The 52,275-nt window shown below is 49.8% G+C and carries 36 protein-coding genes and 3 tRNA genes; 5 read left to right on the top strand and 34 right to left on the bottom strand.

The annotated features are described in order from the left end of the window. Positions 1–143 precede the first annotated feature (143 nt). From GPK90_RS03935 to GPK90_RS03855, 17 genes are all read right to left on the bottom strand, one after another. Positions 144–232 (bottom strand) — tRNA-Ser (locus tag GPK90_RS03935). 86 nt (positions 233–318) lie between these two features. Beyond that, positions 319–404 (bottom strand) — tRNA-Ser (locus GPK90_RS03930). 374 nt (positions 405–778) lie between these two features. Next, entirely contained in the window at positions 779–2,269 is a 1,491-nt protein-coding gene (locus GPK90_RS03925; RefSeq protein ID WP_215702223.1) for an AAA family ATPase, read from the bottom strand. After that, positions 2,256–2,990, bottom strand: a complete 735-nt coding sequence (ispD, locus tag GPK90_RS03920) for a 2-C-methyl-D-erythritol 4-phosphate cytidylyltransferase (RefSeq protein WP_215702222.1) — start codon at positions 2,988–2,990, stop codon at positions 2,256–2,258. Before ispD ends, GPK90_RS03925 begins: the two co-directional genes overlap by 14 nt. Beyond that, the gene (gene tsaD, locus GPK90_RS03915; protein ID WP_215702221.1) at positions 2,990–4,027 is read right to left on the bottom strand and encodes a tRNA (adenosine(37)-N6)-threonylcarbamoyltransferase complex transferase subunit TsaD; all 1,038 of its coding nucleotides are present in this window, start codon (positions 4,025–4,027) and stop codon (positions 2,990–2,992) included. Before tsaD ends, ispD begins: the two co-directional genes overlap by 1 nt. 3 nt (positions 4,028–4,030) lie before the next feature. Then, positions 4,031–4,942 (bottom strand): ribonuclease Z, encoded by a 912-nt coding sequence (locus tag GPK90_RS03910; RefSeq protein ID WP_118322624.1) that lies wholly within the window; start codon positions 4,940–4,942, stop codon positions 4,031–4,033. Between the two features lie 503 nt (positions 4,943–5,445). Then, positions 5,446–5,688: a hypothetical protein gene (locus GPK90_RS03905; protein ID WP_215702220.1), complete on the bottom strand. Its 243-nt coding sequence runs from the start codon at positions 5,686–5,688 to the stop codon at positions 5,446–5,448. A gap of 76 nt (positions 5,689–5,764) precedes the next feature. After that, positions 5,765–6,313: a ribosomal protein S18-alanine N-acetyltransferase gene (gene rimI / locus GPK90_RS03900; protein ID WP_329752633.1), complete on the bottom strand. Its 549-nt coding sequence runs from the start codon at positions 6,311–6,313 to the stop codon at positions 5,765–5,767. A gap of 353 nt (positions 6,314–6,666) precedes the next feature. Next, positions 6,667–9,780 carry a glycosyltransferase gene (locus tag GPK90_RS03895; protein ID WP_215702219.1) on the bottom strand — a complete coding sequence of 1,038 codons (3,114 nt, stop codon included), beginning with the start codon at positions 9,778–9,780 and terminating at the stop codon, positions 6,667–6,669. Then, positions 9,777–10,637: a class I SAM-dependent methyltransferase gene (locus GPK90_RS03890; protein ID WP_215702218.1), complete on the bottom strand. Its 861-nt coding sequence runs from the start codon at positions 10,635–10,637 to the stop codon at positions 9,777–9,779. The genes GPK90_RS03895 and GPK90_RS03890 overlap by 4 nt, the downstream gene beginning before the upstream one ends. Positions 10,638–10,728: 91 nt before the next feature. Beyond that, positions 10,729–12,045 (bottom strand): ABC transporter ATP-binding protein, encoded by a 1,317-nt coding sequence (locus tag GPK90_RS03885; RefSeq protein WP_215702217.1) that lies wholly within the window; start codon positions 12,043–12,045, stop codon positions 10,729–10,731. A gap of 9 nt (positions 12,046–12,054) precedes the next feature. Continuing rightward, on the bottom strand, positions 12,055–12,840 hold the full coding sequence (locus GPK90_RS03880; protein ID WP_485663125.1) for an ABC transporter permease: 786 nt from the start codon (positions 12,838–12,840) through the stop codon (positions 12,055–12,057). 204 nt (positions 12,841–13,044) lie between these two features. Next, positions 13,045–13,620, bottom strand: coding sequence for a dTDP-4-dehydrorhamnose 3,5-epimerase (gene rfbC / locus GPK90_RS03875; protein ID WP_015553895.1), 576 nt, complete (start codon positions 13,618–13,620; stop codon positions 13,045–13,047). A 347-nt stretch (positions 13,621–13,967) separates the two neighbouring features. Then, on the bottom strand, positions 13,968–14,894 hold the full coding sequence (locus GPK90_RS03870) for a glycosyltransferase family 2 protein (RefSeq protein ID WP_215702216.1): 927 nt from the start codon (positions 14,892–14,894) through the stop codon (positions 13,968–13,970). Next, positions 14,884–16,197 (bottom strand): lipopolysaccharide biosynthesis protein, encoded by a 1,314-nt coding sequence (locus GPK90_RS03865; RefSeq protein ID WP_215702215.1) that lies wholly within the window; start codon positions 16,195–16,197, stop codon positions 14,884–14,886. Before GPK90_RS03865 ends, GPK90_RS03870 begins: the two co-directional genes overlap by 11 nt. Continuing rightward, complete coding sequence (gene glf, locus GPK90_RS03860) at positions 16,190–17,299, bottom strand: UDP-galactopyranose mutase (protein WP_215702214.1); 1,110 nt, start codon at positions 17,297–17,299, stop codon at positions 16,190–16,192. The genes GPK90_RS03865 and glf overlap by 8 nt, the downstream gene beginning before the upstream one ends. Before the next feature lie 88 nt (positions 17,300–17,387). Continuing rightward, a complete protein-coding gene (locus GPK90_RS03855) occupies positions 17,388–17,894 on the bottom strand; it encodes a signal peptidase II (RefSeq protein ID WP_118533309.1) in 507 nt (168 codons plus the stop codon). 263 nt (positions 17,895–18,157) lie between these two features. Between GPK90_RS03855 and GPK90_RS03850 the strand changes: the two genes are divergently transcribed. After that, the gene (locus GPK90_RS03850; RefSeq protein WP_215702213.1) at positions 18,158–19,891 is read left to right on the top strand and encodes a S8 family peptidase; all 1,734 of its coding nucleotides are present in this window, start codon (positions 18,158–18,160) and stop codon (positions 19,889–19,891) included. A gap of 46 nt (positions 19,892–19,937) precedes the next feature. Here the strand turns inward: GPK90_RS03850 and clpX are convergent, their stop codons facing one another. Further along, positions 19,938–21,725: an ATP-dependent Clp protease ATP-binding subunit ClpX gene (gene clpX / locus GPK90_RS03845; protein ID WP_215702212.1), complete on the bottom strand. Its 1,788-nt coding sequence runs from the start codon at positions 21,723–21,725 to the stop codon at positions 19,938–19,940. 602 nt (positions 21,726–22,327) lie between these two features. Here clpX and gltS point away from each other — a divergent pair. Beyond that, complete coding sequence (gene gltS, locus GPK90_RS03840) at positions 22,328–23,512, top strand: sodium/glutamate symporter (RefSeq protein WP_118533313.1); 1,185 nt, start codon at positions 22,328–22,330, stop codon at positions 23,510–23,512. 225 nt (positions 23,513–23,737) lie between these two features. Here gltS and GPK90_RS03835 read toward each other — a convergent pair whose 3' ends face one another. The 4 genes from GPK90_RS03835 to GPK90_RS03820 all read right to left on the bottom strand — a co-directional run bounded on the left by GPK90_RS03835 (position 23,738) and on the right by GPK90_RS03820 (position 28,002). Then, positions 23,738–25,414, bottom strand: coding sequence for a S1C family serine protease (locus tag GPK90_RS03835; RefSeq protein WP_215702211.1), 1,677 nt, complete (start codon positions 25,412–25,414; stop codon positions 23,738–23,740). 366 nt (positions 25,415–25,780) lie between these two features. Continuing rightward, a complete protein-coding gene (locus tag GPK90_RS03830) occupies positions 25,781–26,620 on the bottom strand; it encodes an undecaprenyl-diphosphate phosphatase (RefSeq protein WP_215702210.1) in 840 nt (279 codons plus the stop codon). A 169-nt stretch (positions 26,621–26,789) separates the two neighbouring features. After that, positions 26,790–27,467 (bottom strand): uracil-DNA glycosylase, encoded by a 678-nt coding sequence (locus GPK90_RS03825; protein ID WP_142412734.1) that lies wholly within the window; start codon positions 27,465–27,467, stop codon positions 26,790–26,792. Between the two features lie 25 nt (positions 27,468–27,492). After that, positions 27,493–28,002, bottom strand: coding sequence for a hypothetical protein (locus GPK90_RS03820; protein WP_142412735.1), 510 nt, complete (start codon positions 28,000–28,002; stop codon positions 27,493–27,495). Between the two features lie 417 nt (positions 28,003–28,419). Here GPK90_RS03820 and GPK90_RS03815 point away from each other — a divergent pair, with 417 nt between their 5' ends. After that, positions 28,420–28,851 carry a hypothetical protein gene (locus GPK90_RS03815; protein WP_118533321.1) on the top strand — a complete coding sequence of 144 codons (432 nt, stop codon included), beginning with the start codon at positions 28,420–28,422 and terminating at the stop codon, positions 28,849–28,851. A gap of 157 nt (positions 28,852–29,008) precedes the next feature. Here the strand turns inward: GPK90_RS03815 and GPK90_RS03810 are convergent, their stop codons facing one another. The 5 genes from GPK90_RS03810 to GPK90_RS03790 form a co-directional block, all read right to left on the bottom strand. Beyond that, a complete protein-coding gene (locus tag GPK90_RS03810) occupies positions 29,009–32,296 on the bottom strand; it encodes an InlB B-repeat-containing protein (RefSeq protein WP_346011207.1) in 3,288 nt (1,095 codons plus the stop codon). 660 nt (positions 32,297–32,956) lie between these two features. Beyond that, positions 32,957–34,207, bottom strand: coding sequence for a TolC family protein (locus GPK90_RS03805; protein WP_215702208.1), 1,251 nt, complete (start codon positions 34,205–34,207; stop codon positions 32,957–32,959). A gap of 93 nt (positions 34,208–34,300) precedes the next feature. Then, positions 34,301–35,458 carry a TolC family protein gene (locus tag GPK90_RS03800; protein ID WP_215702207.1) on the bottom strand — a complete coding sequence of 386 codons (1,158 nt, stop codon included), beginning with the start codon at positions 35,456–35,458 and terminating at the stop codon, positions 34,301–34,303. Positions 35,459–35,623: 165 nt separating this feature from the next. Further along, positions 35,624–38,626 (bottom strand): efflux RND transporter permease subunit, encoded by a 3,003-nt coding sequence (locus GPK90_RS03795; protein ID WP_215702206.1) that lies wholly within the window; start codon positions 38,624–38,626, stop codon positions 35,624–35,626. Between the two features lie 2 nt (positions 38,627–38,628). Further along, entirely contained in the window at positions 38,629–39,852 is a 1,224-nt protein-coding gene (locus tag GPK90_RS03790; RefSeq protein WP_346011206.1) for an efflux RND transporter periplasmic adaptor subunit, read from the bottom strand. A 251-nt stretch (positions 39,853–40,103) separates the two neighbouring features. Between GPK90_RS03790 and GPK90_RS03785 the strand changes: the two genes are divergently transcribed. Together GPK90_RS03785 and GPK90_RS03780 are read left to right on the top strand one after the other, a co-directional pair. Continuing rightward, positions 40,104–40,790, top strand: a complete 687-nt coding sequence (locus tag GPK90_RS03785) for a response regulator transcription factor (RefSeq protein WP_215702205.1) — start codon at positions 40,104–40,106, stop codon at positions 40,788–40,790. Between the two features lie 258 nt (positions 40,791–41,048). Then, complete coding sequence (locus tag GPK90_RS03780) at positions 41,049–42,455, top strand: sensor histidine kinase (RefSeq protein WP_215702204.1); 1,407 nt, start codon at positions 41,049–41,051, stop codon at positions 42,453–42,455. Positions 42,456–42,665: 210 nt separating this feature from the next. Here the strand turns inward: GPK90_RS03780 and GPK90_RS03775 are convergent, their stop codons facing one another. From GPK90_RS03775 to GPK90_RS03745, 7 genes are all read right to left on the bottom strand, one after another. After that, a complete protein-coding gene (locus GPK90_RS03775; protein WP_118299082.1) occupies positions 42,666–43,607 on the bottom strand; it encodes a ketopantoate reductase family protein in 942 nt (313 codons plus the stop codon). A gap of 308 nt (positions 43,608–43,915) precedes the next feature. Beyond that, a complete protein-coding gene (locus GPK90_RS03770) occupies positions 43,916–45,109 on the bottom strand; it encodes a M20 family metallopeptidase (RefSeq protein ID WP_118533337.1) in 1,194 nt (397 codons plus the stop codon). Positions 45,110–45,386: 277 nt separating this feature from the next. Continuing rightward, complete coding sequence (locus GPK90_RS03765) at positions 45,387–46,919, bottom strand: sodium/proline symporter (RefSeq protein WP_215702203.1); 1,533 nt, start codon at positions 46,917–46,919, stop codon at positions 45,387–45,389. 192 nt (positions 46,920–47,111) lie between these two features. Then, positions 47,112–49,010 carry an MBG domain-containing protein gene (locus GPK90_RS03760; RefSeq protein WP_215702202.1) on the bottom strand — a complete coding sequence of 633 codons (1,899 nt, stop codon included), beginning with the start codon at positions 49,008–49,010 and terminating at the stop codon, positions 47,112–47,114. Between the two features lie 256 nt (positions 49,011–49,266). Next, entirely contained in the window at positions 49,267–50,010 is a 744-nt protein-coding gene (locus GPK90_RS03755) for a LytTR family transcriptional regulator DNA-binding domain-containing protein (RefSeq protein WP_215702201.1), read from the bottom strand. 281 nt (positions 50,011–50,291) lie between these two features. Beyond that, positions 50,292–51,611 carry an ATP-binding protein gene (locus tag GPK90_RS03750; protein ID WP_117471125.1) on the bottom strand — a complete coding sequence of 440 codons (1,320 nt, stop codon included), beginning with the start codon at positions 51,609–51,611 and terminating at the stop codon, positions 50,292–50,294. A gap of 458 nt (positions 51,612–52,069) precedes the next feature. Beyond that, positions 52,070–52,141: transfer RNA gene (locus GPK90_RS03745), tRNA-Gly, on the bottom strand. Between the last annotated feature and the right edge of the window lie 134 nt (positions 52,142–52,275).

Below are 52,275 nucleotides of genomic sequence, written 5' to 3'. Positions count from 1 at the left end.
TTTACATACTGTTCAGTTTTCAAGGAACTGTTTTTGTTGTTTCCGTGTTTCAGAAGCAACTCATTTATTCTATCAAATCAAGTTCGATTTGTCAAGAACTTTTTTAACTTATTTTCAAAGAAGTTTTCTTTGCAAGTTAAAAGCGCAGAAGGAGGGATTTGAACCCTCGCGCCGCTACTAACGACCTACTCCCTTTCCAGGGGAGCCCCTTCAACCACTTGGGTACTTCTGCATTGGTTGATTCACATCTTGCTTCCACAAGACTCATATTTAATTCTGCACCAGGAACTCATCTCTCTGGCTCCGCAGTACAGTTAGCGGAGAGAGTGGGATTCGAACCCACGCGCCCTTGCGGACAAACGGTTTTCAAGACCGCCTCGTTATGACCACTTCGATATCTCTCCAAAGCGCTCTCTCAAACGTGCTCATTAATAATAACCTACAATTACATTTTTGTCAAGCATTTTTCCAAACTTTTTTTGTTTTTTGATTCTTTTTAAATTGTATACAAAATATGCTATTTTAATCCACGCAAATATCAATATCTAGTATCTGTTCTTTCATGCTTCCTTTCTCTGTTTTTCATCTTCGCAAACTTTTTTCAAAAATATTTTCAAAAAAGTTTGTTCTTCAAACCCGGCTTTGTCCGGGCTTCCTGTTTCCGCAGGCTTTCCCTTTTCTTTTCCTTCAGAAATTTTTCGCGGACATATCATTGCCCTCCACGCAATCCATCCTTTCCTATCATAAAAGAATAAGGAGGCACCAGGTCTCCTCGTTCTTATCCTAATAATTCCCGAACCATTTTCTTATCGAAAACTACTTTATTCACATGATTTACTTCGATCTGGTAAAGAGCGTTGGCTGCAATATGTTCTGCTGCCTGCTCCAGATTACGGATTCCCGATGTATCCGAATACCGGCTGATCACTTCATCCAGTGCCTCCGGAAGGATCTCACATTCTTCCTCTCTCATGCTCATCCGTTTCAATACCTTAGGAAGCGCAAATTTCGAGAAGATGATTTTCTTTTCCTCTTCCGTATAATCCGGAATATCGATCACTGCGAAACGTGACATTAACGGTGCGCTGATCTTTGAGCGGTCGTTGGCCGTCGCGATCGGGTAAACTCCACCCGTCGGGATCATGCACTCCATATAGTTATCCGTAAATCCAAGGTTATCCAGCAGCGTCAAAAGAACATCCGCCGGATTTCCGTTTCCTTTTCCAGACGCAGCCTTGTCGAGCTCGTTGATGATGAACACAAGATTCGACTGGCCGGACAGCGAAAATGCCTCCATGATGATTCCCGGCTTCGCATTTGCGTATACACGGGAGCTTCCTGTCAGCTGCTCCGGGTCATTGATGGAGCTCATGTCCAGGGTCGTCCACGGCAGTTTTAAGATCCTCGCTACCGCGTAAGCGATCTGGGATTTTCCCGTTCCCGCCGGTCCGATGAGAAGGATTCCGTAAGCCGGGAGCGTGTGGGTACGGTTAATCTGGATGATCGTCTCGATGATCCTCTGCTTTACCCGCTCCATTCCATACAGCTCCTCATCCAGAATCCGTCTCGCCTCTTCCGGATCGATGGCCTCAAAATAGTTGCTCTTCCACTGGATGTTCATCATGATGGACAGCGCTCTCTGGGCATGACGGCGCTCTTCCGGTGACACCTCATGGGAATTTGCCACCGCAAGGTTTCTTCTTGCCCACAGGCGGATATTATCCGGAAGTGTTCCTCCCGCACATGTCATGAAATCCGTGATGCTCTGAAGGCTGGTCAGCTTCATATCATCTCCATCTTCCGCTGCCTCTTCCTCCGACACTTCTTCTGCCGGGGCACTGCTCGCCTGAAGACGTCCGATCATATACTGTAAGAAGCCATCTTCCGCAGAAAGCTTTGTTCCGCCGCCAAAGGCGATCTCCCTGATCTTGTACACTGCATATCCGTCCGCCTCATTGGAGCCGGAAAGACGCACGTTGATCTTATTTTCTCCCAGCCATTTCAGCAGTTTCACAAAACGCGCGTCTATTTTTAAGATATCGGCGCTGTGTGTTCTGCCGTCTTCATCCTCAAATTCAAAGGCCGTCTCCCGTACCGGGTTCGTAAACACACCTTTGGAATGGTGCTCCCACTGTTTTTCCCGGTTGTCCAGGACCAGGATCGGATGTTCCGGAGTTGCCGTGGTCTCATTGGAACGAAATAACGTAAATGTGCATTTCGCGTTCTTTCTCTCTTCTTTTGCTTCCGCATTAAAATCAAAAACTGACATGTTTTTCTCCCTTGTACAGAAGTGCCTCCGCGATCACCATATCCTCCGGAGTCGTCACTTTAATATTAGAATAGCTGCCTTCCACGAATTTTACCTTTGTATCCGTCATCAGCTCTACCACCATCGCGTCGTCCGTGATATGGCTGCGGTCTGCCCCCGGTGCGAAGATCTTCTCATACGCACGATAGATCAGCTCAAACCGGAATGCCTGCGGGGTCTGGATCTGCCACAGGGTGCTGCGGTCCGGGGTGCTCTCGGAAAATCCGTCCGCGTCCGCCACTTTGATCGTATCCTTTACCGGCATCGCTGCCACGCAGGCAGAATAGCTGCAGGCGCCATCCACTGCGCGCGCAATGATCTCCCCGTCCACAAGCGGTCTCGCCCCATCATGAATCAGGACGATCCCATCTTCCGGGAATCCTGCTGCCTTCAAAGCGCAGAGACCGTTCCAGACAGAGTCATACCGCTCTTTTCCGCCCGGCACGACCTGTTTCACGCTGGAAAACCCATAGGCCTCCACGATATCCTTCCTGCAGAATTCCACCTCGTCCGCCCCGGTCACCAGGATGATCGTATCCATCCCGCTCATCTCAAACGCACGCAGGGCATGGACCAGCACCGGCTCTCCGTTTAAGAGCAGATACTGTTTCGCCACCTTGCTGTGCATCCGTTTTCCATGACCGGCCGCCAGAACGATCGCAGCCTTTTTTACCTGTTCCATTACCGTTCTCCCAGTTTCAGGTTCGGAACCGCATTCAGATCCCAGCCTGCGCGCACTCCGTTGATGTATTCATAATATCCGGCCGCGCCGATCATCGCCGCATTGTCGGTACAGAAGATCGGTGACGGATAGTAAAACTCGATCCCGGCTTTCTCACATGCCGCTTTCATTCCGGCACGGAGGGCAGAGTTCGATGCGACACCTCCCGCGATCGCAAGCTTCTTATAGCCAAATTCCTTTGTTGCAGCGATCGCGCGGCTCACAAGAACATCCACCACTGCGTTCTGGAACGAAGCACAGAGATCCGGGACATTGATCGTCTCGCCCTTCATCTCCGCCTGGTTGATATAGTTTAAGACAGCGGATTTCATACCGCTGAAGCTGAAATCATACTGGGATCCGCCAACCTTCGCACGCGGGAACTCCATGGCATGCGGATTTCCCTCTTTTGCCGCCTTGTCAACCTTCGGTCCGCCCGGATATCCGAGTCCGACCGCGCGGGCAACCTTATCGAAAGCCTCTCCGGCCGCGTCATCCATCGTGCGTCCGATGATCTCAAACTCGCCGTAATCCTTTACGATCACAAGGTGGGTATGTCCGCCGGACACGATCTCGCAGACAAACGGCGGCTCCAGATCCGGATGCTCGATAAAGTTCGCGGAAACATGTCCCTCGATGTGATGGACCGGGACCAGCGGTTTCTTTGCCGCATAGGCGATCGCCTTCGCAGCCGCAACTCCGACAAGAAGAGCACCCACAAGACCCGGACCGTAAGTCACCGCGATCGCCGTGATCTCGCCCAGAGTCATATGCGCCTCATCAAGGGCAGCCTGAACCACCTGGTTTACCTTCTCAATATGCTTTCTCGATGCGATCTCCGGCACTACGCCGCCATAGAGCGTGTGGAGCGCGATCTGAGATGAGATCACGTTGGACAGCACCTCACGTCCATTCTTTACGACGGAAGCTGCCGTCTCGTCACAGGAGCTCTCGATTGCAAGTATATATACGTCTTCTTCAACACTGTGTATCTTCATTTTCTAATCCTCGTCAAATCCAAGTTCTGCAGACCAGCCATCGCGGGCGGTCTTGATCTTCGGGAAAATCTCCCTGATCTCATTCAAATATTCCTCCGGATGCATCAACGACGGGCTGTAATGCGTCAGCCACATCTCCCTCGGATTCGCTTCCTTTCCGAGCTTCGCTGCCTCCTGGAACATCATGTGCTTATTCTCCCGCGCATTCGCGATCTTCTCCTTCTCGCCGTACATGCCCTCACAGATAAAAAGATCATTATCCGCAGCATATTCCGCGATCGCCGGGACCGGGCGCGTGTCAGTCGTGTAAGTCACAGAAATCCCGCGGCGCTTCTCGCCCAACACCATATCCGGCGTCAGGGTCCGTCCCTCATGCTCGATCGTCTCGCCCTTCTGGAGTCTGCTCCAGAACTTCTGCGGGATCTCCTGCGCTCTCGCCCGCTCCACATCAAACTTGCCGTTCCTCGGGATCGTGATACGGTAGCCGTAGCAGGTAACACGGTGATTCACACGAAACGCATCGACCACATACGGCCCCGCCTGGAACTTCTCCCTCGGCTCCGTGAGCTCCTTAAACACAAGCGGAAACGGAAGCTCCGGCGCGATCGTCCGGAGCGCGCCGACAACCCGCTCCAGCCCCTTCGGACCCACAAGAAGCACCGGCTCCGTCCGCTCCGCATTTCCCATCGTCAAAAGAAAGCCCGGAAGCCCACTGATATGGTCCGCATGATAATGCGTAAAACAGATCACGTCCACCGGTTTCGGACTCCATCCCTTTTCCTTCAAAGCAATCTGGGTCCCCTCGCCGCAGTCAATCAATAGATTACTGCCGTCACAGCGCGCCATCATAGACGTCAGCCAACGATACGGCAGCGGCTGCATGCCCCCGGTCCCCAGTAAACAGATATCTAACATGTAATTTCCTCTGCATTCTATCATAATGGCGGGGTCAAAAAAACTTTTGTCCCCTTTGATACTAAATTTATCAAGTCTGCACGTATCATACCATAAAGCGCCAGTCATATGCAAGAGATGCAGCCCTTATTCCTCAGGAAAGAAACCATCGAAAGACACCTTATACTCCCATCGATGTGCCCGCCACGAGCGTCCCATCTGCATTCCCTCAGCGATGCGCCCGCGCGAGCGTCCCATCTGCAATACACAGCGGTGAGCTTCCGATCAGGAGTGCATTGATCCGGGGATCTGGTTCCACTTGGCTCGCGGACGGATGCGTTGGAGGACAGGGGACACTTGTCTGAGCGCAGCGAGTTGTGTCCCCTGTCCTCCGCCCTTAGCAGCCATCCGCAAGCTTAGTGGAACCATCCCCGCATCCCCAGCACTCCTGAGCGGAAGCTCACCGCGTACCCCCCACCAACAAAAAAGGCAGGCAACCTCTCCAGCCGCCCGCCTTGATCCTTTTACAGCATCTCGATTTCCTCCTCCACCTCCACCGCAACCCGGAACTCCCCCGTCACCTCATCATAGCACTCCTCACACAAATCAAAATGGTGAACCTCCCCATCCTTCTCCGAAAAGAAATCCCACGCATGATCCGACGAAAACACGCCTTCCCGCACGATCCCATTCCTCACTGCCAACTTCCTTCCGCACCTGTTGCAGATCATGCTCTCCAACCGACCGTCTTTTCCGTATTTTCTCATATTTCTCTTTTCCTCCGCCTTCATCATCCCCGGTTCCCCCGGAGTCCCCTACAGTATAGCGGAAAAAATCATGATTTTAAGTGGGAATCGATGGAACCGGCCGTCTCCACATGATGAGCGCGTCCTCCACCGGATCATGATAATAATTCTTCCGAACAGCCTCCGCCTGAAAACCATAGAATTTATAAAGGTTTATCGCAGGCGTGTTCCCGGCACGCACCTCCAGAGTCAAATCCGGTGCCTCCTTCTCCCTTGAAGAGATTTCCAGACGATCCATGAGTTTCTTTGACTCCCCATGTCCCCTGTATTCCGGAAGCACAGCGATCCTCATAAGCTCCCCTTCCCCTGCGAGAAACCGGAAATTCGCATACCCGATCACGGAATTCTTCTCGTCCGCAAGCACCCAGGCCTCGTCCCACTCGCTCTCCAGCATATCGGAGAGAAGCTTCTCCGACCATGCATCGGAAAAACAAGTCTGTTCGATCCGTTCCACCGCCGGAAGATCATCCGCAGTCATCGCACGAAGAATCGTCTCCGCCTTTCCCGCGGACTTCGCCTCATCGCTACTATCCTTTGTATATTTGTTGTAATTATTAGAATTTTCATGAATATTGTTTATTTCCACTATATTCTCCTTTTTTGCTGCATTGCAGCCATTCCCAATGATCAGTCCATCTGCATCCCGCCCAGATCGCTTCGCCGGAAAATTTCTCTGCATACACAGACTGCCGGGAACGAAAGTCCCGGCAGAATCGTATGATGCAATATTCGATTCATGAATAAACGTAACTGTTCAGTACCCTCACACCTACAAGAGCCTCCCCACGGAGCTTCCCTTCAGATGTATGGCAAGTTACGAGCAAAAATGCATTCCGAATCGGCTTTGCCGATGGAATTTTTTCCTTCCTATCCATGTTTTTCAGAATTGTAAACGCAGAAATCGTGAAACACTTCCACATTCGTGCGATCAGAAAACTCTTACCGTTTCTTCTCCGGCGTAAAATCTCCTTCAATGACCTTCCACGCCGCCTCGACACTGAAATACTCACGAATATACTTCTGCGTCTCCTCGCACATTCTGCGACACTCCGCCGGATCCTGGTACATCTTGACAACCTCATCGGCAAACGCCTCCGGTCCGTCAGCGACCTTCATGACGCGTTCCGCCTCCGGGATTCCCTCGGAACCGATGGAAGTAGTGACGATGGCCGATCCATTATAGACCGCCTCGACAACCTTTCCCTTGACTCCGGCACCGTAACGCAGCGGAACCACAACGATCCGGGATGTCGCATAGAGAGATGCAAGCTCTTCCTCTGTGACGAAGCCCTTGACGATGATGCCGCTTCCCGGCTGCTCAAGCACCTTGATCTCATCCGTCACCTTGGATCCGACAACATAGAAGTTCACATCAAGCTTCTGTCTGATCAGCGGGAAGATCTCCTTTGCGAACCAGAGAACCGCGTCAGCATTCGGCGGATGCGCGAATCCACCGACAAACAGCAGTCCTTCCCTCTTTTCGAAGTCCTTGTCGATATTCTCCAGGAACTTCTCGTAGACATAGGCAGTGATCGCCCTGATCTTGTACTCCGGATGGATCGCATGGATTGCTTCTTCCTCCACGTAAGATGGATAGTAGGATACCGCCGCCTTCTCCATCAGGGAGAACTCGATGGATTTCCAGTAATCGGACTCCCGCTTTTTCTGGATATCGCCGGTGAGCTCATACTCCCGGTATTCTCTTAAGAAATGCAGGTCATGTCCGTAGTAGATCACCTTGATATTGGTGTTCTTCTTGATAAAGTCAATATATTTGATCGCGATATGCGGACGGTTCAGGTACGCAAAATCGATCTCGTCCTTATTCTTTGTCAGCCAGTCCCAGATTCCTGCCTGGTATCCCGGTCCGTATAAGATCTCCACGCCCATCTGCTGGAGTGTCGTCGAGTACGGCTCCTCGTGAAGGAAGTTGTCTCCGAGGAATTTCACGGAATATCCCATCTTCACGAACATTTTCAGGTACTGATAGGTCGTCTTGGAACCTGCATCCTTGTCAAACGTCGGGACATAATGGTCCACAACAAGGATCACCGGCTTCTTCTGGCTTCTCTCACGGGCACGGAATGGGTTCGGATTGCCTGTATTCACAGACTGCTTCTTAAATTCCTCCGCCCACTTTTCTTTTAATTTCCTACTGTTTTCCACCTGATAGCGCTTCAGACCGGTTCCGTTTACATCAGTACCGTTGGAAACACCCTCGAAGTGGATCACCTTGGATAACGGCTGGTAAACCACACGGTATCCGGCTTTTCTCACCTCAAAAGCAAGATCGGAGTCCTCACAGTAGGCCGGTGCGAACAGCTCGTCAAAACCGCCGATCTGCTTCCAGAGATCTGTCGATAACAGGATCGCTGCTCCGGAAATATAATCGACATCCTTCACATAATTGTACTCCGGCTTTTCCGGATTATCGAGACGTCCGTAGTTCCAGCCGGAACCGTCACTCCAGATGATACCGCCGGCTTCCTGAAGACGTCCGTCCGGATATACCAGTTTGGAGCCAACCATGCCGATGGTCGGATCGGACTCAATGAGATTCACAAGGGATGACAGCCAGCCCGGAGTCACCTGAGTGTCGTTGTTTAAGAACATGACATACTTTCCGCGGGCTGCCTTCGCTGCCTGATTGCAGTTCCTTAAGAATCCCTGATTTGTCTTATTTCTGCAGATCACGAGATTTTCCGCGTACATGGACAGCTCCTTCGTCGCGTCCGTGGACACGTCATCTGCAATGATAATCTCGTAAGTCACGTCCTTTGTGTTCTCTAAGATAGAGAGCAGACAGGCGTAGGTATAGTGGATCTGGTTATAGACCGGGATCACGATGGACACAGCTGGATGTTCCACATAGTCAAAGTGCAGTTTTCCGTGCTCCAAGTATCCGGCACCGATCTTGAAATCGCCGCGGATCCTGTTCCTTCCGTCCTTTGTAAAATACAGCTTTCCGTATTTTCCCGGGTGGAATACGGTGTTCTTAAAGTAACCGGCGATCTTTCTCTTTCTCGTACCCTTCGGCATGACTTTATCCACAGCACGGTGGCATTTCCGGAGGATTTTCCACATGATTGCCTCATGCTTCGACAGGTACGCAAGGTCTCCTGCCATTCTCGCGTTCTCGCTTCTGAGGCTGGCGATGATGGCATCCAGATTCGTCACATGGTTGTTTGTGAGGCGCTGGACCTCCTGCTGCTTGCTGATCGTGATATCTTTTTCCGCGATCTCCTGTTTTAAGTTCTCGCACCAGTCCTTTACCTTGTAGAGCTCGCTCTCCCGGTCGAGAAGGAATTCCACAGTCTTCGTCGGCTGTTCGTACTGTTTCATATAGCCGAAGGAGCCTGCATCATGAACATAGGACTGGAATGCCTTTTCCATACCGTCAAATACGGACTGTTCCTCATCTGTGATCCCGAAACGGGCATAGAGATCCTGTTCTTTTACGTTCAGTACCTTCTCATATCGTCTGTAAAAATATAAAAGATTACGGTACTTTAAGAATTTCTCCGGGATTGGGAAATCAAATACCCACTCATAGTCGATTCCATAGATGCAATTCTCATTTTCCGGCACCATCAGGTTCTCGAAGAGTCCGTCCACATTGGAGACAGCAACTGCCTTACCGCTGATCGCCGGAACTTTTCCAAATACTGCCTCAAACTCCGGTGTCACCTGAAACGTTTTTGCGTCCTCGTTTTCCGGGAACAGCACCTTCATCACAGTCTCAAGCTCTTTATACGGAACTTCGCCCATGACGATTGCTTCTCCGAGAGCATCTCCAACAGTCTTCCCGTTTAAGTAGCGGAAGGAAACTGTCCTCTTATCTTCTTTCCATTCCGGTTTTAAAAAGCGGACAGCAGGATTCAGTTCCCGGATCTTCTCATATTTTTCTCCGAAGGAGCGGATATGTGCTTCGCCAGCCGCTGTGAGAGCCGTCTTTTCAACGGTGAGAACACCGTCTTCTTTTACGATCTCCGTCTTTAACTGGAACTGCTCCGCTCTGGTCCGGTTGTATTTTACAAATAAAATCTGTCTCATGCTTTCCCCTTTTCCCACATGCCAAGGAATGAGTTGGAAAACTTCGTAAAGTCCCCATTTCTGCATGCGTTCGCCATGGCTTTCTCCTCGTTTCCGAACCAGAGTCCCGGACCGTCAAGACGGGCGGAGATATTCGTCACATCGCCGGTCTGCGGGAGATAGTCATCGGAGTAGAGAGTTACCGGATAACGGTAATCCGGAACCGGGTAGTAGAGCATCGCGGTTCCACCGAATTTTTCCTTTAATCCCTCAAACAGACCGCGCAGCTCCACCTCTAAAAAGGAGTGTTCAAATGGCTCCGCGCCCATAAAGTAGCGGACGCCGGACTCATTCTCAGCCGCTGCTAAGAGTTTTCCTCCCGGTCTCACAAGGGATGCCGCTCTCTCGAGCAGATCCGCTGCCCCGCTTTTCTCTGTCGCGGAAAGCATGGACGGCAGGATCACATAGTCGAATCCAGCTTTATAGAGCGCGTCCAGCTCCTCTGCTGCACGTTCTTTTCCCTTGTACTCTTTCCACCCAAGAGACTCTGCATCTGCCTTCGGAAGTTCCCCGCGGATCAGGAAGAGATTTTTCTTTTCTCCATGCCTTCTCCGGTTCACCTCCAGATTCTCATCCCGCTGATCCAGAACGACCACCTCACCGGCACGCTCTGTAAAAAGTCCGGTACAGGAACCGTAGTCGGATCCGACCTGGAGAACCCGGTCATTTTTTTTCATTTCCAGCCACTCGAAAAGATTTTCCCTTAACGGAGAAAATGCGTAGAGACACCACGGGCTTGTTTCTCCCCGCAGTGCCGCCTCCGCATCTCCTTTATACTTTTCGAGCAGGTCAAGAAGTTCATAACTGTAATCCTTCATCTTTTTCTCCCGCTATGTGTCACAGACATTTTTCCCGGATCCTGCCGGTCTTTTCAGACAGATCCTGCTGTCAAAATGCCATGTTCTGGTCTTATGCTTTTGTCAACGATGTCTCCACTTCCGATTCCATGTCATACACACCGACCGTATTCTTATTGGAGATCACCGTAAGGTTTGCGATATTGTACAGACGGTGGTATACCACATGTTCCTCACCCTCAAAGCCTGTACAGCTCATGGAGAGAAGATACTCGCCGCCCTGCAGTGTCATCTTCTGGGTAAAGGAAACATCGTAGACATCGCCGTCTCCCACCGGTTTGATGTCACAGCCCTCATACATGGTGTTCGTTCCGGTGAGATCCGTTCCCTTCTTGTCACGGATCGTATAGGTAAAGATCGGACACTTGATCGGCGCATGGAAGCGGATCCGCTCCCTGATCGTGAACATCTCTCCCTTTAGCAGGAGATTTGTGAGGTTTCCTCTCGCGTCAAAAAGCCCCAGATCAAAGATCTCTGCCCGTCCGTCTCCGTACTCGGTTCGGTCGGTGTTGATGGTGATCTTATCCTTCATGAGAGATCCATCGGAATGGACTTTCTCAGCCTTCACGTTCTTTTCTTCGCCCAGCATACCGCCGGAATAGTCGCTCTCCAGCTCTTCCTTTAAGGAATCCAGCTGGTTTGCCAGGATCTTCTTATAGAGATCCACCATATGGCCCGGCTCACCTTCCGCGATGAACTCGCCCTTGTTTAAGAGAACGACCTTATCGCAGTATTTGATGATACTGCCCATATCGTGGGTAACCATGAGGATCGTTGTTCCCCTCTGCTTGATCTCCTCCATCTTCCGGTAACATTTTGCCTGAAAGAATACGTCTCCGACGGACAGGGCCTCGTCGACGATCAGGATCTCCGGCTCCACGTTAATGTTAAGCGCAAATGCCAAACGGACGAACATACCGCTGGAGTAGGTCTTTACCGGCTGATAGACAAAATCGCCGATATCCGCAAAATCCAGAATATCCTGCAGCTTTTCATCCATCTCTTTCCGGGAATACCCCATCATGGTGCCGTTCATATAGATATTTTCAATTCCGGTGTAGTCCATATTGAACCCGGCTCCAAGCTCCAGAAGCGCGGAGATCTTTCCCTCCACGTCCACCTGACCGGTGGTCGGTGTGAGGACGCCGGTGATGATCTTTAAGATCGTTGATTTTCCGGAACCGTTCGTTCCGATAATGCCTACGGTCTGACCCTTTTCTACATTGAAGGAGAGACCATTTAAGGCATAGAAATCCTTGTGATAGCTTTTATGTGTCGGGCTTAAGGACTCTTTCAGTCGATCGATCGGCTTGTCGTAGAGTCTGTACACCTTCGTCACGTCTTTTACTGTAATCGCATTGGCAGACATGGTTTCCTCCTACAATACATCTGAGAAATGCGGACGGAGCCGCTTGAATACTTTGAGTCCCACTAACATGGTGATCAGGGTCACTGCCCAGAAATACACGGTCAGTGTCGGACGCATGAAGAACCAGTCTCCCGTCAGCATGCTGTCACGGTATCCAGCCGCGATATAATAAAACGGGTTCAGTTTCAGGATCATCGGAGCCATCGTCAAGCCCTTATCTAAGAATAACTGTTCACTGTACATGATCGGGGTCAGCCACATGCCGAACTGCAGGCAGATGCTGACGATCTGTGCCATATCCTTAAAGAATACCTGGATCGCACTCGTAAGGTACGTGAGCGCCAGAGCGTACATGGATGTGGCAAAGGAGTAATAAATGATCTGGATCCAGGAAAGTTCCGGTTTTTTGCCGCTGATCAGGAACACGAAGAACATGATCAGGACGAAAAACACATGCACAAACAGACAGGAGATCAGCTTGATCACCGGCAGGATCTCCACTTTGAATACTACTTTTTTTACCAGATAATTGTACTCCTGAAGGCATCCCGTTCCGCAGTTCAAGGCTTCAGAGAAGAAGAACCACGGGGCGATGCCCGGAATCAGCCACTGGACGTACGAGGCGTTCGGCACCGGCGGCGCACTCTTGAATCCGATCGGACCGAAGATGAGCCAGTAGATCAGGACGGTGACGATCGGCTGGATGAACATCCAGACAACGCCAAAATAGGAGCCGACAAAACGTTTTCTGAAATCTGCCTTGGAAAGCTCCCAGATCAGTTTTCTTTTTGCCACCAGCTCCTTCAGTAATGAAGTCAAATAATTCACGCTTTTACAACCTTTCTATTGATGCAGCTCCTGGCAGCGCCATCTTCTTGTTTTCATTGCATGAAAACAAGAAGCCCCGGGCATTCGCCTTATGTCGCTAAATGCGGAAAGATGCCTACGCAAACAAGTTGGCGACACATCTTGCCGCATTTGGCGCCGCACTGCTAATTACTAACGATCAAACTTGAAGATCTCTTTAAATCCCGGCCATTTCTGGTCTTTCTCAGAGATGATGAGCTGCATATCCGGCGTGATCGGCCACTTTACGCCGATGGTCTCATCGTTCCATGCAAGTCCGCCCTCGTCACCCGGATGATAGAAATCGGTACACTTGTAAGCAAACTCTGCTTCATCGGAAAGAACGACAAAGCCGTGGGCAAAGCCTTCCGGAATATAGAACTGTTTCTTATTCTCCGCAGAAAGCTCAACGCCGAACCACTTGCCGTATGTCTTAGAGTGTGTTCTTAAGTCAACCGCTACATCGAACACGGTTCCGCGTACCGCACGGACAAGCTTGCCCTGCGGGAACTGTTTCTGGAAGTGAAGGCCGCGGAGTACACCCTTTACGGACATCGACTGGTTATCCTGTACGAAAACCATATTGAGTCCTGCCTCTTTAAAATCATTCTGGTTGTATGTCTCCATAAAGTATCCGCGCTCGTCGTTGAATACGGTCGGCTCGATTACATGAAGGCCTTCGATTACCATTCCATCTGTTTCACAGGAAGAAACTTTAATCTTTCCCATAGTCTTTTACCTCACCTTTTTATAAATTTACGGCTGTGCTTGTTTTCTTTTTCGGATCAGCCGCTGTATTTCCGCCATTTTTCGGCATTTCCGCACTACATCATACCACCCGGAGTGCAGAATGACAATATTTTTCTGCTCTGACCTGCCACACAGCCATTGATATAGAGGAATATGCAGCAAATCAGTTTACATAATTGTAACTATTCAGTACCTTCATAGTTACACGCAAAAATCCATTCCAGATCAGCTTCGCTGATGGGATTTTTGCCTCCTATCCTATGTTTTCTTACGGTCAGCGCAGCAAGTGCGCAGACCTACTGAACAGTTTTACATAATTTTCAACTCTATTTCCAGTAATTCCGGTTCATAGATAACTTAACTACCAATGCCTTCGGCAGCTTTTTATACCGCTTTCCTGCGAGATATCCCATATATTTAAACCCGCTGTCCACCACAAGCTTCGGCACGAGGTATGTATGCCCCGTTTTTACCAGCCAGCGCACGGTGTCCTTTACCATGCGGATCCCCTCGCCCTCAGACCGGATCCCGGAGAATACATCGGGATGATCCGCCTGAGAGACCGCAAGATCGAAATTTCTGTGGAACTGTTCCACCGCCGTGTAGTTGTGGGAGTGGATCACTCTTGCGTCTGCCGCATAGCAGACCGCATATCCGTTCTTCATGGCCTTCGCCGCGAAGATCATGTCCTCATTGAAGATCGTCTTCCGGATAAATCCCCCCAGCTCCATATAGATCTCCCGCTTATATGCCGCACAGACATTGGAACAGAAGTACGTCTTGATTCCAAGCGTGTCGAGATCCGAGAGCCTCTTTATCCGGCTTTTGTCCGGATAGTTGAACTCTCTCGTGTGGCGCTCGATGATATTGCAGTCCTTTGCGGGAAGCTGTCTCGCATATGCCACGGCGATATCCTTCTCTGCAAAAAGCGCGTCCGTCAGGGCTTTTAAGAGCCCCGTGTCCGCCGGAAGCGCGTCGTGAGTCATGCAGACACAGACATCCGCGTCGGAATGTTCGATCCCTGCATTTCTCGTGGCACCGTGGTCAAATTCTTCCTTCGTCACATGGTACACGGAGAGATTTTCCGGGAGTCTTCCCGGTTCCAGAGTCTCCGTCCACTTATCCCACAGGGACTTTTCTGTATTCATGACGATCAGCCGATCCACCGGTACGGTCTGGTGTCCCAACTGGTCAAATAATTCCAACAATCTGTTTCCCGGACCGTAGACCGGGATGATCACATCAACCCTCATTATGTTTTTGTGCTCTCTCTTTCTGTTTCATAAAGCCTGCCGAAAAGATTCCGAAAAATACCATCAGTGCGGCCATCAAAAGCATGTATACAAAGGAACCGCCCTGAATCCCGCCCATCCGGACAAACCAGCCGGAGGAAAGGACCGCCAGCACACTGACGAAAGCATATCCAAGAATGATGAATTTCTGTTTCTGCATAATTATAAGTGAATAATAAAACAGGTTCATGAACGCATTCAGTGCTCCTCCGATGATGATGAGCACCAGTGCCACGCGGCAGGTGGAAAGCCCCTCCCGCAGGTTCGGATACAGCAGGCTGATCACCGGAATGCCGAGCAGCCATGCGCCGCCCACTGCGAGGACTGTCAGGGCCGCAATGATCAGGGCAAGGTTCCTGATGATCTTCCGGAATGCTTTTAAGTGGCCTGTCTCCCAGTCCACCGCGAGCTTTGTGAGGTACGGGCGGATCACGAAGCCGGCAACCAGGTTGATTACGCTGGTCGGCATAAAGATCGCGCCGTAGACTGCGAGATCACGGTCTGCCATATGGGCCTCGATGGCGTATTTTGATGCGGAAAAGATATAGAAGTCCAGAACCACCGAGAAAAATAACAGAATATTATCCCGGAAGAGCTGGAATTTCTTTCCGCGCCCCGACTTCCATGTCACATTCGGGAGTTCCCGGATCACAAGGACATCGAACAGGAGAAAGCCTGCGATCTGTGCGCCCACCGCCCAGATACTGGCCGTCAGAAGTTCTCCCGTCAGTGCGAGGCTTCCGAGGAAACATGCCACGGAGAGGATCGTCCGGAATGCATTGGATTTTCCTGTCAGATACAGTCTTCCGCCGCGCTGGAATTCCGCCTCGTATGTATCTGCCAGAGCATCGATGACCTTGTAGACCACCATCAGGAAGACGATGGCCGCTTTCTCAAAGGTATAGCCGCTGACCATCACATAGCCAAAGCCCACAAGAATCGCGAGGCCGCAGGTGATGAGACGCAGCCCGAGATAGTCACCGAAGGTGTACTTCTCCCCGGTATCTGTGATCTGGAACGGGCGGATCCCGAAGTATGCCGCCATGAACATGTGCTGTCCGAAGGTCGTAAAGGCGAAGGTGAACACTCCGCCCGCGTCCTCGCCCGCAAGCTGGACCACCGCGATAGAGAGCACCATGGACGCAAAGGCGTAGAGGAAGCTTCCGATCATGTTCCAGATGATGTTCTTCTGCTCCGATACCGCGGATCCGTCACCGATGATGAGTCCTGCAAATCCGTGGGGCACCTTTGGCCGGTTATTCATTTCCGAATTCCTTCTTTACGCAGGAAAGTGCGGATTCGATGACCTTATCCATATCATAGTAGCGGTATTCCGCAAGTCTTCCGCCGAAGATCACACTCTTCTCTTTTCCAGCGAGTTCCGCGTATTTCTTATATAATTCCTGGTTTCTCTCATCGTTTACCGGATAGTATGGCTCCATACCCTCGGTCCACTCCGCTGGGTACTCTCTCGTGATGACTGTCTTCTCCTGGGTTCCGAACTCGAAGTGTTTGTGCTCAATGATCCTCGTGTACGGAGTCTCGCGGTCGGTGTAGTTGATGACCGCATTGCCCTGATAATTGTCGCAGTCTAAGACCTCCGTCTCGAACCGCAGGCTGCGGTACTGGAGTTTTCCGAAGCAGTAGTCAAAATAGCTGTCAATGGTTCCTGTATACACGACCTTGTCCGCAAGCGCATCATATTTCGCTTTATCCGCCAGATAGTCGGTTCCAAGGCGGATCTCACAGCCCTCAAAGAGCTTTTCTGTGATCTTATTGTAGCCGCCGATCGGGATCCCCTGATAGAGATCGTTAAAGTAGTTGTTGTCATAGGTGTAGCGCACCGGAAGACGTTTGATGATGAAAGCCGGGAGCTCCCTGCAGTCTCTGCCCCACTGTTTCTCCGTGTAACCCTTTACAAGCTTCTGGTAGATGTGGGTTCCCACAAGGCTGATGGCCTGCTCTTCCAGGTTCTTCGGCTCGCCCTTGATGACCTTTCTCTGCTCATTGATGATCTTTTTTGCCTCCTCCGGAGTGGAGATTCCCCACATGCGGCTGAAGGTGTTCATATTGAACGGCATGTTGTACATCTCGCCCTTGTAGTTCGCAACCGGGCTGTTTGTGTAGCGGTTGAATTCCACGAGGCTGTTCACAAAGTTCCAGACTTCCTTGTTACTGGTATGGAAGATATGGGCGCCGTAGCGGTGTACGTTGATGCCCTCGATATTTTCGCAGTAGATGTTTCCGCCTGCATGTCCTCTCTTCTCAAGAACGAGGCAGGTCTTTCCGGCTTTTTTTGCGTAGTACGCGAAAACTCCGGCGAAAAGTCCGCTGCCCACTAACAGGTAATCATATTGTTTCTTCATATAGACTGTTCTCCTCATTGTCCCGGCTTTTCTGCGCCGATGTATTTTGCAGCATGGGTGAGCTGGATTTTGTGTCCTGCTGCCTGAATTACTCTTCTTCCTTAACAAAGATTTTTTCTTTCGGAAGAATTTCGCGGACCTCCTCCACGAGCTGGACTGCCGCAAACAGGGCAGATCCGGCAAAAATAAAGATATCACCCAGGTTGAAGACCACTTTTTTCAGTTTCTTCCACTGGATGCTGAAATAGTCCACCACATATCCGCGTTTGAGCCGGTCATAAAGGTTGCTCGCTCCGCCGGCCAGCACCAGGGTCAGCGCCGTCTTCTCCAGCACGCGTCCCTTCTTTCCGATCACATACGCCCATGCACCGGCTACCGCCGACAGCATGCAGACCGGGACCATCTCCACAAGTTTCGGGTATTCCTTCATGAATCCGAAGGAAAAGCCCGGATTGTGGTTTTTGTAGAGGCGGATCAGGCCGCCTGATTCTTTCACGGTTTTCGGGAATTCTTCATCGGGTCTGGCTTCGATCTCTTTTTTCACAGCCAGATCTGTAAGCGCAAGCGTCGTTCCGAATGTCAAAAATCCAAACATTGCGATTCCCCTTTCTTTTCTATCTTACATGATTGCATACTTTCACAGATATCCTTATATTACAACATTTTAAAGGGTCCGTCCATATATTTCTTATTTCACGGTCAGACCGTGGCGCCATTTTCACACGTTTTCTTACCCATTTCATTTACGCCTCTCGTTCCTCTTCCCGTTTTCTGATCCTGTAATTTTTTTTGGGGAACATGTGCCCTTGTCCCTCATATACATATATAGTATGAACCATTTTCTGCGGAGTATCAGCCATGTCATGTACAAATTCTGTCGCGTCGGAAGATTTTGCGGATTTTATCGCGCCTTATTTTACTACACCTGAAGAGTTTATTCGTTCACAGGGGACAGACTGCATTGATTTTGTGAATTCTACACTGGCGGTCGTCTATGTTCCGCTCTCCACGGTGACACCTTCTACTTATACTTCCTATACATATTCGGCAGTTCCGAAGCTATATAGTCTTCTGGATGTCACAAGTATGGATGCTGCCGGGATCACGCCAGCGGGGGAGCTTCCGGTGCTGAACAATCAGGGCGCGGGAGTTATTGTGGGATTTGTGGATACGGGGATCAATTATACAGATTCGCTGTTTCGGAATGTAGATGGAAGTACAAGAATTATTGGGATATGGGACCAGACAAATAATTCAGATAATTCTAACAATATAGAGAATGAAACTGTAAAACCATTTTCTGCCTTCTCAGCTCTCTACGGCACGCAATACACTGCCGATGAGATCAACCTGGCCCTGAACTCCGACAATCCCGCCTCCATCGTCCCCACCCGGGACGAAAACGGACATGGAACATTTCTCGCTTCCATTGCCGCCGGGAACCGGGATGAACGGGCGGGATTTTCCGGGGCGGCACCGCAGGCATCCATCGCCATGGTGAAATTAAAACCCGCCAAGCAGTATCTCCGTGACTTCTACCTGATCCAGGACGGGGCAGAGGCCTACCAGGAAAACGATATCATGATGGGCGTCTCCTATCTCTATTTTCTCGCCAGAAAATACTCCATGCCCCTCGTCGTCTGCATTCCTCTCGGCACCAATATAGGAAGCCACATGGGAATGAGCCGCCTCGGGCAGTATTTAAACCAGGTCAGCCTTTCTAACGGTTCCGCCGTCATCACCGCTGCCGGGAACGAGACCGGGGCAAGACATCACTTCCGGGCTGTCATGGACGCAAGCACGGATGAAGTCACCGCGGAGCTGCGGGTGGGGGAACGGGAAGCCGGTTTTTCCATGGAACTTTGGGCAGAGAACATGGGTGTCTACACGGTAGGCTTTATCTCACCGACCGGCGAAGTTGCGCGGGAGATTTCCGTTCCGCTCCGGGGCGAGAACACGGTGTCCTTTCTCCTGGAACAGACCCAGATCACAGTCTACACCCAGATCGCCGATGTGAGCGCCGGAAGCCAGTTTATCTTTATGCGCTTCGAAAACCCCATGTCCGGGATCTGGCGGATCCTGATACGGAACTCTCTGGACATCCGTGAGACCTTTCATCTCTGGCTGCCGGTCCGGGGCTTTATCACCGATGAGACCTATTTTCTCCGCCCGGATCCCGATACGATCATCACAGATCCCGGAAATGCCCGGTATCCCATCACTGTCACCGCCTACGACCACACCAAAAACAGCATCTACATCCACGCCAGCCGCGGCTACAGCCTGTCCGGCCGGATAAAGCCGGACCTCGCTGCCCCGGGTGTCAACATCTTAGGCGCGTCCGTCTCAGGAAGACGTCTCACAAGAATGTCCGGCACCTCCGTCTCCGCCGCCCACCTCGCCGGTGCCGCGGCGATCCTGTTGAACTGGGGCGTCCTCAATGCAAATTATCCGTATCTCAACACGCCGGTGCTAAAGTCCATCTTCGTCCGTGGGGCACAAAGAAATCCAGCGCTCACATACCCGAACCGTGAGTTCGGATATGGAACGCTGGATCTGTATGAAGCTTTTTTACATCTCAGAAACCTTTAATTTATAACATCCGATGCCGTGCAGACACTATCAGCAGGATTCATATTTATTCAGCTTTGTAACAGGCTTCCGTCGGCCCCGGCAGAGCAACCGCCTTCTTGTCCGCCGTAGAATACTCCCGCATCTCGATCCGTGGGCCGCCATGTTTTTCCAGATACGCGCGGGTGATCGTCACAGAACCGATCTCCGGGTCCTTCGGGATCTCGAACATGATATCGAGCATGAACTCCTCGATGATCGCCCGGAGCGCTCTCGCACCGGTGTCTTTCTTTAAAGCCTGTTCCGCGATCCATTCCAATGCGTCATCATCAAAGTTTAAGTTGACTTCATCCATCGCGAGAAGCTTCCGGTACTGCTTTAAGATCGCATTCTTCGGCTCCTTTAAGATCCGCACCAGGAAGTCCTTCGTGAGTCCCTGGAGTGTCACTGTCACCGGAAGTCTTCCGAGGAACTCCGGGATCATTCCGAACTCCCTGAGATCCTGGTTTGTGACCTTTGAGAGAATGTCCGGATCCTTATCGTACTTGTCTTTCGGGTCGGAGCCGAATCCGATGGACGTTGTGTTCGTCAGGCGCTCCTTGATGATCGTTTCAAGATCCGGGAACGCACCTCCGCAGATAAAGAGGATATTGTCCGTGTTGACCATTTCCATCGGAGTCATGGCATTCTTCTGCCCTGTTCCGACCGGGACTTCCACATCCGCTCCCTCAAGAAGCTTTAAGAGCTCCTGCTGAACAGACTCACCGCTGACATCGCGGGTATTCGTGGACTTCTTCTTCGCGATCTTATCGATCTCATCGATGAATACGATCCCCATCTCCGCCTTCTGGATATCGCCGCCCGCCGCCGCGAGAAGCTTTGTGAGAACGCTCTCGATATCGTCACCGATATAACCGGCCTCTGTTAAGGATGTGGCATCCGCGATGGCAAGCGGCACATCGAGAAGCTTTGCGAGAGTCTTTACAAGATAGGTCTTACCGCTTCCGGTGGGTCCGATCATCAGAATGTTGGACTTTTCGATCTCAACATCTGTTCCGTATTTCTCAGCATCCGGGGATGTCCTTGAGAATACACGCTTATAGTGGTTGTAGACCGCGACGGAGATCGCCTTTTTCGCCTGCTCCTGACCGATCACATACTCGTCGAGCTGCGCCTTGATCGCATGGGGTGCCGGGATCTCACTGAGCTTAAACAGTTCTTTTTTTACTTTTTTCTTCTTTTTCTTTCGCTTATGGCTCTGTCCCATGAGGGCGCCGAGATCGATCTGACCTACCGGAATTCCGAAGATATTCCCAAGTGGAATTCCTTCTGCCTCTTCACCGTCTTCCTCGAAATCATCGCCATCCCCGGTCTCGTCAGCATCCACGACGGTCTGCTCATTGTCTTCATCAGATTCTGTATTTACACCGTCTGCTTCATCCAGATCATCCTCAGAATCCTGTTTTTCCGCCTTTCTGATCACACCAGTATCTCCCGGAACCGTTCCGTTCCCGCTTTCTGTGCTCATTTCAGCGGCTTCAGAAACCCCAACCGTTTTTTCCGCTCCGCTCACAGCGTCTTTCTTGCCCGAAGCAGCTCCGGCGTTCTCGGGCTTCTGCGCTCCATTTCCGCTTCCCATCGGATTCAGATACATATTTTTCAACATTTCCGGCGTGATCCCGGACATCTTTGTCCAGTCCATACCGCTTCCCATCATCATGTCAAACGATCTCTGCATGCAGTCCCTGCACACGTTCAGTCCGCCTGGCAATGTGATCATCTTTCCCGCCTGGTTCTCCGTCCGTCTGCACATGCAGCAGACTTTTTCATATCCGTTATTTCTGTTGTCTTCCAATGTATTTCTCCTGATCTTTCTATCGTTGCAAATATCCCGTATTTTCGCAGCCACCACATACGCTCTTTTTTCTGCAAAATGCGCTCAAAATCCACGGAATCTTTTTTCTTTCTGAATTTTTCAGAATTACCGTAACTGTTCAGTGCCCTCACACCTACAGGAACCTCCCCCGGAGCTTCCTTTCGGATGCATGGCAAGTTACGAGCAAAAATCCATTTTAAATCGGCTTCGCCGATGGGATTTTTGCCTTCAAGCCTGTGTTTTATTACGGTCAGTGCAGCAAGTGCGCAGACCTACTGAATGATTACGAATTATCCACTATTATAATGCAAATCCGCAGGACTCGCAACAAAAAGCCTGCCGCAAAGTTCCAGACAGATGTGCTTTTTTGCTTAGCGCTATCTGAATCTTCCCCCCTGTATTTTTTTGAATTTTTTTGTAGTGAGGTTTTATGATGAAATTGTAGCAAAAAATTGGTGATAAGTTCAGTTTTTTGTGCAGCTTGTACACAGAGATGTTTATGGATGCAAATTTTCCGTTCGTCTCCCTGCACAGATTTTTGCATAATTGAACAATTACCAAAAAATAAGAGGGGGTATCTTATGATTACTTTACAGCTCGACATGTATCAGGCCTGCGCTCTCGGCGCACTCGTCTATTGTCTCGGACGACTCATGGTCAACAAACTTTCATTCTTAAGCAAGTACTGCATCCCGGCACCGGTTGCCGGCGGTATCGTATTTGCGCTGGCTCATCTGGCATTATATGCAGCCGGGATCCTGGAACTTTCCTTTGACACGACATTACAGAGTGTCTTCATGACGATCTTCTTCTGCAGCGTCGGATTCACAGCCTGCTTCCGTCTCTTAAAGAAAGGCGGCATCCAGGTATTCATGTTCCTCGGTCTCGCGGTCGCGATCTGTGTCATCCAGGACGCAGTCGGCAGCGGACTCGCAGCAGCCTTTGGTTTAAACCCGCTGCTCGGTTTATGTATGGGTTCCATGCCGTTAGTAGGAGGACACGGAACATCCGGTTCCTTCGGACCGCTTCTTGAGACGGATTATGCCGTTGTCGGCGCTACCACTGTTGCTCTCGCGGCAGCTACATACGGACTTGTATCCGGAAGCATGATGGGCGGCCCGATCGCCCGCGCCCGTGTTGAAAAACTCCACTTGAAATCCACAGCAGCTGAGGAAGGCAACGAGACAGCTGAGGTTATGCCGGCCGTTGATGGTCAGAAATTCACAACATCCGCAATGTTTTTAGCGGTTGCCATCGGTCTCGGTACTCTTATTTTCACCTTCTTCAAAGATGTATGCCACCTGACATTCCCGACTTACATCGGCGCTATGCTCGCAGCAGCAGCGATCCGCAATATCTGGGATGTCCAGAACAAAGAACTTCCGATGGTCGAGATCGACGCCCTGGGCGGACTTTCCTTAAACCTGTTCCTTTCCATGGCAATGATGAGCTTAAAGCTCTGGCAGTTAGCAGCGCTCGCTCTTCCGATGATCGTCATTCTTCTTGTCCAGACCGTTGTCATGTTCCTGTACGCAAACTTCGTTGTATTCAACGTGATGGGACGTGACTACGAGGCAGCTGCTATGACCACCGCTTTCTGCGGCTTCGGCATGGGCGCTACCCCGAACGCGATGGCAAACATGAGAGCACTCGTTGAGCGCTACGGTGCAGCTCCGAGAGCATTCTTCATCGTACCGCTTGTCGGAAGTCTGTTTGTAGACTTCTTCAACTCCATGGTACTGACGACATTCATGAATTTCCTGTAAATTCCATCTTCAGGAATTTCTGATAGATTCCTGCCACGGCTCCTGTGTTTTCACCGTGCAGGGAAAAAACTCTATACCAAACCTTCCCCGCTGCCGGTTCCCAGACCGGATAGCAAAAAGCAGGAGCGCCTGTCCGGATGGATCCGGATGGCGCTCCTGCTTTTTATCTTTTCTTTCTGCCTCCCGCCTTAATCTGCGGGCTGCAGATCCTGTTCTGTTTCTGTTTTATTTGCCGATCTTTGACTGGCTCTGTGCCGGTTTCTGATCCTGGCTCTGGCTCTGATCCTGGCTCTGGCTCTGATCCTGGCTGTTTCCATTGTCAGCTTCTGCCGGACGGTTCTTTAAGGTTACCTGGACTTCTCTCTCCTGGTAGCTGCCGTTGACAAGAGACTGTACGGTAAGAGTTACAGTATCACCGGATTTATAGTAAGTTAAAAGCTTTGCAAGGTCTGCATAGTTGGAGATCTTCTCACCGTCTAACTTTGTGATGATGTCTTTCTCATGAAGGTCAGATCCTGCTGCTGCGGAGTCTTCCATGATCTTGTAAACATAGACGCCCTGCGGCATTCCGTACATCTTTGCCATGGACTCGTCGATGTTCTGTAACTGGATCCCGAGATAGCCCTGTTCTGATTCGGAAACAGCGATCTTTGTGGTTCTTGTCATCAGATCATCGATGATCGCTTTTGCTTTGGAGATCGGGATCGCATAGCCGACGCCCTCAACACTTGTATCTGCATACTTTGCTTCATTGATACCGATGACCTCACCTTTGGAGTTTAAAAGAGCTCCGCCGCTGTTGCCCGGGTTGATGGCTGCATCTGTCTGGATCACGGTCTTTGTGGTATCGTCAACGTTGATCTCTCTGTTTAATGCACTGACATGTCCGACTGTGACGCTCTGGCCAAGTCCAAGTGCATTGCCGATCGCGATCACGCCCTGGCCCATCTTTAAGGAGTCGGAATCACCGAGTGTTGCCGCTTTGATCTTGCTCTTTGTGTCAGCGGAGATGCTGTCGAGCGGAACAGCGATCACTGCGAGGTCTGCCTCAGAATCGGTTCCCTTGATCGCTGCATCTGCGGTACTCTCATCTGCGAATGTGACCGTAAGACCTTCGGTGTCGCTGACAACGTGGTTGTTTGTGACGATCAGAAGCTCTGAGTCATTCTGTCCGACGATGATGCCGGAACCGCTGCTCGGAACTTCGTAAGTCTGGGACGGTCCGAACCAGCTGTTGCTCTGGTAGAGCTGGGTATTCGTGATCGATACAACGGACGGAAGTGTCGCATCCACGATCGCGGATACATCCTCAATAACAACACCGTTGCTGGATGATGTGGAGGTGTTCGCCGCCGGGACCTGGGAAGTCTGACCGATCGTCTCGCTGGAAGCGCTCGCCTGGGAACTCTGGTACGGGAACAGGGTGTTCGCCGCACGGTTGACTCCGTACATCGTACCTCCGGAGACAACACCGAAGAGAAGTGCCGCCGCTGTGACGAGAGCCGCTGTCTTCATATGCTGGTTCTTCTTCGGAGCATGGTGGCTGTTTCCGTTCTGATTCGGATTCTGTCCATGTCCCTGGTAGTAATCATACTGCTGATACGGGTTTGTGTACTGGTTCTGGTTTCCGTAATACTGCTGATGCTGCTGTCCGCCGTAGTAGGAACCGTTCTGGTTCTGATTCTGGGCATTTCCGTTATATGGCTGACCGCTCTGAGCACCGCCGAGTCTTCCGTAGATCTGTCTTCCGGTGTGTTCGCTCTGTCCCTGGGACTGCTGTGCATCCTGCGGGCGGTTCTGCGGCTGCTGTGCGTTCTGAGCGTTCTGCGCATTTACCGGCTCCCCGCCGTCCTTCTTTTCATTTTCATTGTTCATTTCGTTCCATTTATTTTCATCATACATAACAGGTATCTCCTTTCTGTAACGAGTGATATTTCTGATCATTTCTTCTGCATCCGGATCAGCCTTTCTTCGGAAAACCTGTCTGCCAGATGCTTTCAGATCTTGTCTTTCGTATTTAAGGGATCTCTTTTTTCCTTCCCCTCAACTACATGACATAGTGTACCAGTGAATTGTGATGAAAGTGTGATGAATCATGGATAGTTCTGTGAAATGGAATCACATTTCTGTACACAGTGTCTTTTCGTTTAACCGGACGTTCTATAGGAATTTCCTATGAAACAGGAAATCCCGGGCTATATGAGGAGATCAGCCATTCCTCATACAGCCCGGGATTTCATATGAATGTTTTTTTTAACAATACAGGATCTATTTTGCAAGGATCGCAGTCAGTCCGAAGTAGATCAGGACGATCACGCCAAGGACGATACGGTAATATCCGAAGAACTTGAAGTCATGTTTCTTGACATATCCAAGTAAAAACTGGATCGAATACATGGAAACGATGAACGCGATCACCATCGCTGCCACCATGAAGAAGAGTTCCATCGCGGAGAATGCGAGTCCGTAGTGAACAATCTTTAAGAGGCTGGCGCCGAACATGACCGGAATTCCAAGGAAGAAGGTGAACTCGGATGCTACTGTTCTGGAGCAGCCGAGCATCATCGCGCCGAGGATCGTCGCGCCGGATCTCGATGTACCCGGGACCAGGGCGAGAAGCTGGAATAAACCGATATAGAAGGCGGTCTGGTAGCTGATCTGGGAGACCTTCTTTACCCGCGCCTCCGCATACTGATTGTGGTTCTCAAATGCGATGAAGATCACACCGTAGATGATCAGCATTGCCGCTACGACATACGGATTGTAGAGGTACTTATCCAGAACATCATCAAACAGGATTCCGATGACAGCCGCCGGGAGACACGCGATCACGATCTTGAACCATAAGTGCCAGGTTGCACGTTTCTGTGCCGGTTTCTTTCCCGGATCAAACGGGTTCAGCCGTCTGAAATACAGGACCAGGACGGCCAGGATCGCACCTAACTGGATCACAACGCGGAACACGTTCATAAAGTCCTCAGAGACGTTGAGGTGGACGATATTTTCCACCAGGATCAGGTGTCCGGTACTGCTGATCGGAAGCCATTCGGTGAAACCTTCTACGACACCGAATACGATGATCTTCAGAAATTCAATAAAATTACTCATATTCACTCCTATGCTTTATATTTTGAATATAGCGTGCGTTCTTCTTGTTTTCATTGTCATGAAAACAAGAAGCTTCGGGCATCCGCCCTATGTCAACAGGTTCAAAAAAATGCTTCTGCAAGCAAGCTTGCGGCGCATTTTTCCGAACCCGCTGACGCACGCCAGATTGCTAGTTGGCGTTTTCGATCTGCCAGTCGATCGGCTCCAGGCCGTGTTCTTTTAAGAACTTATTTGTCTTGCTGAACGGACGGCTGCCGAAAAATCCGCGGTAGGCGGACAGCGGGCTCGGGTGCGGTGACTCGAGGATCAGGTGCTTCGGGTTCGTCAGCATCGGTTTTTTCATCTGCGCCGGGCGTCCCCAGAGGATGAACACCATCGGGCGGTCCTGTTCATTTAAGATGCGAATCGCGGCGTCCGTGAATTCCTCCCAGCCGATATTCTTGTGGGAGTTTGCCGCATGGGCGCGGACTGTGAGGACCGTGTTCAGGAGCATGACGCCCTGGTCGGCCCACTTCTTTAAATACCCGTTATTCGGGATATAACAGCCGCAGTCCTCATGAAGCTCTTTATAAATGTTTACGAGAGACGGCGGGATCTCCACCGACGGCTTCACGGAGAAGCTCAGCCCGTGGGCCTGCCCCGGCTCATGATACGGGTCCTGTCCCAGGATCACGACTTTTACTTTGGCGAGAGGCGTGAACGCGAACGCGTTGAAGATGTCATCCGGCGCCGGGTAGACCTCCTTTGTCTCGTACTCGTTCTTTACGGTCTCATACAATTTTCTGTAATACGGCTTTTTGAATTCCCCGCTCATCGGGGCTAACCAGTCATTTGCGATCGCAGCCATATTTCCTCCTTGTAGTATTGATACATCAGTCGAAAAACTCTTCCGCAAATTTCACGGATGATTCCGCCACCGGACATGATTTTCCGGCCAGTTCTTCCGGAACCTGCGAAAAGATCTTATGGACACGGAACAGATACGCCTTATTGTTTAACATCGCCGTCTTCTCAAACGGCCAGCGGATCAGGGACGGATCTTTATAATTCTCCCCGAGCTCCAGAAGCACCGTATTCCTGTTTAAGGTGCAGGAAAGCCACAGCGTGTACGATTTCCAGTTTTCTTCCGTAAAGGATACGCTGTGCGGGACCGCGATATGTCCGGCATCAAACGGGAGTCTTTTTGCGTCCTCGTCTGCCAGGGACGTGATCATATAGTAGTCTTTTCCATCCAGAAACTTCTTTAATTGTTCAGCCGCATGGAGGATTTCCTCTTCCTCCGCGCCTTCTTTCTTCTTCCATTCAGAGCCGATCCCGACAAGGATCTTCTCCGCGGATCCCAGTTTTTCCCTCAGGATCTTCTCTGCTTCTGTCTTTTCCAAATGTTTCCTCCAATATCTGGCAGAAACTGCGCTCCGCCGGACCGGCACTTCTTTTTCGCGCTGTATTTCTATTTTCTGCCATTTTTTGTCGACCGTTACCATCATAACATAAATAGGTTCTTGATTCAACTGATCCATTTTTCTCTTTATTTTTAATTTTCTTAAATTTTTCTGTCCATACCGGAGCCCGATCCGTAAATTTCTCCGCACAAAGCCGCATGTCCGAAATTCCGTCTGCATTTTTCAAAGAGATTCCCGATCCGCTTTCACTTCCTGCCCATAACAAAATGTATATTTTTCTTCTGTCTTTCCCATACTTTTCATATATACGGATCAGCCTGATCCATGACGGATTTTTTATCATCCGTCACACGGAAGCTGACCTGTAAAACCTTCTTAATAGAAAGGATGATCACAATGGAAGAACACACAGTCGATCTGCTCCGGGAATGCGATTCCGGATGCGCGATGGCGGCGGAGAGTCTGGAACAGATCCGGGATTTTGTTTCCGATCAGGGATTATGGAATGAGATCACTGCGAGCTATGAAAAGCACCAGGATCTCGATCTGAGGATCAAAAAGACATTGCGTGCCATGGAAGAACAGGGAAAAGAGCCGGGCAAAATGGCATCCGCCTGGTCCTGGATGTCCACAGAAATGAGGATGATGGCAAAAGGCGGAGACAAAGAAGCCGCCAGTATTGTCACTGACGGTTGTAATATGGGGATCAAGACCATATGCGGTTATAAAAATCAGTATTCCGGTGCCTCAAAGGCCGCCATGGAACTCGCGGACGAGCTCACCGGGATGGAAGAAAATCTCAGAAATCATATGAAGAAATTTCTTTGACTCACTTAGCCTGTGACATAAGGCCGCCGCAATCATGATAAGGCCGGTTCCTACCAAAAATTTGCTTTTCATGATAGCCTTTTTTTATGTTTTCTTTTCTGTAAAAAGGGAGATCGCATAGTATCTCAAATATGCGATCTCCCTCTCTGCATTTTATTTATTTCTCGCGTTTCTTCAATGACCGACCCGCAAAAATCAGTGCGCCGCCAGCCATCATCAACAACCATACCGGCCACCAGGTTTGTCCTGTCTGCGGAAGCTTTGTTTCATCTGTTTCTACCGTCTCAGAGGTAGACTCGTTATTTTCCCCCGTAGTACCCGGAAGATTGGTCTCATCCGTGCCTCCTGCTGTCTGATCTGTCTCCGTTGTATTCGTCGATGTAGTGGTATTTGTAGTTACCGTCTGATTCTTTCTCGTTGTTGTTGAAGAACCAGAGTCATCAGAATCATCGGAGGAATCCGATCGGTTCGCGTTGCTCGGTGATTTAACCGGAGTTCCCGGATTCGATGGATCCGGTTTCGGATCAACCGGCTGATCTGTGGATCCAGAGCCGCCTTTTTCATACAGCAGCGCGAACGGCGAAAATGAATGTGTCGTAAAAGTGATAAACTCCTTTCCAGCAATCACAATTTTTTCACATGAAATCTCGGTTGGTGGATTCTGTCTCAACTGCTCACCTGTATCCACGTTGCTTTCACGATGAAGCGTCTCAAAATGGATGATCCGAAATTCCGAATCTCTGGACGCGTCTTTCGGTACTGGCCAGTAGACATTCATTTTCTGTCCCTCTGCCATTGTCACATACGCGTCTCCATTATGGGTGTCCACTAGATCAAGGTATTTGAAAATATACGAAAATCTTCCATCTGTATTGACGTTCTTATCAAGATACTCTGCCAGGGAACCATCGCCCAGACTCTGATCCACCAGTAGGCGAACGCCGGACGGATCTGTCACTTTGACATTTCCCTTATTAATAAAGTACATCGTATCTGGCTGTGCGGCACTTGCGAGAATCCGCTCAGGAGTATCGAGCTCGAGCTTCGGTCCTCCATATGTCACGTCAGAAAAATTTTCTTCCACATTCCCTCGAACTTTTAAATTTCCAGTTCCCGCACGTACCGTCCGAGTGAGTGTCTTATTTCCCACTTTGATCTTTGCGCGGATAAGAGACGCATTCAGGTTAACGGAATAAATATCTACCTTGTAGTCGCGGAATGTATCATTTTCCTTGACCGGGAAATCAGAGCTGACAATGACAGATCCATCCGGTGCCATAAATTTCAGACCGACCGGAATGGTCTCATCCGTGCCGTTTACCTTACCTGGAAGGATCCGATAAATCCGGTGCTCTGTTCCATTCAGCGTTGAGGAGCTGTGTTCCTCATCTCCATAAAGCTTCAGATTCCATACTATTGTCGTTCCATTTCCATCATCGTAGGTCAGTTCGATATGATCGCTCACATCACTGCCCGCTCCCTCATCCTGAAGAGCCTGACTGATGTTTGCCGGAAGAGTCAGGTAATATCCCATCTCAGGCAGATCATTGGAAGCAAATTGGTTATCCGATCCGATTACGCCTTTGTATCCATTGCCGCCAACATAGACCGTAATATCCATCGGTGTGATCGTGATCGCGTATGCGGAATCCGGATCTTCTTTCCACTCTCCATAAAGAACCGTATCTGTGCTCAATGTCGTTCCATCCACATATTTCTGAGTGAGTTCCTGATCCAGATACCAGCCATCAAATTTATATCCCTCTTCTGATTCCTCCTGCGATTTTGCCGTATATGCGCTGTTAACGCGAACCGCATCATCCACTGGAGGCTTTGCGTCAGACGGCGTGCATGTTCCTACCCACTCATAATGGATTCTTATCCCTGGAATATATGTCATCCAGTCCGTTTCATGCTGGCTTTCTCCTATCGCCAGCCCTGAATGCATTTTTTTACTTGGAACAAAGATTCTGTCGAGATCAGCCGTTTTCGCTGCCTCCGCTCCACCGGCTTCATTTGTATATAATACTAATTTTGTACCAATTGCGCTGAGGTTCTCGACATGATCTTCCTCACTCGTAATCATGATTGGTGCTTCACTGGTTGTTCCTGTATATTCCGATATCATTTTTATATAATGATCCGTCGGAAGATACACATCATTGTCGGAAGCGACCTGTGCGGAATCTCCCATTTCAAAAAAGCCGTTTACATATATTCCATCACCCGTAGTATTTTTCTGATCGCCCGGATTATTGCCAGATACATCGCCGCCTGTCATGGTAAATGTACAATTTGGGGAGATATATGCGCCCCCGGCATTTTCTGCTTTATTTTTCTGACAGGAACCGCCTGTCTGACGTAGCTGTGACCCACGCCAGATATAATAGCCTCCACCTGTACCGCTCGCCTGGTTTTGGGAAATTGTACCGCCTTTTATGAAAAGTTCGGTATTATCTTGTACCATGATTCCACCACCAAAGGCTGCCTCATTTTCTGAAAGCAGACCATCTGAGATCTCGCCGGTTCCCTTCATACTGTACATAAAAATCCCACCGCCAAAGTCTGATACTTTATTTCCTATCAGCTTTCCACCATTCATACGGAATTTTGTACTATTGAAAAACATCGCAAGCGCTCCACCGCTTCCGTCTGTCACCTCATTATCCGCAATTATGCCGTTATTGATTTCAACCGAAACCTCCGGACTATTGTTTCCTGACTGGGGGAACGTTACAAGACCGCCGCCATAGGTTTGAGCCACATTTTCTGAAATCTCGCCACCATTCATAACAAACGAAGCCGGTAATGAAGTAAGCAGCTGATTGTGATTTTCACCTACTCCTGACATATCCTGCCAGTCCGCAAGATAAATTCCTCCGCCATAGCCGAACTGGCTGCCTATCGTGTAGGTTTTGTTTTTCTCAATGGAACCCCCATTCATGACCATTGAGGATCCAATAACCGCTACACCACCACCGCGGTTCGCCGTGTTTCCAGTGATCAGACCACCGTTCATCGTGAATGTACTATTATTTGCGATTGTCACTGCTCCACCATAATGCACGTTATGGTTGGTATTGTTTTGAATAACCGCACCATCATTCATCGTCATATTGAATCCATTGATTCCGAATACAGCTGTTCCCATCATCTGGGCATTATTGTTTTCCAGGATCGCGCCATCATTCAGTGTCAGGCTTCCTCCATGAAATGCCTGAATGATCGAATCTCCTGTTTCGCTCTCGTCCGGATTCTTAATGGTGTTCTCCGCATCGATCACGATATTGCTGAGCGTAAGATTTGAGTTCTCACCCTTCAGGTCGATCATATAGCTTATAAATCCGTAACGGTTCAATGTTTTTCCGTCCAGATCCCATTCTTCTGTTCCGTCTATCACATAATTTCCACAGAGATATACATGTTCAAATGAGTTTTCTTCCATCAAGCTCTTAGCCTGCTCAAACGTTTTGACTGCGTTTTCCCTGTCTAGTCCCGTGTTTCCATCATCGCCATCTGACTGGGATAAATAAATACCATCGGGCAAATCAGCCTTCTGTTTGGTCTTTTTTGTGGCAAAAAGAGCTGGGTTAGAAGCGCTTGCTATGTGTTCTTTGTCATCCAACGGGTATTTCTGTATATCAGATGCCTCTGAATCTGTTGCCTTTATCGGCAGTATCTCTTCTGTTTCATCTGTAGTAGTCGTTCTAGTATTTTGCAATACCTCCCCCCGGGTATCTTTTGCGTATGAAAATGGACTTGCCGAGGCCATGATCATACTAATTGCCAATACCAACGATAAGCATCGTTGTTTCATGTGCAGTCTCTCCTTCTTTTTATTTGCAAATCAGTATTATATTCTCTTATCTTGTGTGGTCATGCCAAAGTAAGTCCTTATAACTTCCGCTTGATTTAAGAATTTTTACAATTTACATACGGGGTATATTATAGCACTAATTTTTACCAAAACAAGTTATTTGAATATTTTCTAAAATTTATAAACTAAATATACCACCTTTATTACATCCAAAATCGGCCCCGGTATTTTTTCTGAAAAGCGCAAAAAAGAGCACACTTTTACATGTACTCTTTTTGCTACGTTTTTCTATCTTCCGGCCGGTGCCCCGCCACCGCCGGAAGCTCCGGCGGTGGCGCCGGTCTCAACACCGGCCACCTGCCATACATAGGACTCGTAGGCGGAGACGAGATTCAGTTTTGCCGTATTCATCGCTGCCTCGCCGGAGAGCCATGCGGATTCACCGGAAAGATAGGCGTTCTTTGAGAGCATGCCTGCTGCCTGCTTCTTCTGCACCGTATCCCATGCCTGTTTTGCGGCGGAATAGGCGCTCTCCGCTGCCTCATACTGGGATACGGCATTCTGGAGATTCTCGTATGTGGATCTCAGGCTGATCTCCGCGTTCTGGGATGCCTCGCTGATCCGCTGCTTTCTGAGCTCCCGGTTATCCGTTCCGGTGACCTTTGATTTCATCTCGCTGACCCAGGTGGGATCGTTGCTGATGGCTGTCTGAAGGTCATTCTCCACAGAAACTGCACGGATCGCCGCCATATCCGGATCCGGGACTGTGCCGATCTCCACATCGGTGCGCCCGGAAAGTCCGAGCAGCGTCAGAAGACTTTCCTTCAATTCACTCTGCTGCTCTTTCAGGGATGCCAGGGAGTTCTGCTGCCGTTCCAGGCTGCTCTTCTCCGACTCCAGCTCCGTATCCTTGATGAGACCAGCCGACCGTTTCTTCACCGCCGCGTCGTAGGAACTCTGCGCCGCCTCCACATTTTTTTCCATCGCCGCCACATTGGCTGCCATCTGGTTGTAGGAGTTCATCAGGTTCTGTGCCGATGCCGCCAGGGTATCCGCCAGATCCTCCATGGTCTTCTCCTGATTTGCGGAATTCATTCGGTTGATCGTAGACTGCACCTGCGCCATGGAAGTGCGGATATTTTTCGCGTTATTCTCGTAGAGTGCCTGCATTTCTGTATCGCCGTCATCCTTATAGGAGTCCGCCATCTTTTTCAGGTAGTTGTACTCTTCCTTTAACGTCTCGTGCATCTTTTCATAGGGCGCACTCTGGCGGTTCTGGCTGTCCTGACTCTGCAGATAGGAAAAGTTTCCCGCTTTGATCAGTTCCCGCAGATCGCTGTACTCGATCTTCGTGATCTGGCTTGAATCTACGGAATCGGATTCCGCTGCGTAAGATATGATTTTGCAGGATGAGAACGCTCCGGCAATCAATCCATGCATATTTCCGAGGATACTGTCCGCGTTGTTCCCACCTCCGGCTGCCGCGAAAATTGCCGCGCCGAATAGCAGACCGCCCATCCATTTTTTATATGTTTTCATTCTTTCACCTCACATCAACTCATTCCCAAACTACATTCCATGCCATTTTGCGTTTTTCTGCTGTGACAGGAATCATTCCCGGCAAAAAGGAACTTATGACGCCGACGCCAGTCCTGCCACAGCCCAGTCATATGTGACCTTCGCGGTGAGAAAGCTTAACCTTGCAGATTCCATGGAAGTTTTCGCAGAAAGGCAGGCAGATTCCTGCTTTGCGTATGTCTTCTTTGTGATGGTTCCGGCGGAGAGTCTTAGCTCTGCTGCTGCCCGTTCCTTCTCCGCAAGCTCATAGTTCGTCTTCGCCTGTTCGTAACTGTCCTTTGCGAGTACCAGGCTGTTGTAGGCGTTCTTCACGTTTGTGGAAACCGTGTCTTTCTGATTCGACAGTGTGCTTGTATAAGTCGCTCTGTTGTTCTCCGACTGGGAGTTCGCAAGTCTGCGCTCCGTAATTTTAATGCTGTAGTTGTTCGCAATAGCTGTCTGGATATCTGAATCCACATTAATGGAGGAAACTGCGGAGGTGTCCACATCCGGCAGACTTCCGATCTCCACGGAATCATTGTAGTTCCAGCCTGACATGATAATGAGCTGCTGTCTCGTCTGCTCTAAACTGCTCTTCGCGGCTTGCAGGGACGCCTTCGCATTTGTAACCGCCTCCGCCGCGTTGTCGACCTCCGACTGCAGGGTCATTCCCGCGGATTTTCTCGTCTGCGCCTGGGTGTATGTGGTCTCCGCCTGGGTCACTGCATCCTCTAAGGTATCCAGGGATGCCTTCCCACTATAATAGGAGATCATCAGCTTCTGTGCCTGCTGCACGATGCTTTTCTCCGCCTGTTCATATCCAAGGCGCTTTATCTCACCGTCATCCACGTTGTTATCTCCCTGCTCCGTCAGGTTATCCACGGAGATCTCGCTGTTTAACGCCTGGGAGATCTGTCCCGCGTAGTTTGCGCTGTCATCGTCCGGGTAGCTGATCCGCTCGGATACCTCGCTTGCGGAATCATAATACTCCTTTGCGATATCCGTGCTGGTCTTTCCCTTATATTTCTGGTAGTCCAGCTCATTCTGGCGGACTGTCGTGTTGTACTCGTGGATCAAGTCCGCAATCTCCCCGTATTCCAGCTTGTTATCCTGGAGAGACGCCCATTTTTCCGCTGCATATGCAAATTCCGGGCTGGTCGCGAACGCCTGGAGCGGCGTCACACTCATCATAAGTGCCATAGCGAACAAGCCTGCAATCTTCCATTTCTTCATGCTGATATCCATTCCTTTCTGCGGCAGATACAGGTCCGCCCTGGGGATAAATTCCCCCAGGGTGTTCCCAAAACCTTTTTATCCTTTTAAACCTTTTTTAATGAAACCTTTAAATTTAATCCTTAATTTAATCATTTTTTATGACCTTTTATTTTAAACCCCAATTTAAATATCCAGTACCTTTCTCTCCTTCTTACCGTTCATGATCGCGTAGTAAACAGGAAGAATGAATAATGCAACCAGAATACCAGCCGTCAGACCACCGATATTTACGATCGCCAGACCTTTCGTCGTGGACGCGCTGCTTCCTGTGGAGAGCACCATCGGGATCATGGAGAGGATCGTGGTGGAGCTTGTCATTAAGATCGGGCGGAGACGTGTCGCTCCGGCCTCAACAAGGGCAGTCTTAAGCTCCATCGTCATCCGGTACTGATTGACTGTATCCACATAAAGGATACCGTTGTTTACGACCGTACCAATTAAGATCAGGAATCCCAAAATAGATGTCATACTGATGGTCGTGCCGGTCAGCTTCAGAAGTCCGAAGGAACCGACAAGGCTGAACGGGATCGTCGTCATGACCATGAAGGAGAACTTCGGTGACTCGAACTGCGCCGCCATGACCACGAATACCAGGAATACTGCGACTGCGATCGCCTGATACAGGGCGGAGAACTCTTCCGCCATCATCCGGTTCATGGAGTTTGTTCCGATCGTCACGCCGTTCGGAAGATTCGGCTGTACGACCTCGCTGTCGATCAGATTCTTGACATTCTGACCGGTATAATCGGCCGTGATCGTAACCTCGTAAGACTTATCCGTCTTGGAGATCGAGGACGGGTTATCCTTGAACACGACATCCGCCACGTCGGAGAGTGCGACACTTCCGCCGCTTCCCGTCGTGATCAGCATGTTCTTCACCTGCTCGACCGTCCGGTACATGCCGTCCGGATACTCAGCCTTGACGCTGACCTCATTTCCGTCGATCGTCAGGGTCGCGATTTCGGTGCCATCGAGCATCGTCTTTACCTGCTGTCCGATGGATGCCGCCGTCAGTCCCTCCGCGGACGCTGCAACCTGATCGACATTGATCGATACGACCGGGGCCGTGTTCTCCACGTCGGAGTGGACATTCTTCACATCATCGCGGGCAACCATCTCATTTACGATCTTGTCGGCGGTATCTTTTACCGTATCGTAATCGGAACCGTTTAAAATGACCTCATATCCGCGGCTCCGTCCCATGAAACTCATGGACGAGGACGCCTCGACTTCGATCGTACAGTTTTCAAGACCGGACATTTCGTCCTCCCACTGGGAAACGATCTCATCCGTGCTCATCTTCCGGTCATCTTTTAAGTAGGCGCTGACCGTACCGCTGCTGCCGTTATAGCGGAGCATGTAGGAATCCACGTCCTCATGGCTGCTCACGATCGATTCCACCTGATTTAAAATATCATCCGCCTTCTCATCGAGAAGTCCCGGTCTCGTCGTGATCGTCACGGAGATCGTTCCGTTGTCATCCGCCGTCATGAGCTCGCTCTGCATTCCGCTCGCGAGGAACAAGGTCAGGACGACAAGTCCGACAGAGCCTAACATGACGATCGCCTTGTGCTTTAATACTGTCGGAAGCACATGTCTGTAAAGTGCCTGCAACAGTTTCATCAGACCGGAAAGCGGCGCTTTTTCCCGCTCCTTCGGCTTATATAACATGTACGTCAACGGAACGACCGTGACCGCGGAGAGCAGGGATGCACTCATACAGAATACGATCGTCCAGCCGAGCGGGGTAAACATCTGTCCACTCATGCCGTTTAAAGTTGTCAGCGGGATAAATACGACGCAGGTCGTGAGAGTCGATCCGAGGACGGACATGGCAACGAGTCCGGAACCTTCCAGAGCCGCCTTCGCGTACTCCACAAAGCCTTTTTCGTCCATTTTGTCCATCGCACGGAAACAGCTCTCGAGGACAACGATCGAGTTATCGACCATCATGCCGACGCCGAGGACCAGGGCGCTCATCGTGATGACGTTTAAGGAGAATTCCACTCGCGTCATCAGGATCAGGGACACCAGGATGGAGGTCGGGATCGAGCTTCCGACGATCAGGGATGCCTTGATATCACCGAAGAACAGCCAGATGATGACCATCGAGATCACGACCGCAAGGACCATCGTCTGCGCAACGTCCATGAGGGATGACTTGATGCTGTCGGCGCTGTCGCGGGCGATCTCGATGTGAAGCCCGGAATCTGCCGCTTCCAGGGATTCAACCGCCGATTTTACATCGGAAGAAAGTTTCATTGCGGAGCTGTCCTGCTTCTTGGATACGGAGAGGGAGATCGTCTCCTGTCCGTTGTAGCGGGACACGCCGCCCATCTGTTCTTCCGTCGTGTACACATCCGCGATATCTTCCAGATAGACGATCTTTCCGCTCTGGGTCGTGATCGGCACCTTCTTCAGGTCATCGAGCGTGTCTGCCTTTGCGGAAGTCGTTACGGAGAGGGAAAGATCACCGTACTGCGCGTCACCGGACGGGTAAGAGAGGTCCGCTGCCGCCATGGCACTCGTGATCTGGTTCACCGTCACCTTGTACTGCTTCATCTTTACCGGATCGAGCTCCACCTTCACGTACTCGGAGGAACCGCCCATGGATTCCACCTGAGCCACCGTGGAGAGCTGCTCGAACACCGGCGTGATGTTCTGGTCGACGTAATCGTAGAGATCTTCCTGCGTGTCGTGGGAGATGGAGAGCATGATGTCGTTTCCGCCGTTCATGTTCATCTCCATGACGCTCGTCGTACAGTCATCCGGGAGTCCCCGCATGCTGTTTAAGGATCTTGTCAGTTCGTTGTAGGCGTCATCCATGTCCGCGTCGTAATCATACTCCAGCATGATCATCGCATTTCCCTCGTTCGAGGTCGAGGACATGCTCTTTACGCCCTCCAGACGGCTGACCTGGTCCTCGATGGGCTTTGTCACAAGCTCATCCATGTCCTCCGGCGTCGCGCCCTGGTAGGAAGCACGGATGATGAGCATCGGCTGATCCGTGTCGGGCATCTGCTCCAGCGTCGCGCTGAACACCGAGGAGATACCGAAAACCAGGATACAGAGGAGTGCCAGGATCGTCGTGACCGGACGTTTTAATACATATCTCGTAAGTCCCATGATCAGCCCTCCTGCGCGGCACTGCTGCCGGCTGCGCTGTTATCATTTCCGACCGGGGCATTCTGGCCGCCCGCGCTCTCGCTGCTTCCCGCAAGCTGGATATCCGCGCCTTCATACAGGTTGTTGCTCCAGGTGCTCACGACGAGATCGTCCGCGGAAAGTCCGTCTGTGACCTCCACATAATCGTCATCGTTGATTCCGACCTCAATCGAAGCTTTCTTCGCCTTTCCGTCCTCATAGAGGTATACATACGCCTTTCCGCCGCTGTAATACACCGCATCCACCGGGATCGTCATGACATTCTCGGCTTTTCCGGTCGTGACCGTGAGCTTTACGGTACTTCCAGTCGCCGCATCATCTGCATCAGCGAGCTGCGCCTCGATCTTAAAAAGTCCCGTCGCATCATCGACCATCGTGTTGATCTCGTTGATCACGGCATCGTAGGTCTTTCCGCTCTTCTCGACCGTCAGCGTATCGCCGACTGAGAGGTTTTCCAGCATTCTCTGGGTGACATAAAATGTCACCTTCTTCTCTCCTTCCCCGGAGATCACACAGAGTTCCCCGTTCATGTTCGCCCGGTCATAGACCTCCGCGCTGCAGCTCTCCACCTTTCCGGAGATCGGAGCCGTCACACTGCTGTAACCGACCTGCTGATCATACGATGTCTTTGCGGAATTATACTGGAGCTGCGCGGTCTTCACCGCATTTGTATACTGCTCATATTCCTGATCCGAGAGGTCGCCGCCATCATAAAGGATCTGCATTCTCGCGAGGTCGCTCTGCGCTTTCTGGAGATTGACCGCCGCAGAATCCACGGAGTTCTTCGCCGTATCGACCTGCTCCGTGTCGATCGTAAAGAGCACCTGGCCTTTCGTCACGGTATCGCCCGCCTTGACATTGACCGCCGTGATGTCCCCGGATGCCTTCGCGTAGACATGGACCACATCATCCGGCTCCACAGTCCCGGTGAGCTCCGTTGTCAGGTAGATGTTTCCCGTCTCCGGCTCCTCGGCGCGGACCACGGTCGTCTGGGTCTGCTGTTCCATCTCGCCCATTCCGCCCGGTCCGCCTCCCGGACCACCGCCCATGCCCTGTTTATCACCGCCGGATGAACCTTTCATGGCCGTCACGCCGGCCGCTGCCGCAACGACAACGACACCAGCCGCCGCGCACAGGATGATGTTCTTTTTCTTCATGATGATCTGATACTCCCTTCTATCTCTCACTTTCCTGCAGTTCCTATAACATTCCTGTCAACTCCTGCACCACAGAATTTTCCTTAAAGTTCCATTCCATAAGCAGGAATTTGTTTCATTATCGCGTTTTACTATAAAAGTCAATTGTGAACACTTTGTGAGAAAAATTTCAGGAATTTGTGAGGACTTTGTGAGGAAGCTTTTCCGGATCGGAATTTTATGATATATCTTATTTAAGAGCATTTGCAGATTTTTAATATTAAGAAAGAAGGTTTACCGGCATGGCAAAACTTTTAATTGTGGACGATGATATCCGTCTGAGAAAACTCGTAAGAACCTACGGAGAAGTGGAACATTATGAGTGTGAGGAAGCCGCGGACGGACTTTCCGCACTCGAGAAATTACAGGATGCGGATTTTGACCTCGTCATCCTCGATGTCATGATGCCGGGACTCGACGGCTTTGAGACGTTAGAGCGGATCCGGAAAACGAGCGAGATCCCCGTCATCATGCTGACCGCCCGGAGCGAGGAATATGACAAGCTGACCGGCTTCGGCCTCGGCGTGGACGACTACGTCTCAAAACCGTTCAGCCCGAAGGAACTGATGGCGCGGGTCGGCGCCGTCTTAAAACGTAACCGGAAGACTCCCGTCCGCAATTCCTTTACATACGGAGAACTCGAGATCCGGCCGGATTCCCGCATCGCCTCCGTCGCCGGGAAAGAGCTCGTCCTGGCTCCAAAGGAATTTGATCTGCTCTTAGAGCTTGCAAAAAATCCCGGTACCGTCCTGCGGCGCGACAAGCTCCTCCAGGATGTCTGGGGCTACAGCTACTTCGGGGACGGCCGCACCGTCGATACCCATGTAAAATCCGTCCGCGACCGCCTTGGTCCGTACCGCGCCATGATCCAGACCGTGTGGGGAGTCGGGTATAAGTTTGATCCGGACGTGAAGATTGAAAATCTGTAGCGGATCACGATTTTTTGAATCCGCTGTGCATTATGGATCCCGTTTTAACGGAAAAATGCGCAGACGGAATGACACGCACCGCACAATACACGAAACTCAATATCAGAGGCATAGAAAAGCAGCTGCCGGATTATATTATCAATTTATTTAATAAACATGAAAAATATATCAAACCAGAATAATCAAACAAAATCGTCATTTCACAGAGCACACAAAAAAAAAGCCCCCGGTCTAGTCTTCCAGCTCTGGGGCATGATGATGGGGCTCGTTGCGCTCACCGCCGTCTTTATGTGGCTCGTCCAGGTCTTCCTGTTTGAGCACACCTACGCGGAGGCGGCGCTCTCGACCTCCCTGAAACAGATGCAGCCGATCATGAACGATCTGACTGACCGCGATCTCGCGGAGGATGACAAGCTCCTTCCGTTCCTCAGCCGCCTGATCGACGGAACGATCTTTCTCGCCGACGATGCGGGGGAACTCAATGAAATTTTCAGCTACGGCCATCTTCTCTTTGACGTGGAACAGGAGCCGGAGTACCATGTCTGGGAGTTTATCCGGGATACGGACGAATTTGCCAACGTCAGAAACCGTCTTTCCTACCAGAAAGTCTTAAACGGCGACCACGGAACGATTTCCATCCACATCGGCGTTCCGATTACCTACGCAGGGGAGGACGCCTATCTCCTGATCGAAAACATGATCCGGACTGACACCGTTTTTAACTACAACCGCTACCAGCTCATTCTCCTGACCATCCTCTTAACGATCGCCGCAGCCGTCCTCGCGGCCGTCTGCTCCCGGTATTTCACAAAGCCGATCTTCGCGATCAAGCACACGGTCGATCAGCTCGCCGCGAACGACTTTTCCGCCCGCGCCGATGTAAAACGTCATGATGAGCTCGGCGAACTCGCGGAATCGGTCGGACTTCTCGGCCAGGCACTCGCGAGAGTCGATGTCCTCAGGAAAGAAGTCATCGCGAATGTCTCCCATGAACTCCGCTCCCCGCTCTCCGTGATCTCCGGATATGCGGAGCTCGTCCGCGACATCCACTGGAAAGACGAGGACGCCAGAAATGAAGATCTCGACCTCATCATCGAGGAATCGAACCGGATGAGCGAGATGGTCAACGACATTCTCGACTACTCCCAGCTCCAGTCCGGCTATATCCGGCTCCATCCGGAATTCTTTGACCTTGCGGGACTCGCGGAATCCGAGACTTCTCACTGCGCCGCAGCCGCCGAAACCTACGGGATCCGGATCCATTTTGAGTCAGATCCTGAGTCTGTATTCATCACGGCAGATCCGCTAAAGCTGAGTCAGGTTCTCCGGAATCTCCTCTACAACGCGATCAACCACACCCCGGAGGGCGAACTCATCACCGTCGCCCTGAAACAGACCGGAAAAACGGTCCGTCTCTCCGTCAAAAACCCCGGAACCCCGATCTCCAAAGAGGACCAGGAGATCATCTGGGAGCGCTACCAGCGAAGCCAGCACCAGAGCGGCCGCCGCATGGGAACCGGCATCGGTCTCTCGATCGTCAGCACGATTCTCGACGCCCACGGCATGAAGTACGGGGTATCGTCCGATGACACGGAAACCGTGTTCTGGTTTGATGTCACCGTTTCTGCCCCGCCCGATCCTTCTTTGCAGGCAGACAAAACCTGATTATATCACTACAGTCGCAAGGTCTCGCGCAAGAGCGGACTTTAGCTCGTTGTTCGCGTAAATCAAAAGTGCAGCTGACTCTCTTTGATGACCCTGAGCTATAATCAGAGCTATCAAAAATAAGTCAGCTGCACTTTTCTAACTTGCACAGAATGGCTGCTAATAAGTTTCCTTCTGTCTGTATTTTCCCATAAATATTTCTGCCAGATTTTATATTGTAGTTTTTAATTTTTCCGCTATCTTTTTATATTCCGGTGTCGGAACATGGTACTCCTCTCCCATGCGGACGACCTCGTAGACGAGTCCGTCGATCTCCGACTGTTTTCCGTCCATGACATCCCTCTGCATGGAAGTCGTGGATTCCGGAGCTAGGTGGGACAGGATCTCCAGGTTCACCTTCACATAATCTTTCTCAAACGGGACGCCCATCGCGTCCGCCAGCGCCATGATCTCGCGGATCATCGCCTTGAATGTCTCGCGCTCCTCGCCCTCTCTCTGGAAATCGGCCGCCGTCGCATGATAATAGAGACCTGCTGCCCCGATCGGAGAGACGTAGGAGAATTTCTCCAGCGCATCCCGGCGGATGTTTTCAGAAAGTTCGCCGGAGATCCCGCTGTCGGAAAAGTCCTTTGCGATCTCCTTTAATTCTTCCCGGAACTCGCTTTTCTCCCGCACGCCGAATACGACCCGCAGGATCTTTCCATGCTGGACAAGGGCCCCCGGACCTTCGATATTCGCAGAGACATAGATGCATCCGTCCGTCACTAGAAGCTCCGGAAGCTTCTTCTGCAGGCGGCTTCCTGTCCCGTAGATGTTGAGGATCGGGATCACAATTGTGCTCTTTTTTGCAATTTTCTGAACAAACGGAACTGTATTGTCAAGAGAGTATCCCTTCACGCACACGAGGATCACGTCCGGCTTCGCAGCTTCCCCGGCGGAGGCGATCATGCTCTCATAAGTCTCCATGTTCTCCGCCTTGACAGGGACTGTCTCCGTCGTTCCATCCCAGAGATGGCGGACAGTAAGTCCTTGCTCCTTCATCGCGGCAAGGTGGGCGTTTCTTGCGATCAGTGTCACGTCTTTTCCCGCCTTTGTCATATAAAATCCAAGAATTCCTCCGGTACCGCCGGCACCGATGATGACGTATTTCATGATGATGTTCTCCTCTTCTGTTTCTTTTTCGTTTGCGTTGTGCAGATGACTACTTCGCCAGGCAATCTGCAGGCATTTTGTTTCTGCAATATACCTGCTTGCCTTTTCTTATAATTTTATCAGTATTTTTCACTCCGGATTCCATGTAATTCTGCTGCATGATTGATGTAAACAAGTGCGCGCATCTGCGGAATCTGCAAAAATGCGCGCACAACTCTAAAATCTCAATTTTCCATATTTTGGAGGAAATCAGCACATAAGAATAGACTGTCTTTTTATCCCCCGTTTTTCACATTCTCTGACCGATATCAGTCTGCCTGATGCTCAACCTCGTACTTATGCTCTTCCTTGATCTTCTTCAAGGTCTCCGGCTCCCGGATCAGATCCAGGGCTGTGAATGCGAGCACCTTCGCTCCGAGCAGGATGGAATCAAGTCCCTTCTGGGAGCATGCCGCCGCAACCATCTCCTTGCTGTGGCCCTTGATCGGCTCGTCGCTGATGTTGATCGTCGGCTGGATCGCCGGAACGACCTGGGAAACATTTCCGATGTCGGTGGAACCCATGAGGCGCTCCCCTGCCGGTTCCGCAGTCTCCCCGAACAGACTCAAATTCTTCGCATACACTGCATCGAAGGACGGAGTCGGAACCATGTTCTCAACCCAGTTCTGGTACGGCTTCATGCTGCCCTTTGCACCCATTGCCATCGCGGAAGCTTCCACGATCCGCTCAACCTTCGCGTAGACGTCCTTCAGAGTGTCTGCTGCTGCCGCTCTCAGGTAGAACTTCGCCGCCGCATAATCCGGAACTGTGTTCGGCGCCTGACCGCCGTTTACGATGATCCCATGGATCCGCACATCATCACTCAGGTGCTGGCGAAGCGCATTGATGGAGTTGTATGTCTGGATCAGGGCATCCAGGGCATTGATCCCTTTTTCCGGTGCTGCTGCCGCGTGGGACGCTTTCCCCCAGAACTCGATATCGATCGGCACGCAGCCGAGTGTCTTCTCTGTCAGATGATGACCGACGCCCGGATGTGCGGAAAGAGCCGCATCGACGTCCTTAAAATATCCCTCACGGACGAAGCTTCCCTTCGCGCTTCCGTTCTCTCCGCCTTCCTCACCAGGTGTTCCGTAGAGACGGACCTCACCGCCGACCTCATCGATCACGCTTTTTAACGCAGCCGCCGCAAGAGAAGAAGTTGCGCCAAACAGGTTATGTCCGCAGCCATGTCCAAGTCCTACAAGGGCATCATACTCCGCAAGGAACACCATGACCGGACCCGGTTTCCCTGATTTATAGCTCGCCGCAAACCCGGTTCTGTGACCGGCCGCCGGCATCTCCACCTCGAACCCGACACTCTTAATCTGATCTGCAAGGCGTTTGGAAGCGAAGAACTCATAATTGCTGACCTCCGGCTTCTCATGGATCTCCAGCGCGATCTGCTGGTATGTTTTTCCGTTTGCTTCTACATAATCCACAATTTTCTGCTGTAATTCATCCATTGTCCACAATCTCCTTTTCATTTATCTTCTGCGGTGTATAGGACGGATCATAGCCGTTCCGTCGCATAAATAAATCTGACGCTCTGTTCAGCTTCAGCAGTCACCACAATATTTTTTTAAGTTCTGGCAAAAACCCACTTGTCAGGTCTCTTAATGTGCATTATAGTTCTTTTTCTCTTTCTTTTCAATACACTCCGCACTAAAAAAAGCGCACCAACCTCATCACGCAAGTAATGAGAACATAGTGCGCATTTTTTCTGCTCAGCCGCTAAGAAGCTTACTTTCCTTCTCTCACCGCATCAAATTCATCCTGAATCTCCTTCGACGGCTCACCGGTCGCAAGACTGACCGCGATCAGAACGACCATTGCAACGATAAACGCCGGAAGAAGCTCATACACATTCCATGCACCGCCTAACGGACGAACGCAGTATTTCCATACAAATACCATGACTCCGCCTGCGATCATACCGGCAAGCGCACCGTTCCTGTTGGAACGTTTCCAGAATAATGCCGCAAGAACGACAGGTCCAAACACTGCACCGAATCCAGCCCAAGCGAAGGACACGATTCCAAATACGGAGCTGTCAGGATTTCCCGCTAAAAATACTGCGATCACTGCGATAAAGAGAACCGTCGCCCGGGCAACATGGATCGTTCTCTTCTCGGTAAGATTTACGCCGAACATTCCCTTTAACAGGTTCTCAGAAACAGCGGAAGATGCAGCAAGAAGCTGGGAATCTGCGGTGGACATCGTGCAGGCTAAAATTCCGGCGAGTGTGATTCCCGCACCCACGATCGCGAGGAATCCATGCTGGCTTAAGAGTGTCGCAACCTGAATGATGATCGTCTCCGAAGCGGATCCCTTTAACTCTGCCATCACGCCATTCTTTGAGAGGCTGTAACCGACAACGCCGATAAAGATTGCAACTGCCATAGAGATTACGACCCATACCGTCGCGATGCGTCTGGACATCGCAATATTGTCCTCATGTTCTGTCGCCATAAAGCGAAGAAGTACATGGGGCACGCCGAAATATCCGAGTCCCCAGGCAAGTGTGGAAATTGTTGTAATTGTTCCATAATTAGATGCAGTTCCTGATGCACTGTCATATGTCGCTGTCAGGGATAAAAATCCCGGAAGTTCTCTCGCATTTGCAAGGACAGTGCTGACACCGCCGCTCATGGATACGCCGAAACATACCACAAGGACAAGCGCGATCGTCATAACAATACTCTGGATCAGATCCGTAAAGCTCGCCGCCATAAATCCACCGAGTGCTGTGTAACCGACAATAACGACAGCACTGATCAGCATAGCCGCCGTATACGGAATTCCGAATAATGTGGAGAACAGTTTTCCACATGCCGCGAATCCGGACGCTGTATACGGGACAAAAAAGATAATAATAAAAATTGCGGAAATTCCCAATAACAGTTTCGAATCATCACGATACCTGTTTGCAAAGAAATCCGGCAATGTGATTGAATTCGTCTTTGCACTGTATCTCCTGATTCGTTTTGCCACAATCAGCCAGTTTAGATATGTACCGATGGCAAGTCCGATCGCAGTCCAGGATGCGTCACAGATACCGCTGAGGTACGCCACTCCCGGCAGTCCCATCAACAGCCAGCTGCTCATATCCGATGCCTCCGCACTCATGGCCGTCACAAAAGGACCTAATTTTCTGCCACCAAGATAGAAATCACTGGAGTCATTATTTCCCTTAGAATAAAAGAAACCAATTGCCAGCATCATCACCAGATAGGCAATGATCACAAGAAAAACACCGATGATTGCTCCATTCATTTTTCATACTTCCTCTCATTTTAGTCTGCTATATTAGTTTAATAAAGCGTTAATGTAGTTTAGTATAGCAGAAAATGGCCGGATTGCAAGTGTTTTCCGGGGATTTGCGTCCGAAAAAAAGGTCGGCACATTTCCCGTGCCGACCTTTTCCTGCCTTTGTTCAATTTTCATGGGATCCTGATTTCGGTATCATTACCGCTTCTCATCCCAGCTTCCGTCCTCCCGGACAAACCAGCCGTCCGGTGTCATGCGGTTCGCGAACATGATTCCTCTTGTTCCGTCGGAAAACGGATTAAAGTAATACCACTTTCCGTCAATCAGAACCCAGCCCGTCTTCATACCGGTGTTGACATCGATATAGAACCAGTTTCCGTAAACCGGATCAAAGATCCATCCGGTAGCCAGATAGCCATCTGTATCAAATGCCCACCAGTTTCCATCGATCTGAATCCACTCATAACTCTGAGCTGCAGAAGAATTGCCGGATCCGGAATTTACTGCTCCCGCTGCCTTCGGATAACTTCCGTCTGCGTAACGGAACCACCAGCCTGCGTTTGTCTGTATCCAGTGACTGTAGCCATCATTCAGACTTCCGTTGTCATTCTTTAACATTTCTTCGGTAAGTGTCTTTCCGGAAACAATACCGGAATTTTCATTCACATAGCCTTTTTTCGCATCCTTCGCGGTCGCTCCCTGTCCCGGATTGTTGGTTCCGGATTTCGGCATCTTGCTGTTCGCCGGTTTGGAAGTTTCCTCATAGTCGTCATTGTCACTCTCCGGATAGCGTGCTGTCAGAACGCCATTCTTCCAGGTAATCGCATAGTTCTTTGCAGACAGTCCGGACGGAACGATCTCATAAGCAGACTCACGGCTTTCCTCTGTGTAATCGCAGGTTACAACCAGAGTTCCGGTAAGAACCGCTTCCGTCTCGCCGTTTACAAAGCCATCATAAACAACTGTATACTCCGGCGCTTTTGCTCCGAATACAACGTTCTTATCCTCTGCAGTGATCACAAGCGGAGCCTGTGTGATCGCAAAGTCGTAGGAAACACTTCCCTCCGTGTAATTCTTTCCTTCCGAAACACGGTAAACCACACGGTACTCTCCCACATCGACCGGATCAGACGTTAAGACCTCATTCGTCTCCCGGTTCGTAATCACACGGCTCATCGTTCCGTCCCCGTCCGTTACCGGAGTCAGATCCACAGCTTTTCCGTCATAGACGCGAGTTATATACAGGTTTGCAGAATCGGTAAATACCGGAGTTCTGCGCTGTACTTTCAATGTACCCGGTACAACCTCGACCTTATAGTTCTTCAGGCCATCTACCACTGCCTGAACCGCATACTCCCCGACATCATTGCCTTTTGTATATGCAGTGACAAATGATAAAACCGCATGCTGATTTTCAAGAGTTTCTTCTCCTACCATGCCCTTTACTGAATCAACGGTAAACTTCGGAGCTTCTTCCAGATAGGTTGTCTCCTGATCTGCTGTCACAACCTGAATCTCTTTCTGCGTGATCGTTACAATCGCGCTTCCTGTGTAAGGTTTGTAGTTCGGTGCTGTGATCTGATAGTAAACCGTATAAGTTCCGGCATCGATAAGTTCCGGTGCATCTGTTCCGGTATAAGTATCCGGCTCCAGTCCGTATTCTACCACCTCATCTTTTACAAGCTCATCCTGTACAGAAACCTCGATCATATGTGAATGACCATCATAGATTCCATCATATCCATTTGCCGTGACGTTTTTCATCTCGGCCTCTGTGATTGCAAATTCATACGAGATTGAACCTGCCTGATAATTGGTTCCCTCTGCGACCGAATACGTAGCCTTATAGGTTCCCACATTGACCGGGTCCGTTGTCAGGAACTCACCCGTCTCTGTATTTTCAACGATATAGCTTCTTGCACCGTCTCCGTCTGTCGATGGTGTGATATCCACAGAAGTTCCATCGTAGACTCTGCTTCCATCCAGATTTTCTTTTATCTCTCCGTTTTCTCCTTTATCACTATCCTCAGCAAGCACCCCCCCTGACAAATTTTTAACAGCATTTGCCGGTGTCATGCGCATTGCCTGTGCATTCATAATTCCTTCCATCCTCGCGAAGTCGGAAAGCTCATCCGCAAATGTTGTCAGACCGAACTACGCATTCTGTATACATAGGATTGCCGCCATTCCGATCGCGGCTGCTCTTTGAAGTCGTTTTCTCATACTGCCATCTCCTTTGTGTTGTCATCATAAGACTTTTTTCCTAATATATCGAACTTTTCACCAGCTCAAATATCAGACTTTATTCTACTATTTTTCATTTGCCAATCAATAGACTTGGAACGAATAGTTGCTATCTGCTGTTCACAAATTCGATCTCCGAAATATTGAACAGGATGCAGCCGCAGTGCCCCGGAAAAGTCGGGAAACATGTGACCTTCAGATTCGCATCGATTTCCGGGCTGTAGTCGATGAGCTCCAGTTTCTCCCCGTAAAGGACGGCCCGTTCATAGCTTCGAAGCCATTTGGAATCCATATTGCTGAAAAGACTTCCGAATGAATTTCCGATCAGCCGGTCTAACGGCAGTTTTTCCAGCCTCGCAAGTTCCGGATTTCCATAGCGGAAGATCCAGTCAACTGCTCGTTTCTCCTCATCAAATACCATCTCGATATCCGTAAATGCGAATGGGAGTTGATCGAAACTGCGGTAATAGTCATGGTACTCATCATCCGTCATCGGAACCCCATGATTCTGAAATTCCCGGATCATGCCCTGCTGGACATTCCGGAGTGTTTTTATGATCTCCCCTTTCTTACGGGCCGTATACCCCAAGGATTCCCCATTACTGAGATTGATGGTATCCGTGACGTTGTGAATTGCCATGACAGCCACAAGGCAGCCGCGATGCACCCGCAAAAATCCGTCCCCGATCTTCTCCTCGATCTCCCCAAGAGTCATCGTCGTCCGATACACCTGATCTCCCAGCACATGGATATTTGCGTATTTTCCATTCATCAGAACATATAAGATCGTACTCACTCTTAAAGCGATCGTTTTCCTCTCCGAAACGATCGTTATGTATCTTTCTTCTGGCATGAAACAGTTCCTCCGTAAGATTTTATATTTTATTGAAGCTTTTATATCTGAAATTATAAGTGGATTTCACAGCAGAATCAATTCTTCCTGCACAAGATGTCGAAATTTGGTTTTTTGAGATTTCCAAACACAGAAAGACATAAAAGGAGAAATAAACAGATCGAATAGCAGAATGATGAGACAATCACTTCGCAATATATCAGCTTTATTTTGATATATTGCGAAGTATAATATCTAGATAAAGTCAGTGCTACGTAGCTCCCTGAAAAAGATGCACACTTTTATATTTCTTTTAGCAAAAATGCCATATAGAGTGGAAGTGTAAGTATCTGTTCCGCACGTCCAACATTATAGTCTCCAAGTTTGATTGCATGACTGACATGGTATTTTTCAGGATGATTCAGGATTGTTCTGGTGCTTTTTGTATTACCTGTAGATGCTTTTACCTCTACCAATGTGCATTCACCTTTATAACGGATCACAAAATCCACCTCAAGTCCACTGTCTTTATGGAAATAGTAAAGTTTTCTTCCCATTTTACTGAAAATATCAGCAATCAGATTTTCGAAAACTGCTCCTTTATAAGCATGAAGATTTCCTTGAAGAATATCGTATTGCGTACCATCCTCCAACATGCTGACAAACAGACCACAATCGCGCATATACACTTTAAATGTATTTTCTTCTGCATTTCCGTCTAAAGGCAGTTCCGTAATACTAAGATTATAACAGCGCACAATAATACCTGCATCCTCGATCCATTGCAAGCTTCCAGCATACTTTGAAGCGGTAGATCCCTTTTTGACAATTGAATACTGAAATTTCTTATTTTCTTTACTGAGTTGTTTAGGAATAGACTGAAAACATTCTTTGATCCTTGATTTATCTTTTTTTTCTGCGTATTTTATCATATCATCTTCATATGACCGAACAATATCTCGTTGAATCTGTAGAACTTCGTCCATCTGTTTTGTGCTTACAAATGTCTGTACCACATCCGGCATGCCGCCAACAACTGTATACTGCAAGAGCAACTGTTTCATACGCTTGTGCAATGCTTCCGGAACTGTTTTTTCATTCTGCAAACATGTTTTCAACAGTTCAATCACCGGAGTTTCAATTCCATTTGCCCACAGGAATTCTTCAAAATCCAGTGGATACATATCAATTACCGTTTCCGACCCAACTGGGACCGATTTTGGTTCTTTTCCATATCCTTTTACACCCAAAAGTGATCCCGTACCTATCACATCGTAACGCCCATCCATGCGAAAAAATTTCAAAGCTGTTCGAGCTTCTGGGCACTCCTGAATTTCATCCAGGACTAAAACAGTATTGCCACTTTCAAAGACTGCTTCCTTACCAAGTAAGGCCGAGAGCATCATAACAATCGTATCTACTTCCAGAGAGCCTGAGAATACAGCAACATAGTCTGGATTTTCAAAAAAATTCAAATACACAACATTTTTATAATTTTTCTTTGCGAAATCAAGAACAGAAAATGTTTTGCCACATTGCCTGCACCCCTTAATAATCAATGGTTTTCGATTTTCTGTGTTTTTCCAAGCGATTAATTTTTTTTCAATTTTTCTTTTCAGCATAATGATTTCACCTCTTTTCTATAGAGTACAACGGAATATTCATTTTTTCAAGGGAGTTATATAAGATATAACAAACTTTTTTAAACGACTTTTTGATAAAATATAAACTTTTTCAAGTGACTTTTTCGATAAAGTGCAAATTTTTTCAAGCAACTTTTTATAATAGACACCGCTGGTAAATGATTTTTTCACAAAAAAAGGACATCCACACTGGATATCCTTATAAAAAAAGAGCACGAGACGTCGCAGTCGAACGTCCGGGGGACGTTCGCCTGCGACGACCGGAGCGAAGCGTAGACATTCGAACCGTTCAAACCCGGCAGGGCTCGAACACTCAAGAAACCTGCTGTCCACTTGATGATCCTTTCATTTTAGTTATTTATCCACACTTCATCTGCATCGCAAACTCTTTTTCCACAAAAAAAGAGGATACCCACACTGGATATCCTCAAAAAGCGAGCACGAGACGGGATTCGAACCCGCGACCCTCGCCTTGGCAAGGCGATACTCCACCACTGAGCCACTCGTGCATAGGTAACATACCTTCAAAACCACATATTGAACATCATCAACCTTTGAATCTCCACTTGACCTTCCTGGATAAGCCCTCGACCGATTAGTAACAGTCAGCTCCATGCATTACTGCACTTCCACCTCTGCCCTA

This window comes from Clostridium sp. MCC344, from assembly GCF_018785365.1.
Classification (GTDB): Bacteria; Bacillota; Clostridia; order Lachnospirales; family Lachnospiraceae; genus Pilosibacter.
This window is presented reverse-complemented; position numbering and strand designations above follow the sequence as displayed.

What these genes read in the sequence shown, in the direction of transcription:
- GPK90_RS03925 (WP_215702223.1), bottom strand. Translation starts at nt 2,269, where the DNA reads ATGTCAGTTTTTGATTTTAATGCGGAAGCAAAAGAAGAGAGAAAGAAC.
- ispD (WP_215702222.1), bottom strand. Translation starts at nt 2,990, where the DNA reads ATGGAACAGGTAAAAAAGGCTGCGATCGTTCTGGCGGCCGGTCATGGA.
- tsaD (WP_215702221.1), bottom strand. Translation starts at nt 4,027, where the DNA reads ATGAAGATACACAGTGTTGAAGAAGACGTATATATACTTGCAATCGAG.
- GPK90_RS03910 (WP_118322624.1), bottom strand. Translation starts at nt 4,942, where the DNA reads ATGTTAGATATCTGTTTACTGGGGACCGGGGGCATGCAGCCGCTGCCG.
- GPK90_RS03905 (WP_215702220.1), bottom strand. Translation starts at nt 5,688, where the DNA reads ATGAGAAAATACGGAAAAGACGGTCGGTTGGAGAGCATGATCTGCAAC.
- GPK90_RS03895 (WP_215702219.1), bottom strand. Translation starts at nt 9,780, where the DNA reads ATGAGACAGATTTTATTTGTAAAATACAACCGGACCAGAGCGGAGCAG.
- GPK90_RS03890 (WP_215702218.1), bottom strand. Translation starts at nt 10,637, where the DNA reads ATGAAGGATTACAGTTATGAACTTCTTGACCTGCTCGAAAAGTATAAA.
- GPK90_RS03885 (WP_215702217.1), bottom strand. Translation starts at nt 12,045, where the DNA reads ATGTCTGCCAATGCGATTACAGTAAAAGACGTGACGAAGGTGTACAGA.
- rfbC (WP_015553895.1), bottom strand. Translation starts at nt 13,620, where the DNA reads ATGGGAAAGATTAAAGTTTCTTCCTGTGAAACAGATGGAATGGTAATC.
- GPK90_RS03870 (WP_215702216.1), bottom strand. Translation starts at nt 14,894, where the DNA reads ATGAGGGTTGATGTGATCATCCCGGTCTACGGTCCGGGAAACAGATTG.
- GPK90_RS03865 (WP_215702215.1), bottom strand. Translation starts at nt 16,197, where the DNA reads ATGAATAACCGGCCAAAGGTGCCCCACGGATTTGCAGGACTCATCATC.
- glf (WP_215702214.1), bottom strand. Translation starts at nt 17,299, where the DNA reads ATGAAGAAACAATATGATTACCTGTTAGTGGGCAGCGGACTTTTCGCC.
- GPK90_RS03855 (WP_118533309.1), bottom strand. Translation starts at nt 17,894, where the DNA reads ATGTTTGGATTTTTGACATTCGGAACGACGCTTGCGCTTACAGATCTG.
- GPK90_RS03850 (WP_215702213.1), top strand. Translation starts at nt 18,158, where the DNA reads ATGTCATGTACAAATTCTGTCGCGTCGGAAGATTTTGCGGATTTTATC.
- gltS (WP_118533313.1), top strand. Translation starts at nt 22,328, where the DNA reads ATGATTACTTTACAGCTCGACATGTATCAGGCCTGCGCTCTCGGCGCA.
- GPK90_RS03835 (WP_215702211.1), bottom strand. Translation starts at nt 25,414, where the DNA reads ATGTATGATGAAAATAAATGGAACGAAATGAACAATGAAAATGAAAAG.
- GPK90_RS03830 (WP_215702210.1), bottom strand. Translation starts at nt 26,620, where the DNA reads ATGAGTAATTTTATTGAATTTCTGAAGATCATCGTATTCGGTGTCGTA.
- GPK90_RS03825 (WP_142412734.1), bottom strand. Translation starts at nt 27,467, where the DNA reads ATGGCTGCGATCGCAAATGACTGGTTAGCCCCGATGAGCGGGGAATTC.
- GPK90_RS03815 (WP_118533321.1), top strand. Translation starts at nt 28,420, where the DNA reads ATGGAAGAACACACAGTCGATCTGCTCCGGGAATGCGATTCCGGATGC.
- GPK90_RS03810 (WP_346011207.1), bottom strand. Translation starts at nt 32,296, where the DNA reads ATGGAAGAAAACTCATTTGAACATGTATATCTCTGTGGAAATTATGTG.
- GPK90_RS03805 (WP_215702208.1), bottom strand. Translation starts at nt 34,207, where the DNA reads ATGAAAACATATAAAAAATGGATGGGCGGTCTGCTATTCGGCGCGGCA.
- GPK90_RS03800 (WP_215702207.1), bottom strand. Translation starts at nt 35,458, where the DNA reads ATGAAGAAATGGAAGATTGCAGGCTTGTTCGCTATGGCACTTATGATG.
- GPK90_RS03795 (WP_215702206.1), bottom strand. Translation starts at nt 38,626, where the DNA reads ATGGGACTTACGAGATATGTATTAAAACGTCCGGTCACGACGATCCTG.
- GPK90_RS03785 (WP_215702205.1), top strand. Translation starts at nt 40,104, where the DNA reads ATGGCAAAACTTTTAATTGTGGACGATGATATCCGTCTGAGAAAACTC.
- GPK90_RS03780 (WP_215702204.1), top strand. Translation starts at nt 41,049, where the DNA reads ATGGGGCTCGTTGCGCTCACCGCCGTCTTTATGTGGCTCGTCCAGGTC.
- GPK90_RS03775 (WP_118299082.1), bottom strand. Translation starts at nt 43,607, where the DNA reads ATGAAATACGTCATCATCGGTGCCGGCGGTACCGGAGGAATTCTTGGA.
- GPK90_RS03770 (WP_118533337.1), bottom strand. Translation starts at nt 45,109, where the DNA reads ATGGATGAATTACAGCAGAAAATTGTGGATTATGTAGAAGCAAACGGA.
- GPK90_RS03765 (WP_215702203.1), bottom strand. Translation starts at nt 46,919, where the DNA reads ATGAATGGAGCAATCATCGGTGTTTTTCTTGTGATCATTGCCTATCTG.
- GPK90_RS03760 (WP_215702202.1), bottom strand. Translation starts at nt 49,010, where the DNA reads ATGAATGCACAGGCAATGCGCATGACACCGGCAAATGCTGTTAAAAAT.
- GPK90_RS03755 (WP_215702201.1), bottom strand. Translation starts at nt 50,010, where the DNA reads ATGCCAGAAGAAAGATACATAACGATCGTTTCGGAGAGGAAAACGATC.
- GPK90_RS03750 (WP_117471125.1), bottom strand. Translation starts at nt 51,611, where the DNA reads ATGCTGAAAAGAAAAATTGAAAAAAAATTAATCGCTTGGAAAAACACA.